The organism is Streptomyces sp. NPDC020747, assembly GCF_044334695.1.
Classification (GTDB): Bacteria; Actinomycetota; Actinomycetes; order Streptomycetales; family Streptomycetaceae; genus Streptomyces.
Window position 1 is genome coordinate 345,438 of the sequence record NZ_JBIRTJ010000007.1, and the last position, 57,671, is coordinate 403,108.

General features: G+C 70.6%; 47 protein-coding genes and 2 tRNA genes (2 of these 49 cut by a window edge). 6 read left to right on the forward strand and 43 right to left on the reverse strand.

What is annotated here, in order from left to right; genetic code table 11:
- The 9 genes from holA to leuS all read right to left on the reverse strand — a co-directional run.
- Window positions 1-98: the start of a DNA polymerase III subunit delta gene (holA, locus tag ACH4YP_RS21000; protein ID WP_361059349.1), read on the reverse strand. The gene continues 889 nt to the left of window position 1, outside the view; the window shows 98 of its 987 coding nt (coding positions 1-98); it begins with the start codon at window positions 96-98; the stop codon falls past the left edge of the window.
- 453 nt (window positions 99-551) lie between these two features.
- On the reverse strand, window positions 552-797 hold the full coding sequence (locus ACH4YP_RS21005; protein ID WP_055610569.1) for a hypothetical protein: 246 nt from the start codon (window positions 795-797) through the stop codon (window positions 552-554).
- Window positions 798-946: 149 nt separating this feature from the next.
- The gene (locus ACH4YP_RS21010; RefSeq protein ID WP_361059347.1) at window positions 947-1,837 is read right to left on the reverse strand and encodes a YceI family protein; all 891 of its coding nucleotides are present in this window, start codon (window positions 1,835-1,837) and stop codon (window positions 947-949) included.
- 178 nt (window positions 1,838-2,015) lie between these two features.
- Window positions 2,016-2,837 (reverse strand): arylamine N-acetyltransferase, encoded by an 822-nt coding sequence (locus ACH4YP_RS21015; protein WP_361059345.1) that lies wholly within the window; start codon window positions 2,835-2,837, stop codon window positions 2,016-2,018.
- A gap of 4 nt (window positions 2,838-2,841) precedes the next feature.
- Window positions 2,842-5,544 carry a ComEC/Rec2 family competence protein gene (locus ACH4YP_RS21020; protein ID WP_398491718.1) on the reverse strand — a complete coding sequence of 901 codons (2,703 nt, stop codon included), beginning with the start codon at window positions 5,542-5,544 and terminating at the stop codon, window positions 2,842-2,844.
- On the reverse strand, window positions 5,541-6,473 hold the full coding sequence (locus tag ACH4YP_RS21025; RefSeq protein ID WP_398491720.1) for a helix-hairpin-helix domain-containing protein: 933 nt from the start codon (window positions 6,471-6,473) through the stop codon (window positions 5,541-5,543). The genes ACH4YP_RS21020 and ACH4YP_RS21025 overlap by 4 nt, the downstream gene beginning before the upstream one ends.
- 548 nt (window positions 6,474-7,021) lie before the next feature.
- Complete coding sequence (locus tag ACH4YP_RS21030) at window positions 7,022-7,867, reverse strand: DegV family protein (RefSeq protein WP_398491722.1); 846 nt, start codon at window positions 7,865-7,867, stop codon at window positions 7,022-7,024.
- Between the two features lie 72 nt (window positions 7,868-7,939).
- Entirely contained in the window at window positions 7,940-8,836 is an 897-nt protein-coding gene (locus tag ACH4YP_RS21035) for a hypothetical protein (protein ID WP_398491724.1), read from the reverse strand.
- Between the two features lie 170 nt (window positions 8,837-9,006).
- The gene (leuS, locus tag ACH4YP_RS21040; protein ID WP_398491726.1) at window positions 9,007-11,883 is read right to left on the reverse strand and encodes a leucine--tRNA ligase; all 2,877 of its coding nucleotides are present in this window, start codon (window positions 11,881-11,883) and stop codon (window positions 9,007-9,009) included.
- A gap of 415 nt (window positions 11,884-12,298) precedes the next feature.
- Here leuS and ACH4YP_RS21045 point away from each other — a divergent pair, with 415 nt between their 5' ends.
- Together ACH4YP_RS21045 and ACH4YP_RS21050 are read left to right on the forward strand one after the other, a co-directional pair.
- The gene (locus ACH4YP_RS21045; RefSeq protein WP_361059333.1) at window positions 12,299-13,624 is read left to right on the forward strand and encodes a cytochrome b/b6 domain-containing protein; all 1,326 of its coding nucleotides are present in this window, start codon (window positions 12,299-12,301) and stop codon (window positions 13,622-13,624) included.
- Window positions 13,624-15,246 carry an NADH-ubiquinone oxidoreductase-F iron-sulfur binding region domain-containing protein gene (locus ACH4YP_RS21050; RefSeq protein WP_359714757.1) on the forward strand — a complete coding sequence of 541 codons (1,623 nt, stop codon included), beginning with the start codon at window positions 13,624-13,626 and terminating at the stop codon, window positions 15,244-15,246. Before ACH4YP_RS21045 ends, ACH4YP_RS21050 begins: the two co-directional genes overlap by 1 nt.
- Before the next feature lie 152 nt (window positions 15,247-15,398).
- On the opposite strand, the gene ACH4YP_RS21055 is transcribed toward ACH4YP_RS21050, so the two are convergent.
- The 4 genes from ACH4YP_RS21055 to ACH4YP_RS21070 form a co-directional block, all read right to left on the reverse strand.
- Window positions 15,399-15,471, reverse strand: a tRNA-Ala gene (locus tag ACH4YP_RS21055).
- Window positions 15,472-15,736: 265 nt separating this feature from the next.
- On the reverse strand, window positions 15,737-15,970 hold the full coding sequence (locus ACH4YP_RS21060) for a hypothetical protein (protein ID WP_010986886.1): 234 nt from the start codon (window positions 15,968-15,970) through the stop codon (window positions 15,737-15,739).
- 3 nt (window positions 15,971-15,973) lie between these two features.
- Window positions 15,974-16,147 carry a hypothetical protein gene (locus tag ACH4YP_RS21065; RefSeq protein WP_361059330.1) on the reverse strand — a complete coding sequence of 58 codons (174 nt, stop codon included), beginning with the start codon at window positions 16,145-16,147 and terminating at the stop codon, window positions 15,974-15,976.
- Between the two features lie 66 nt (window positions 16,148-16,213).
- Window positions 16,214-17,695 carry an MFS transporter gene (locus ACH4YP_RS21070; RefSeq protein ID WP_398491729.1) on the reverse strand — a complete coding sequence of 494 codons (1,482 nt, stop codon included), beginning with the start codon at window positions 17,693-17,695 and terminating at the stop codon, window positions 16,214-16,216.
- Window positions 17,696-17,789: 94 nt separating this feature from the next.
- Here ACH4YP_RS21070 and ACH4YP_RS21075 point away from each other — a divergent pair, with 94 nt between their 5' ends.
- Window positions 17,790-18,710, forward strand: coding sequence for a helix-turn-helix transcriptional regulator (locus ACH4YP_RS21075; protein ID WP_398491731.1), 921 nt, complete (start codon window positions 17,790-17,792; stop codon window positions 18,708-18,710).
- 4 nt (window positions 18,711-18,714) lie between these two features.
- Here ACH4YP_RS21075 and ACH4YP_RS21080 read toward each other — a convergent pair.
- From ACH4YP_RS21080 to ACH4YP_RS21110, 7 genes are all read right to left on the reverse strand, one after another.
- Window positions 18,715-18,787: transfer RNA gene (locus ACH4YP_RS21080), tRNA-Ala, on the reverse strand.
- A gap of 263 nt (window positions 18,788-19,050) precedes the next feature.
- Complete coding sequence (locus ACH4YP_RS21085; protein WP_398491821.1) at window positions 19,051-19,710, reverse strand: histidine phosphatase family protein; 660 nt, start codon at window positions 19,708-19,710, stop codon at window positions 19,051-19,053.
- Window positions 19,711-19,748: 38 nt separating this feature from the next.
- On the reverse strand, window positions 19,749-20,195 hold the full coding sequence (gene rsfS / locus ACH4YP_RS21090; RefSeq protein ID WP_398491733.1) for a ribosome silencing factor: 447 nt from the start codon (window positions 20,193-20,195) through the stop codon (window positions 19,749-19,751).
- A 381-nt stretch (window positions 20,196-20,576) separates the two neighbouring features.
- A complete protein-coding gene (locus ACH4YP_RS21095) occupies window positions 20,577-22,409 on the reverse strand; it encodes an LCP family protein (protein WP_398491735.1) in 1,833 nt (610 codons plus the stop codon).
- Between the two features lie 16 nt (window positions 22,410-22,425).
- Entirely contained in the window at window positions 22,426-23,100 is a 675-nt protein-coding gene (nadD, locus tag ACH4YP_RS21100; protein ID WP_361059320.1) for a nicotinate-nucleotide adenylyltransferase, read from the reverse strand.
- A gap of 47 nt (window positions 23,101-23,147) precedes the next feature.
- A complete protein-coding gene (locus ACH4YP_RS21105; protein ID WP_169801889.1) occupies window positions 23,148-23,312 on the reverse strand; it encodes a hypothetical protein in 165 nt (54 codons plus the stop codon).
- Window positions 23,313-23,550: 238 nt separating this feature from the next.
- Window positions 23,551-23,706: a hypothetical protein gene (locus tag ACH4YP_RS21110; RefSeq protein ID WP_359714744.1), complete on the reverse strand. Its 156-nt coding sequence runs from the start codon at window positions 23,704-23,706 to the stop codon at window positions 23,551-23,553.
- Window positions 23,707-23,807: 101 nt separating this feature from the next.
- On the opposite strand from ACH4YP_RS21110, the gene ACH4YP_RS21115 reads away from it, so the two are divergent.
- A complete protein-coding gene (locus ACH4YP_RS21115) occupies window positions 23,808-24,938 on the forward strand; it encodes a M48 family metallopeptidase (protein ID WP_361059317.1) in 1,131 nt (376 codons plus the stop codon).
- A gap of 282 nt (window positions 24,939-25,220) precedes the next feature.
- Here ACH4YP_RS21115 and ACH4YP_RS21120 read toward each other — a convergent pair whose 3' ends face one another.
- The 5 genes from ACH4YP_RS21120 to proB all read right to left on the reverse strand — a co-directional run bounded on the left by ACH4YP_RS21120 (window position 25,221) and on the right by proB (window position 30,403).
- On the reverse strand, window positions 25,221-26,288 hold the full coding sequence (locus tag ACH4YP_RS21120; RefSeq protein ID WP_361059315.1) for a hypothetical protein: 1,068 nt from the start codon (window positions 26,286-26,288) through the stop codon (window positions 25,221-25,223).
- A 77-nt stretch (window positions 26,289-26,365) separates the two neighbouring features.
- On the reverse strand, window positions 26,366-26,983 hold the full coding sequence (locus tag ACH4YP_RS21125; protein ID WP_361059313.1) for a hypothetical protein: 618 nt from the start codon (window positions 26,981-26,983) through the stop codon (window positions 26,366-26,368).
- Between the two features lie 256 nt (window positions 26,984-27,239).
- On the reverse strand, window positions 27,240-28,526 hold the full coding sequence (locus tag ACH4YP_RS21130) for a glutamate-5-semialdehyde dehydrogenase (protein ID WP_361059311.1): 1,287 nt from the start codon (window positions 28,524-28,526) through the stop codon (window positions 27,240-27,242).
- A 74-nt stretch (window positions 28,527-28,600) separates the two neighbouring features.
- Complete coding sequence (locus ACH4YP_RS21135) at window positions 28,601-29,059, reverse strand: hypothetical protein (RefSeq protein ID WP_055610583.1); 459 nt, start codon at window positions 29,057-29,059, stop codon at window positions 28,601-28,603.
- A 237-nt stretch (window positions 29,060-29,296) separates the two neighbouring features.
- A complete protein-coding gene (gene proB / locus ACH4YP_RS21140) occupies window positions 29,297-30,403 on the reverse strand; it encodes a glutamate 5-kinase (RefSeq protein WP_361059309.1) in 1,107 nt (368 codons plus the stop codon).
- A gap of 452 nt (window positions 30,404-30,855) precedes the next feature.
- Between proB and ACH4YP_RS21145 the strand changes: the two genes are divergently transcribed.
- Entirely contained in the window at window positions 30,856-32,940 is a 2,085-nt protein-coding gene (locus ACH4YP_RS21145) for a hypothetical protein (protein ID WP_398491740.1), read from the forward strand.
- 230 nt (window positions 32,941-33,170) lie between these two features.
- Here the strand turns inward: ACH4YP_RS21145 and obgE are convergent, their stop codons facing one another.
- The 10 genes from obgE to ACH4YP_RS21195 form a co-directional block, all read right to left on the reverse strand.
- Window positions 33,171-34,607, reverse strand: coding sequence for a GTPase ObgE (obgE, locus tag ACH4YP_RS21150; protein ID WP_398491742.1), 1,437 nt, complete (start codon window positions 34,605-34,607; stop codon window positions 33,171-33,173).
- A gap of 148 nt (window positions 34,608-34,755) precedes the next feature.
- Window positions 34,756-35,010: a 50S ribosomal protein L27 gene (gene rpmA, locus ACH4YP_RS21155; RefSeq protein WP_006374707.1), complete on the reverse strand. Its 255-nt coding sequence runs from the start codon at window positions 35,008-35,010 to the stop codon at window positions 34,756-34,758.
- A 14-nt stretch (window positions 35,011-35,024) separates the two neighbouring features.
- The gene (gene rplU, locus ACH4YP_RS21160) at window positions 35,025-35,345 is read right to left on the reverse strand and encodes a 50S ribosomal protein L21 (RefSeq protein ID WP_006374708.1); all 321 of its coding nucleotides are present in this window, start codon (window positions 35,343-35,345) and stop codon (window positions 35,025-35,027) included.
- Window positions 35,346-35,538: 193 nt separating this feature from the next.
- On the reverse strand, window positions 35,539-36,891 hold the full coding sequence (locus tag ACH4YP_RS21165) for a phospholipase D-like domain-containing protein (RefSeq protein ID WP_398491744.1): 1,353 nt from the start codon (window positions 36,889-36,891) through the stop codon (window positions 35,539-35,541).
- Window positions 36,892-37,172: 281 nt separating this feature from the next.
- Complete coding sequence (locus ACH4YP_RS21170; protein ID WP_398491746.1) at window positions 37,173-41,288, reverse strand: Rne/Rng family ribonuclease; 4,116 nt, start codon at window positions 41,286-41,288, stop codon at window positions 37,173-37,175.
- A 249-nt stretch (window positions 41,289-41,537) separates the two neighbouring features.
- Window positions 41,538-42,377 carry a TIGR03936 family radical SAM-associated protein gene (locus tag ACH4YP_RS21175; protein ID WP_398491748.1) on the reverse strand — a complete coding sequence of 280 codons (840 nt, stop codon included), beginning with the start codon at window positions 42,375-42,377 and terminating at the stop codon, window positions 41,538-41,540.
- Window positions 42,378-42,425: 48 nt separating this feature from the next.
- Entirely contained in the window at window positions 42,426-43,904 is a 1,479-nt protein-coding gene (locus ACH4YP_RS21180; RefSeq protein ID WP_398491750.1) for a hypothetical protein, read from the reverse strand.
- 15 nt (window positions 43,905-43,919) lie between these two features.
- Complete coding sequence (locus ACH4YP_RS21185; RefSeq protein WP_361059297.1) at window positions 43,920-44,456, reverse strand: GNAT family N-acetyltransferase; 537 nt, start codon at window positions 44,454-44,456, stop codon at window positions 43,920-43,922.
- A gap of 48 nt (window positions 44,457-44,504) precedes the next feature.
- A complete protein-coding gene (locus ACH4YP_RS21190; protein ID WP_398491752.1) occupies window positions 44,505-46,634 on the reverse strand; it encodes a restriction endonuclease in 2,130 nt (709 codons plus the stop codon).
- A gap of 490 nt (window positions 46,635-47,124) precedes the next feature.
- Window positions 47,125-47,940, reverse strand: coding sequence for a S1 RNA-binding domain-containing protein (locus tag ACH4YP_RS21195; RefSeq protein ID WP_398491754.1), 816 nt, complete (start codon window positions 47,938-47,940; stop codon window positions 47,125-47,127).
- 359 nt (window positions 47,941-48,299) lie between these two features.
- On the opposite strand from ACH4YP_RS21195, the gene ACH4YP_RS21200 reads away from it, so the two are divergent.
- Window positions 48,300-48,593, forward strand: a complete 294-nt coding sequence (locus tag ACH4YP_RS21200) for a hypothetical protein (RefSeq protein ID WP_398491756.1) — start codon at window positions 48,300-48,302, stop codon at window positions 48,591-48,593.
- 9 nt (window positions 48,594-48,602) lie between these two features.
- Here the strand turns inward: ACH4YP_RS21200 and ACH4YP_RS21205 are convergent, their stop codons facing one another.
- The 8 genes from ACH4YP_RS21205 to mreC form a co-directional block, all read right to left on the reverse strand.
- Window positions 48,603-49,019, reverse strand: a complete 417-nt coding sequence (locus tag ACH4YP_RS21205; RefSeq protein WP_398491758.1) for a hypothetical protein — start codon at window positions 49,017-49,019, stop codon at window positions 48,603-48,605.
- A 203-nt stretch (window positions 49,020-49,222) separates the two neighbouring features.
- Entirely contained in the window at window positions 49,223-49,411 is a 189-nt protein-coding gene (locus tag ACH4YP_RS21210; RefSeq protein WP_398491760.1) for a hypothetical protein, read from the reverse strand.
- Window position 49,412: 1 nt separating this feature from the next.
- Window positions 49,413-51,374 (reverse strand): TIGR03960 family B12-binding radical SAM protein, encoded by a 1,962-nt coding sequence (locus ACH4YP_RS21215; protein ID WP_398491762.1) that lies wholly within the window; start codon window positions 51,372-51,374, stop codon window positions 49,413-49,415.
- Window positions 51,375-51,453: 79 nt separating this feature from the next.
- Window positions 51,454-52,968: a CHAD domain-containing protein gene (locus ACH4YP_RS21220; protein WP_398491764.1), complete on the reverse strand. Its 1,515-nt coding sequence runs from the start codon at window positions 52,966-52,968 to the stop codon at window positions 51,454-51,456.
- Between the two features lie 50 nt (window positions 52,969-53,018).
- Window positions 53,019-54,218, reverse strand: coding sequence for a rod shape-determining protein RodA (gene rodA, locus ACH4YP_RS21225; RefSeq protein ID WP_398491766.1), 1,200 nt, complete (start codon window positions 54,216-54,218; stop codon window positions 53,019-53,021).
- Entirely contained in the window at window positions 54,215-56,470 is a 2,256-nt protein-coding gene (gene mrdA, locus ACH4YP_RS21230) for a penicillin-binding protein 2 (protein WP_398491768.1), read from the reverse strand. The genes rodA and mrdA overlap by 4 nt, the downstream gene beginning before the upstream one ends.
- Before the next feature lie 82 nt (window positions 56,471-56,552).
- Window positions 56,553-57,233, reverse strand: a complete 681-nt coding sequence (gene mreD, locus ACH4YP_RS21235; RefSeq protein WP_361059285.1) for a rod shape-determining protein MreD — start codon at window positions 57,231-57,233, stop codon at window positions 56,553-56,555.
- A 19-nt stretch (window positions 57,234-57,252) separates the two neighbouring features.
- Window positions 57,253-57,671: the end of a rod shape-determining protein MreC gene (gene mreC, locus ACH4YP_RS21240; RefSeq protein WP_361059283.1), read on the reverse strand. The gene runs 526 nt beyond the window's last position; 419 of the gene's 945 nt are visible here — the last part of the coding sequence; its start codon lies off the right edge, out of view — the gene reads right to left on this strand; it ends in the stop codon at window positions 57,253-57,255.

Consider the following 57,671-nt stretch of genomic DNA (forward strand, 5'->3'; position numbering starts at 1 on the left):
ACCACCTCCCGCACGGCGCGGTCGAGCAGGAGGTCCTCCTGCCCGACGGCGATCGTGACGGGGGCGAGCGGGTTGTCCTGTGCAGAGTTCCTGGCCATCGCGCCCAAGCATCCCACGCACCACTGACAACGGACTCCGCCCGTGAGGTGGACCGGCGGCCCAGGGGCGGACCGGCGGCCGGGGGCGCCCCGACGCCCGCAGGTGTACCGGCGGCTCGGCGGGCGAGCAACGGCCGTAGGAGGCATCGGCGCCTGGCGGGCGGACGCGGCCGTGCGGTAGGCCTACGGCCGCACGGAGGGGCCTCCGTCCGGGCGGAGGGCCGCCAGCCACGCGAAGGGCCACCGATCCCGATCCCGCGGAAGGTCACCGGCCACGCGGAGCGCCGCCGGCCATGGGACGAGCCAACGGTCATGCACTGACCGACGCCCGCCGGACAAGCCGAACGATCACGCGGTGGCCAACAGTCGTGGACCAGGCCAACCTTCACGGGTGGCCGACAGCCCTGGCGGTGGGCCCACGCTGTACGGGCCGCCTTCACCCGCTACGGCGGCCTACGGCTCCTCGCGCCACCCGTCCCACTCCCCCGCGAACGCGTCCAGTTCCCCCGCATCGAGCCGCCCGTCCGAGTCCCGCAGGACCAGCAGCCACTGCGCGTCCTCGGCGTCGTCCTCGCCGGCCAGGGCGTCCCGTACGAGCTGCGGCTCCTCGTCGAGTGCGAACCGCTCCCCGAGCGCCTCCGCCGCCTCGTGCGCGGCATCGCGGTCGGGCAGGACCAGTACATGTCTCACATCGCTCACCCAGCCATTTTCCGGTACGCGGACGACACTCCGCGCCGGGGGCGGGCGGCCGGCAGAACACCAGGTCAGACCGGTCATCCGAGACAGACCCGTCAGACCGTCGGACAGCCCTGTCAGTCCCGCCAGCCCCGTCAGCCCCGCCAGTGCCGTCAGCCCTTGGGCACGATCTGTACGTCCAGGTCGACCGTGATGCTCGGGCCGACCACGGCGATCCCCCGGGCGAGCATCGTCTGCCAGCTCACCGTGAAGTCGTCGCGGCGCAGTTCGGTGCTGGCCCGGCAGGCCGCCCGCACCTCGCCCTCCATGCCGTTGCCGACGCCGAGATACTCCATGTCGAGCGTGACCGTCCGCGTCACCCCGTGCAGCGACAGCGCCCCGGTGACCGCCCACCGGCTGCCACCCCGGTGCGCGAACCGGTCACTGTAGAACTCCAGCGTCGGAAACCGGTCGACGTCAAGGAAGTCCGCGGACCTCAGATGGTCGTCCCGCATCTTCACGTTCGTGTCGATGGACGACGCGTCGATCACCACATGCATGGCCGACTGCTCGGCACGCTCGGCCAGCCGGATCACCCCCGCGAACGTGTTGAACCTGCCACGCACCTTGGCCAGCCCGATGTGCCGGGCGGTGAACCCGATCGTGGAGTGCGTCGGCTCGATCTCCCAGTCCCCCGGCCGTGGCAGTGCGGGCGGCCGGGCGACGTGCAACGTCACTTCGCCGAGCGAGGCCAGCGCGTCCTCCTCCACCCTGGCGTTCGCCCGGAACGGGGCGTACCCCTCGGCCGACACCGCGAGCCGGTACTCGCCCGCCGGCACCGTCACCGTGAACGACCCGAACGGATCCAGCCCCCCGCCGACCACTTTTCGCCCCGCCGTGTCCGTGACCACGAACTCGGCATGCGACACCGGCTGGTTGACCGGATCCAACACCCGGCAGCTGAGCACTCCGGCCCCGGCCGGCATCCGCACCGCGGCGCCACGATCCGCCCGTTGCGTTCGATTGGAACGATTCGAACGGTTCCCCAGCCAGCTGCCGACCATCTGCGACCCACCCCCGCGCGACACGAACGTTGTGAAATCACCGTTGCCGAGGAGGTATTCGACCACTGATGCGACTTTCGAGGCAACAGACGACCACATCGCAGGAATCCAGCACATGTGCTGGGACTACGCACGAGTAGCCCGAATTGGCAGCTCCGTTTATGTTTTCCCCCCGGAATTAGCCGTTTCTGACAACCGGGACGCTCTCCAGCTCGATCCCGAACCGCTCCCGATACGCCGCCAGCACCTCCTCGTCCGTGGCCAGATCCGATCGTTCCTTTCCGCCGTCGGGGTCCGTGACCGTGAGCGTGCGCCCACTGAGCGTGATGCGCCCGCTGTCCTCGGTGAGCCGCGAGCAGACGAGCGACTGCGTGAAGTGCGAGGCCGGCGAGGTGCTGTGCCACCAGGCCCCGGCCACACAGTCCCCGAGCACCCGCGGCCGGGTCTCCAGCCGGTACTGCGACCTGCCGTCCCGCACGACGTCCAGGTCCCCGAACCGCCTGTCGTTCCCTCGCACCCCCGCCGGATCCGCTCCGGCCACGATCACCCGGAACGCGCCGCCCGGATCCGTCTGCTCGCCCCGCTCCCCGAACGCCAGCGGATAGTGGCTGTTCGCCCCGAAGCCGACGTCGACGAGCCAGTCACCCCCGTCCACCGTCCGCACCCGCAGCGCGAGATGGTCGAACGGAACCCCCAGTCGCCCCTCCTCCCCGTACACGCGCGCCGCGAGCAATGTCACATCGAAGCCCAGTGCCCCGAGCAACATCCCGAACGCCCCGTTCAGTTCGTAACAGAAACCGCCCCTCCGGGAACCCACCAGTTTGTCCAGCAGCCGCTCCTCCTCCAGCACGATCTCCTCGCCGAGATGGATCGACAGGTTCTCGAACGGCACGGTCAACAGGTGCCGCAACTGGAGCTCACGCAGTACGTCGGCGGTGGGCCAGGCGGGGTGTGCGGCGCCGATACGGCGGAGGTAGGCATCAGCCTGTGCGGGTTTCATACCCTCAGTCTCCCGCCACCAGCAGGCGCTCACCGCCTCCGGCCACGGCGACCGCCCCGTCCTCGTCCGTACGCAGCACCTCCGCGCCCCCGGCCCGCAGCGCCGCCACCGTGCTCGGCGCCGGGTGCCCGTACGGGTTGTCGGCGCCGCAGGAGATCAGGGCGAGGCGCGGTGCCACCCGGCGTATGAGGTCCGGGTCCTGGTAGGCCGACCCGTGGTGGGCGACCTTGAGCACGTCCACGTTGCCCAGGGCGGCGCCGGCCGGTGATCTCAACAGTGCCTGTTGTGCCGGTGGTTCGAGGTCTCCGAGCATCAGCAGCGACAGCCCCGCCGACCGTACGAGCAGGGTGACGCTCGCGTCGTTCGGGCCCTCGGGTCCCGGGGCCCGCTCCGGTGGCGGCCACAGGACCTGCCAGTCGAGCGCACCCGTGCGACGCCGCTCCCCCGCCACCGCCCGCGTCACCGGGATCCGCCGGGCCGCCGCCTGCCGGTGGACGGACTCCGCCTGGTCCAGCGGCTCTTCGAAGCCCGTCGTCTCGATCGCGCCCACCGATCGCCCGCGCAGCACCCCCGGCAACCCGGCGACGTGGTCCGCGTGGAAGTGGGTCAGCACGACGAGCGGAATCCGTGTGATGCCGAGCGCGCGCAGGCACCGGTCGGCCAGCGTCGGGTCCGGTCCCGCGTCGACCACGACACCGGTGCCGTCGCCCGCCGCGAGCACCGTCGCGTCCCCCTGTCCCACATCACACATCGCGAACCGCCAGCCGGGCGGCGGCCACCCCGTGATCACCCGTGTGAGAGGAGGTGGCTGCACCATCACGAGCAGAAGGAGCACTCCACAGGCCGCGCTGAGCCAGGGGTGTCTCAGGAGCCTGCGGCCGACCAGCACCACAACGGCGATCACCAGGGCCAGCAGCAGCGCGCCCGTCCAGCTGCCCGGCCAGTCCACCCCTCCGCCCGGCAGCGCGGCCCCCGCACGGGCGATGTCCGCGATCCATCCGGCGGGCCAACTCGCGCACCACGCCAGTGCCTTGGCGACCGGCATCGCCCAGGGAGCCGTGGCCAGGGTCGCGAAGCCCAGCACCGTGGCCGGCGCGACCGCGAACTCCACCAGCAGATTGCACGGCACCGCCACCAGGCTCACCCGGGCCGAGAGGACGGCGACCACCGGCGCGCACACCGCCTGCGCGGCCCCCGCGGCCGCCAACGCCTCGGCCAGCCGCGGCGGCACCCCACGCCTCCGCAGCGCGGAACTCCACCGCGGGGCCAGCGTGAGCAGGGCTCCGGTGGCGAGCACGGAGAGCAGGAACCCGTAACTCCGCGCGAGCCAGGGGTCGTACAGCACGAGCACCAGAACCGCCGTGGCCAGCGCCGGGATCAGTGACCGGCGGCGGCCGGTCGCGATGGCGAGCAGCGCGATCGATCCGCAGGCCGCGGCTCGCAGCACGCTCGGATCCGGTCGGCACACGATGACGAAGCCGAGCGTGAGCGCCCCGCCTGCCAGGGCGGTCGCCCGCAGTGGGATGCCGAGTCTCGGTGCCAGCCCTCGGCGCTCCGCCTGCTGGGCACGGCCGGGTGGCCCGATGAGCAGGGCGAGCAGGATCGTGAAGTTGGCGCCGCTCACCGCCAGGATGTGTGTGAGATCCGTCGCCTTGAACGCCTCGTCCAGCTCCGGCGTGATCCGTGAGGTGTCCCCCACCACCAGGCCCGGCAACAGCGCCCGCGGGTCCGGCTCCAGCCCGTCGGTCGCCGCCCGCAGCCCGCCTCGCAGCTCTCCGGCGAACCGCTGAGTGTCCGACGGCTGCCCGACCACTCGCGGCGGGCCGCTGCCGCGCACACGCAGCACCGCCGCGATCCGGTCACCGTCCCCGAGCGGGGGCACGACCCGCGCCGTCACGCGCACTCTCGTGGAGGGCAGAAGGGAGAGCCAGGGCGAGCCCTGACGCTCACGGACGGCCCGTCCGCCCGCGTCCACGATCAGCAGCACCGGCGTTCGTGTTTCCGCCACCGTCCCGTCCGGCTTCTCGACCCGTCTGACCTCTGCGTTGAGCAGGATGGCGGTCGGAGCCGCGTGGTTGCCCTTGATCCGCGGGCGTGTCAGCCGTGGGTCCGAGGTGACCTCCGCCTCGGCGGTCACCTGGGCGTACTGCCGCGCCAGCTCCGGAACGGGTCCACGCCGCAGATCCGCGCCGTGCAGACCGCCCGAGGCAGCCGCCGCCGCGACACAGAGCAACACGGCGGCGACGGAGACCTTCGGCCACGAACGCCACCGGCCTCGCCACGAACCGCCTCGCGGCACATCCCCTCGCTCCGGCTCCGGCTCCGGCTCCGGCTCCGGCTCCGGCTCCGGCCGATGATGCGGCCGCGGCTCACCGCTCGGGCGGCTGCGGTGGGTGGCCAACAACCCACCGGCCACGACCACGCAGACGATCACCACGCCGGTGACCCACCCTGCCGACGCGTCCAGCGTCAACGCCGCCGTCGCCCACGCCGCCAGCGCCGGCGGCACCAACCGCAGATCCGTCGGCGCCTCTTGGCGAGGGTGCGCGGCGCCGAGCGGATTGCCGGACGTGGCGTGTACGCCCGGGCGGCGGTCGCCGGACCGCTGAGCGCTGTTCGCCGGGCCGGGCGCCCGGGAAGCCTGCCGCGCTCCAGGCCCTACCGCCCCTACCGGCCCCGCCCGACCGTGCGTCTCCGGGCCCCTCATGGCCGTACGAGATTCTGCAGATCGGCGAAACGGCGGTCGCCGATTCCGTTCACCTCACGGAGTTCGTCGACCGAGCGGAAGCCGCCGTGCTGGGTGCGGTAGTCGATGATGTGCTGGGCGAGTACGGGGCCGACACCGGGCAGGGTGTCCAGCTGTTCCAGCGTGGCCGTGTTGAGGCCGACCGGAGCGGCGGCAGCCCCCGCGGCGGCTCCGCCGGAGCCCACGGCCCCAGGACCGCCCGCCGCCGCACCGGGCCCGGCGACGGCCGGAGGCCCTCCGACCACCACCTGCTCACCGTCCACGAGCAACCGCGCTCGGTTGAGGCCCTCGGTGTCCGTGCCTGGACGCACCCCACCTGCCGCCCGGAGGGCATCGGCGACCCGGGAACCGGCCGGCAACCGCTGGAGACCGGGCTCCCGCACCTTGCCACTGACATCCACCACGACCACAGCGCCGGCAGCCGCACCGGCAGCACCAGCCGTACCGGCCACGCCCACGGGGTCCCGTGCTGCGGCGGACGATCCCGGCGCCGCCTCCTGCCCGCCCTCTCCCTCGAACGAACCCACGGCCCGCACCACTTCAGGTGCCCGTACCGGCTGGGTCCGCCCCGACCAGAAGTGCTGCGCGGCGAAGACGGCCGCGACCACGAGAACCACCGTGAGCGCGACCACGCCCCTCCGCTCCAGCCCACACCTGGACTGCAGCCACAAGGGCATCCGCTCCCGGACGGCGAGCCCGGTCCGCTCCCGCCACGCCGGCCCCGCCCCCGCCCCCGCTCCGGCTCCGGCTCCGGCTCCGGCTCCGGCTCCGGCTCCGGCTCCGGCTCCGGCTCCGGCTCCGGCTCCGGCTCCGGCCGCAGCCCCGGGCTCGGCCTCGAACTCGGCCTCGAACTCCGCCCCCGCTCGGGCTCGGTCCCCAACCGCGTCCATCTCCACGTCGACCCCGGCACCAGTTCCAGCGCCAGTTCCAGCACCGCTCCCAACACCAGTTCCGAGATCGGTGGCGACACCGGCGACCACACCGCTGCCGCCACGACTCCACCCCGGCTGCCCCTGCCGCCGCCCCGACACCACCGGCGGACCGTGCCTCAACTCCCCGCGCGCTCTCGTCCGTTCGGCGAAGAGGGTCTCCGCGCGCAGGCGCAGCGCCTCCGCGGAGGCTTCTCGGCGCCGGGACCTGCCGCGATAGCGGTGATGGCGGCGGTGTCGCGTACGACTGTCGGAGACCGGGCCTCGGCCCGGCCCGCTGGTTGCTGCCGCTGTCCGTGAAGGTGATCGAAGTGCCATGCGACGAGAATCGGGCACAACCGCCCCGCCGCGATGATCTTGCTCAATTCCCGGGGATTACCGCCCAGTTGTGGATAACTCCGTCACCCACACGAGTCAGCCCGACCTCACCGACCCGGGCTTACCGACCCGACCTCACCGATCCAGACTTACCGATCCAGACTTACCGACCCGGACTCACCGACCGGACCTCACCGAGGCGATACGACCGCCCCGAGCAACCCGGGCCCCGTGTGCGCCCCGATCACCGCCCCGACCTCGCTCACATGCAGCTCGGCCAGCCCCGGGACCCGAACCCGCAACCGCTCCGCGAGGGCCGCCGCCCGCTCGGGCGCGGCGAGATGGTGGACCGCGATGTCGACCTGCGCGCTCCCCGCCCGCTCGGCCACGATCTCCTCCAGGCGGGCGATCGCCTTGGCCGCGGTCCGCACCTTCTCCAGGAGCTCGATGCGCCCGCCGTCCAGCTGCAGCAGCGGTTTCACGGCCAGCGCCGACCCGAGCAGCGCCTGCGCCGCCCCGATCCGGCCGCCGCGGCGCAGATAGTCGAGGGTGTCCACGTAGAAGTAGGCATACGTACCCGCGGCCCGTTTCTCCGCCGCGGTGACCGCCTCGTCGACCGTGCCGCCCGCCTCGGCGGACTCGGCCGCGGCCAGCGCGCAGAAGCCGAGGGCCATGGCGACCATCCCGGTGTCCACCACCCGCACGGGCACCGGCGCCTCGCACGCGGCCAGGACAGCCGCGTCGTACGTGCCAGAGAACTCCGCCGACAGATGCAGCGAGACGATGCCGGTCGCGCCGGACGCGGCGACCCTGCGGTAGACCTCGGCGAACACCTCGGGGCTGGGCCGGGAGGTGGTGACGGACCGTCGCTTCTGCAGCGCCTGGGCCAGTGAACGGGCCGAGATCTCGGTGCCCTCTTCGAGTGCCTGGTCGCCGAGGACCACGGTCAGGGGCACCGCGGTGATGCCGTGGCGCTCCATCGTCCGTGGCGGCAGGTAGGCCGTTGAATCGGTGACGATCGCGACATGGCGGGACATGAGCTGGAGGTTACCTGTCAGTGAGCGTGGGCGGCAGTCCGGCCCCTCCCACCTGCGGCCGGGCAGGCGGGATCAAGTCGTGCTCTCGGGGCGGGGCTTCTTCTCCCAAGGGTAGGCCTGTCGCTGCACGGGCGGGTCGATCGCGGCCCGGGTGGGCTCCTCGGCCCTGCGTGACTCGCGGCTCTCCGGCCAGGTCTGCTGATCGGCGGGGACGGGCGGTGCCTCGGGCCACGGGGCCGGGGGCGGCGTCTGTGCCACAGCCGGCTCCGGCGTCCGCGTGGACGCCGAACCGGGCACCCCCGCGGACGGACCGGGCATCCCTGCGGAAGAACCCGATCGCCCCGCAGAGGAGCCGGGCACCCCCGCGGACGGACCGGCCGACCCCGCGGAAGACGGATCCGCTGATGTCCCCGTAGGAGCCGGCTCCGTCGTCCAGTGCCGCAGCGCGCCCGCCTCCATGTCGATCTGAGTGCTCAGCGAGTCCAGGTCGTCGTTCCCGAAGCGCTGCGCACGGTCGCGGGCCGCCCAGCGCAGGGCGTCCGCCGACTTCGTTATCCGCTCCGTGCGCTCCCGAAGTGAGGGAAGGCGCTCGGTGAGGCGGGTCCTGTCCGGCTCGCGCTCCAGCCGCTTCAGCTCGCCGTCCAGCTCGTGGCCATGAGCGCTGAGCCGCTCGAAGAGCGCCAGGGACTCCTTCAGCGACTCGTCCTCCGTCACGCCCGCGTGCAGCGCGTCCTGGGTGGCACGCATCGACGTGCGCAAGGAGAGGCGCAGTTGGGCGACCTCGCCCTGGGGGCCCGGCTGGGCGAAGGTCTTCGCCCTGAGCGTGGAGTCCTCCACCGTGCGGCGGGCCTGTGCGACGGTGCGGTCCACGCCGCGCTTGGCCGCGCCGACCACCTTCACGGTGGCATACGCCCCCAGCGCCACGAACAGCACGAAGATCAGCGCCACGATTGCGACCACGGCTTCCATGACGATCCTCTCGGGTGCTGCTTCCAGTGCCCGGCGGCGCCGGCGGCTCTTCCACGGTAAACGGAAAAGGCAGGCCGAGGGTTCCAGCGGAACCCCCAACCTGCCCGTAGGGGACTACCCCGACAAGGGGAACCACCCCCGGCCTACCCCCGGCCCGCTCGGGCCACCGTCTACGCGGGAACGATGTTCACCAGCTTCGGCGCACGCACGATCACCTTGCGGATGCCCGCCCCGTGCAGCGCCGCGACCACCTTCTCGTCGCTCAGCGCCACCTTCTCCAGCTCCTCGTCCGAGATCGACGGGGAGACCTCCAGGCGTGCCTTGACCTTGCCCTTGATCTGCACGACGCAGGTCACGGTCTCGTCCACGACGTACGCCGGGTCGGCGACCGGGAAGTCCCGGTGGACGACGGAGTCCGTGTGGCCCAGCTTGCGCCACAGCTCCTCGGCGATGTGCGGGGCCAGCGGCGCGACCAGCAGCACCAGCGACTCGGCGACCGTGCGTGAGACCGGACCGCCCACCTTGGTCAGATGGTTGTTCAGCTCGGTGACCTTGGCGATGGCGGTGTTGAAACGCATGCCCTCCAGGTCCTGGCGCACGCCGTCGATCGCCTTGTGCAGGGCGCGCAGCGCCTGCTCGTCCGGCTCGGTGTCGACGACGGTGACCTCACCGGTCGCCTCGTCGACCACGTTGCGCCACAGCCGCTGCAGCAGCCGGAACTGGCCCACCACCGCGCGCGTGTCCCACGGCCGCGACACGTCCAGGGGCCCCATCGCCATCTCGTACAGACGCAGCGTGTCCGCCCCGTACTCGGTGCAGATCTCGTCCGGAGTGACCGCGTTCTTCAGGGACTTGCCCATCTTGCCCAGCAGCCGGGAGACCTTCTCGCCCTGGTAGAAGTACGCGCCGTCGCGCTCCTCCACCTCGGCGGCCGGTACGGCGATGCCACGGCTGTCGCGGTACACGAAGGCCTGGATCATGCCCTGGTTGTACAGCTTGTGGAACGGCTCGACCGACGAGACGTGCCCCAGGTCGAACAGGACCTTGGACCAGAAGCGCGCGTACAGCAGGTGCAGCACGGCGTGCTCGGCGCCGCCGACGTACAGGTCGACGCCGCCGTGCGGCTGGCCCTCGCGCGGGCCCATCCAGTACTGCTCGATCTCCGGGTCGACCAGCTTCTCGGAGTTGTGCGGGTCCAGGTAGCGCAGCTCGTACCAGCAGGAACCGGCCCAGTTGGGCATGGTGTTGGTCTCGCGGCGGTACTTGCGCGGACCGCGGCCGTCGCCCAGGTCCAGCGTGACGTCGACCCAGTCCTCGTTGCGGGACAGCGGGGTCTCCGGGGACGTGTTCGCGTCGTCCGGGTCGAAGGTGCGCGGCGAGTAGTCCTCGACCTCGGGCAGTTCCAGGGGCAGCATCGACTCGGGCAGCGGGTGGGCGATGCCGTCCTCGTCGTAGACGATCGGGAAGGGCTCGCCCCAGTAGCGCTGGCGGCTGAACAGCCAGTCGCGCAGCCGGAAGTTGACGGTGCCGTGGCCGATGCCCTTGCGCTCCATCCACTCGGTGATGCGCGCCTTTGCGTCGGCAACGCCCATGCCGTCCAGTGAGATGTCGTCGTTGGCGGAGTTGATGATCTTCGCGTCGTGCGCCCCGAAAGCGCTCTCCCACGTCGACGTGTCGGTGCCGCGGCCGTCGGTCGGCTCGACGATGCAGTGGATCGGCAGCTCGAAGGCACGCGCGAACTCGAAGTCGCGCTGGTCGCCCGCCGGTACGGCCATGATCGCGCCGGTGCCGTAGCCCATCAGAACGTAGTCGGCGATGAAGACGGGGATCCGCTCGCCGTTGACCGGGTTGGTCGCGTACGAGCCGATGAAGACGCCGGTCTTGTCCTTGGCCTCGGCCTGCCGCTCCACGTCGGACTTGGAGGCGGCCTGCGCGCGGTAGGCGGCGACGGCCTCGGCGGGCGTGGCGTGACCGCCCGTCCAGGCGTCGTGGGTGCCCTCGGGCCAGGCGGCCGGGGTGAACTTCTCGACCAGCGGGTGTTCGGGCGCCAGGACCATGTAGCTCGCGCCGAACAGGGTGTCGGGGCGGGTGGTGAAGACCGTGATGGCCTCGCCGTCCACGGGGAAGTCGACGCGGGCGCCCTCGGAGCGGCCGATCCAGTTGCGCTGCTGCAGCTTGATGGCCTCGGGCCAGTCCAGCGCGTCCAGGTCGTCCAGCAGGCGGTCGGCGTACGCGGTGATCCGCATGTTCCACTGGCGCAGTTTGGCCTTGAAGACGGGGAAGTTGCCGCGCTCGGAGCGGCCGTCGGCGGTGACCTCCTCGTTGGCCAGGACGGTGCCCAGCCCGGGGCACCAGTTGACAGGCGCTTCGGAGGCGTAGGCCAGGCGGTACTCGCTCAGGATGTCGGCGCGCTCGACATCGGTCAGCTCGCTCCAGGAGCGTCCACCGGGTGCGGCGCGCTCACCGGTCTGGAACTGTGCGACCAGGTCGGCGATCGGACGGGCCTTGTCCGCCTCGTCGTCGTACCAGGAGTTGAAGATCTGCAGGAAGATCCACTGGGTCCACTTGTAGTAGTCCGGGTCGATCGTCGCGAACGACCGGCGCCTGTCGTGGCCCAGGCCCAGCCGGCGCAGCTGGATCTTCATGTTCTCGATGTTGGCCTCGGTGGACACCCGCGGGTGCGTGCCGGTCTGCACGGCGTACTGCTCGGCGGGCAGGCCGAAGGCGTCGAAGCCCAGGGTGTGCAGGACGTTGTGGCCGGTCATGCGCTGATACCGGGCGGATACATCGGTGGCGATGTAGCCCAGGGGGTGACCGACGTGCAGGCCCGCACCGGAGGGGTACGGGAACATGTCCATGATGAACTTCTTGGGCTTGGCGACCAGCGAGGGGTCTCCGGCCAGGTCGCCCTTCGGGTTGGGCGCCTCGTACGTGCCGTCGGCGTCCCAGAAGTCCTGCCAGCGTGCCTCGATCTGCTCGGCCATGACGGCCGTGTAGCGGTGCGGCGCGGCCACCTCGGAGGCGGCAGCGTTGTTCGTCTCGCTCATGATCCTCAAAGCTCCATCGATCGTCTCTGCCAGCGGCTCAGGAAATGAAAAAACCCCTCGCACAGGAGGGGGCGCCGCGCCGATGCCGGTCGTGGTTTCCGGCGACCGGGATTGATCAGCGCGGCTCGCTAAGCAGAAGGCGTACGGCACGCATGACGTCAGGGTACCGCAGCGGCCGAGCGGACCGCGACGCGCTTTCGGCTACGCTGCGGCACTGCGTGTCACGCCCGCACCAGGTCGACCGAAGCTGAACAAAAGTCAAAAGTTACTTCGCGTAAGGGCCTCTAAGGGACATCACAACTCCCTCGCTGCCCCTTGATAACAGCGCAATAACTCAAACCTCGTACCCCTCGGTATGGCTCGACCTAGAGTGCGGCAGCGGGACCGCTTTCCCGAACTGTTCGGAGTTGCCCCCATGAACTCTCGCCGTAACAACAGCACACTCACCCAGCCGAGCCGATCGGTCCGGGGCGGAGTGACTGCTGCCGCTTTGCTGTTGATACCCCTCGTCGTCGTGGTCGGAGGTGATGGATTCCGTGAATTCCTCAACTTCGGAGCGGGCGTTCTGTCGCTCGTGTCCCTCACCCTCTCGGTGCTCTGGGGGCTCGTCGCGACCGACCGGGTCTTCCTCAACACGCGCCAGAGGCTGACGGCCCAGGCCGTGCACAGGAGCACGGCGGTGGCCTCGGTCGGCTTCCTGCTGCTGCACATCTCGGTCAAGCTCGTGCTCGACCACACCTCGGCGATCGCGGTCGTGATCCCCTTCGGCCTCGGCGTCACCGGCACCGACGGGCTCATCGGCTTCGGCACCCTGGCCGGCCTCCTGATGGTCGTCACGGCCCTCACCGGCGCACTGCGCAGCGCCTTCTCGTCCCCCGTGCAGGTCGCCGGTCGCTGGCGCGCGCTGCACATGCTGGCCTACCCCGCCTGGTGCTCGGCCCTGATCCACGGCCTCTTCGCCGGGCGCGAGGCGAAGCCGGTCTTCGTGATCCTCTACGGCCTGGCCCTGGTCGCAGTCATGGGCGCGCTGCTCCTGCGGTCGGCCCCCCTGTCGTTCAAGCGGAAGGTCGCCGGGCGCGTCCTGTCCCTGCTCGACGGCGGCAACCGTTCCTACCGCGAAGAGCCCGGGCCACGCCGTGCCGCCGACTCCTCGCTGCCCGGCGGTGGTGGTCGTCCCGGCTTCCCGGACATGGCGGTTCCCTCGCAGCGGACGTCGTCCCCGTCCGGGGCGTACGAGTCCCCGCAGCGCTCCGCCCTCCAGGACTCGGCGTCCTTCACGGACACCGGATCGCTCACGGACACGGGCGGCTTCGCGGCCGCGTACCGGGCCGTCAACACCCCGCGCGCGCAGGACCCGCTGACGCCCGACCCCGCCCAGCGCATGCAGGTACCGATGGACATGCAGCCCACGGAGGCGATGCCGCGGGTCGACGGCAACACCGGGCCCCGCTGGCCGGCCCCGTCCCCGCCGCTCTACGAGGCCCCGCCGCGCCCCGCGGGGACACCGACGTACGACACCGGGACCATCCCCACGTACGACGCGAACGCCATGTACGACACCGGCGCCGTCCCCGCGTACGGCACAAGTGATGTGTACGACACCGGTGAGACGAACGACCCCCTCGGTACGTACAACCCGAACGACACGTACAACAGCGGTCCCGCCACTGAAACGCTGCCCGGTTCCTACGAGGCACCGAGCAACGGCGAACCCTGGAACGCGCCTTCCGGAGGCTTTTAGTGAACGAGGCCCTTCCCGACGTCCCCGAAGTCCGAGTGGTGGGCCTTCCCCAGCTCACCTCCGGTTTCGATCTCGTCGAGAGACTCGACCTGCCCATGCACCTGAAGGTGCACGGACCGCTCGAGCCGATGGGCGGAGAGCAGCTCGCGCAGCTCTCCGAACGCATCAACCTGAAGGGCCGCGGTGGCGCGGGCTTCCCGTTCCACAAGAAACTGCGGTCGGTCGCCGAGGCGGCGATCCGCCGCGGCGTTCGTCCCGTGGTCGTCGTCAACGGCAGTGAGGACGAGCCCGCCTGCCGCAAGGACACGGTGATGATCAACCGTGCCCCGCACCTGATCCTGGACGGCGCCCTGCTGGTCGCCGAGGCGCTGGGCGCACGCACCCTGGTCGTCGGGGTGACACGTGAGTCCACGCAGCGGTCGATGGAGGCGGCGCTCTCCGAGCGCGGGCTGACCAACCGGCGCGGAGCGACCATCCGCGCGCGCGTGCAGCGCAATCCGGTGCGCATGGTGACCGGAGCGGCGGCCTCACTGGTCCGCTCCATCGACGGCGGTCCCGCGATCCCGCCGGGCCGCAAGACCAGCGCCTCGCAGAACGGTGTCGGCGGCGCACCCACGCTGCTGTCGAACGCCGAGACGTTCGCCCAGCTGGCGATCGCCGCGCGCATCGGCGCCGAGCGCTACGGCAACACCGGCCTGTACGACGAGCCCGGCACGGTCATGCTCACCGTTTCAGGAGCGGTCGCCCGCCCGATGGTGATCGAGGCCCCCACGGGTGTACCGCTGCGGTACATCCTGCAGCTGGCCGGCGCCCCGCCGGTCCCGCAGGGCGTGCTGACCGGCGGGTACCACGGCAAGTGGATCGACTCCGCGACGGTCAACGAGGCGATCGTCTCGCGCAACTCCCTGGACGCGGTGGGCGGTGCGCTCGGCGCGGGCGCGATCCTGCCGATCAGCACGGCGACCTGCCCGCTGGGCGAGTCGCTGCGGGTGGCGCAGTGGCTGGCGGAGGAGAGCGCGGGACAGTGCGGTCCCTGCTACCTCGGCCTGCCCGCCGCGGCGCGCGGCATGGAGGACATCCTCAACGGCGGCGGCCCGGCGGCCCTGGAGGCGCTCAAGCAGGTCGCCAACGCCGTGAAGCGGCGCGGCGCGTGCTCGCACCCCGACGGCTCCGCGATGTTCCTGGAGTCGACCATCAAGGCGTTCACGGACGACCTGGCCGCGCATGTCCTCGGCAACGGCTGCGGACGGCCCGTGGAAGGCGTTCTGCCGCTCTTCGAGGGCGGCCAGCAGCCCACCGGCATCCCGGGCGGCCAGGCGGAGCCGGAGCAGGGCCCCAGCCGCCAGAAGATCTACGTCGACTGGACACTGTGCCGCGGACACGGCCTGTGCGCGGACATCCTCCCGGAGGTCTTCCAGCTGGGCGCCGACGGTTTCCCGACCGTCGCGCAGGCGGGGGTGCCCCGGTACGCGGAGGCGAAGGCGCTACGTGCCGTACGCCGCTGCCCGGCGCTCGCGCTGCGCCTGGAGGAGGACACCCGCGGAGCGGCCCCCCGCCAGAACCTCCCCGCCGTACGCGAGGGCGGTGGCGGCGGCCGCCGAGCCCTGGGCCGCGGCCGCTGACACACCGGCGGCCCGGGAGACCGGGCCGCCGAACCGCCGAACCGCCGAACCGCCGAACCGCCGAACCGCCGAACCGCACAAGCAAGAGACACAACAGCGAGCGAATGCAAAAGGCGGGCCATCCTTATCGGATGGCCCGCCTTCATCTGCTGTGGAGCTAAGGAGATTTGAACTCCTGACCCCCTGCATGCCATGCAGGTGCTCTACCAACTGAGCTATAGCCCCTTGCGGTGTTCCACCGGACTTCCCCGGCGGCGACGCCAACATTACCGGTCCCCCGGTGCACCACCAAATCGTTTCCGGTACGCGTGGACGAGGCGGACGGTCACGGCGGACAGCGCCGATCTCCGGCCCGTCGCCGTGCGGGATGTCCGCTCGCTGCCACGCACCCCGGAACGGGCCTCCGCGGTCGCCTCAGCGGCGCTCACGGCCGTCTTGGGACCCGGGGTCGCCGTGGCCGGGGCACCCTGTGGCGAATCCCCGGTCGGCGTCAGGCAGTGGCGAAGGAGTAGAACCGTTTGAGCGTGCAGTGCTCGTCGAGGAGTCGGCCGTAGATCGGCTCGCCCTCCAGCTCTCGGTACGTCTCGATCGGGTCGCCTTTTATGATCAGCGCCCGAGCGCATTCCTCGCACCAGTACTGGTAGTCGTGGTTGACCGGCTCCATGTCGCGCACGATGGGCGTACCACTGCCGCACCAATCGCACTTGCGCCTGTGTGCACCCATCGATCAGCTCCAGCTGTGGCCGCAGGCCGTGCACACGTAGGAAGTTCCGCCGCTGTCGCCGAGAAGCAGGGCGACGTGGGCCGAACCGCGGGAAGGGCGGTCGAGGCGGGTGATCCGGTCCCGTATCACCTCGGATCCGGGAAGGTCGTCGACCTCCCCGAGGATGCTCGCAGGCATCGCCACTCCCTCCCGTCGGGCCGCCCCTTCCGGCCGTTTGATTCTGCCACGGCCGGGCCAATACGGTCAGCGACGCCTTCGTACCAGTCCGGACACGGCACCCGTCGCGGCGGTCGCGGCCAGCGCGAACATGCAGACGAGAAGCGCGTCCGAAGAGGTATACGCCCCCAGGGCCCCAAGTGACTCAAGTCGATTCAAGAAGAGTGTGCCGAACACCGCGACACCGATCAGCTGACCGAGCTGGGTGACCGTGGCGAGCAGGCCGCTGGCGTCCGCCGCGTCCTCGGGACGCACGGTGGCGAGCGCCCGCGTGAGAGTGGGGCTGAAGCCGAGCGCGAGCCCGGTGCCGACGCCGGCGAACGCCACGTACAGCCAGAAGCCGGCCCCGTGGCCGTCCCGCAGCGCCAGGCCCACGCCCGCGACGCAGACCGCGGCGAGCGCGAATCCGGCCGGGATCAGGGCGCGTTGCCAGGAGGCGGGCCACCCGCGCCAGGTCAGCCCGACCAGCCCGAAGACCACCGCGGTCGGCGCGAAGGTGAGTCCGGCACGCAGCGCGCTGAAGCCGAGGCCGCCCTGGACGTGCAGGGTGAGCGCGAACAGGAAGCCTCCGTTGACCGCCATCACGGCCATGATCCGGAAGACCGCGAGCCCCATGCCGGGGTGGCGCAGCACCCTGGGCGCGATCAGCGGCGTGCCGCCGCGCCGGGCGAGCCGGGACTCGTACGCGCAGAACAGGGCGAAGGCGACCGCGGCGGCCACGAGCGACAGCCAGGACCACAGGGGCCAGTCCTCCTCCTGCCCGAGCACCAGCGGCACCGTGAGCAGCGACACGGCCGCGCCCAGGAGCACCAGGCCCGGCAGGTCGAGCCGGTGCGCGCGCTCCGGAGCGCGTGCGTCGTCGCGCGGCAGGACGCGCGCTCCGAGCGCCAGCAGTACGACGCCCACGGGCACGTTCACCAGGAAGACCGGGCGCCAGCCCGTGCCGAACAGGTCCGCGCTGACCAGGACCCCGCCGACCACCTGCCCGGCCGCGGCGCCGGTCGCGAGGACCGCCGAGTACAGGCCGAGGGCCCTGCCCCTGGCCTCGCCGGTGAAGTTCCGCTGGATGAGGCTGAGGACCTGCGGGATCATCACGGCCGAGCCGGCTCCCTGGATCAGCCGGAAGGCGATCAACTCGCCCGTGCCCTGGGCGAGTCCGCAGGCGAGCGAGGCCGTCGTGAACAGCGCGAGGCCGGCCAGGTAGACGCGGCGGTGGCCGAGCAGGTCGCCCAGGCGGGCGCCGGTGATCAGCAGCACTGAGTACGAGATGGCGTATCCGGCGACCACCAGCTGCAGTTCGGCGCCGGAGGCGTGGAGTTCGGCGCCGATGGTGGGCACCGCGACATTGACGATGAAGACGTCGAGGAGCGCCATGAACTGGGCGGCGAGGACGATCGCGAGCAGGCGTCCGGGGCGATTGTCAGTGCCGGGAGTTTTACTTGGTGCAGGGCTTGGTCCGGGACCGGGTCCGGGTGCGGAGTCCGGGCCCGCGGGGGTTGTCGTCGTCATGGCATCGAGCGTGGGGGCGGGCGGGTACGGGTGCCGAGAGCCCGTCGATGCTGGTACTGACAGCACCTGGCAGGGGCCGGGGCGGGGGTCGACGATGGGGGATGTGACGACGATGGCCACGACACAGCGGCGTCGGCCGGAGCTGGCCGCCTTCCTACGGAGCAGGCGGGCGCGGGTGACACCGGCCGACGTGGGGATGCCGCCGGGTCTGCGCCGCCGCACGCCCGGGCTGCGGCGCGAGGAGGTGGCACAGCTGTCGGGGGTCGGCGTCACCTGGTACACGTGGCTGGAGCAGGGGCGGCCGATCAACGCGTCACCACAGGTGCTGGACGCCGTGGCACGCACACTGCGGCTCGACCAGCCGGAGCGCGAGCATCTGTACGACCTGGCGGAGGTGCCGTACACGCACGGCGCCGAGTCGACCGCGCTGGCCGTGGGGCCGGAGGTCCAGGAGATAGTCGACTCCCTCGACCCGAGCCCGGCTGTGGTCTACAACACGCGGTTCGACATCCTCGCCACCAACGCGGGCTACCGGGACGTGTTCTTCGTGCCGGAGACGCGCCCCGCCGGCGGTGCCGTCCGCAACGCGCTGTGGACGCTGTTCACGGCCTCCGAGGAGGACTGCCCGCTGGTGTTCAGGGAGAGCGAGCTGCCGATGATGGTGGCGACGTTACGTGCCGCGTACGGGAGACATGTCGGCGAGCCCGTGTGGGAGGACTTCATACGCAGGCTGTCGGAGGCCAGCGCGCACTTCGCCCGGCTGTGGCGGAACGGGGACGTGGCGCCGCCGGGACCGCGCGTGAAGACGTTCCGGCACGTGGCGGTGGGCGAGTTGCGGATGACGTCGGTGTCGTTGTCGGTCGACGGGATGCCGGAATCCCGGATCGTGGTCTACCGGCCGGCCGACGAGGAGACGAGTGCGAGGGCCGCGCGGCTGAGGGAGCTCCGGCAGCAGTGGAGGGCACGAAAAATCCCGCCCCCTGACGGGAACGGGATCATCGATCTGCGGTGCTGATCTGTGGAGCTAAGGAGAATTGAACTCCTGACCTCCTGCATGCCATGCAGGCGCTCTACCAACTGAGCTATAGCCCCTCACGGTGTCCGACCCGGCTTCCCGGCGGCGGAACAAGAAGAACTTTAGCCTGCGACCAGCCGGAAAGTGAAATCCGGTCCCGCGGGGCATCGGGGGCCGTACGGAAGGCCCGCCGACGCGCCCTACGAGTGCCCCACGACGGCTCGCGCCGGACGACACCAGCACCTCGAAGGAGCGGTCCGAGCCCCGCCCCTTCGACAGGCGCCCGGCACCGTGACCCCGCGCCCCGGCCGGAAGCCCGGAAGCGGCTCCGGCGGAGCGTCTAGTCGTCGTCTCCCAGTACCGGCTCCGGCAGTGTCCCCGCGTTGTGCTCCAGCAGTCGCCAGCCGCGGGCACCCTCGCCGAGGACGGACCAGCAGCAGTTGGAGAGGCCGCCGAGGCTCTCCCAGTGCTGGGACTCCAGGCCGAGGAGGCGGCCGATGGTGGTGCGGATCGTGCCTCCGTGGCTGACGACCACGAGCGTGCCGTCGTCCGGGAGCTTGTCGGCGTGCCGGAGCACCACGGGGGCCGCGCGGTCGGCGACCTCGGTCTCCAGTTCGCCGCCGCCCCGGCGCACCGGCTCGCCGCGCTTCCACGCCGCGTACTGGTCGCCGTACCGGGTGATGATCTCCTCGTGCGTCAGGCCCTGCCAGAGGCCCGCGTAGGTCTCGCGCAGGCCCTCGTCGTGGGTGATGTCGAGGCCGGTGAGCACGGACAGTTCGGCGGCCGTGTTCGCGGCCCGCTTCAGGTCCGAGGCGACGATCGCGTCGGGCTTCAGGGATGCGAGCAGCCGGGCGGCGCGGCGGGCCTGGCCCACGCCTGTCTCGGTGAGCTCGACGTCCGTCGTGCCCTGGAAGCGGCGCTCCACGTTCCACAACGTCTGGCCGTGGCGCCACAGGATGACGCGGCGCCCGCGGCCCGCCTTCTTCCCGGCCTCGGACAGCGGCCTGCCGTCCGCCGCCGGAAGCTCCGCCCCGGCGGTCACCGCAGCTCTCCGCGCAGCTCGGCGGTGTCCTCCGCGTCCTGGAGCTCGGCGTGCTCGGCGCCCTTGCCGCGCGTGGCCTTCGCGTCCGCGGGCAGGTCCAGCTCGGGGCAGTCCTTCCAGAGCCGCTCCAGCGCGTAGAACACCCGCTCCTCGCTGTGCTGGACGTGCACCACGATGTCGACGTAGTCGAGCAGGATCCAGCGGGCGTCACGGTCGCCCTCGCGGCGCACCGGCTTGGTGCCGAGCTCCTTGTTCAGCCGCTCCTCGATCTCGTCGACGATCGACTTGACCTGGCGGTCGTTGGGCGCGGAGGCCAGCAGGAAGGCGTCCGTGATCGACAGCACGTCGCTGACGTCGTACGCGATGATGTCGTGCGCGAGCTTGTCGGCGGCCACCTGCGCGGCGGTGGTGATGAGCTCGATAGAGCGGTCAGTGGCGGTCACTACAAGGCTTTCCGTAGACGGTCAGGAGTCCCCCGAGGGGTGGGGCCTGTGCGGCGGATCATGCCGGAGACGCGGGGTCTGGCACGCGCATCCGCGCTTGCCGGACGCCATCGCACTCCTCCGGCCTGCTCCGCCGGGCAGGCCCTGCCCCAAGGGTCTCACGGACCGCCGACAGCACCCCACGCGATTAACCGATCACGGCCCGGGCGCGCCCGGGGCGTCCGCACCGCCCCCGCGCACGCCCGGTGCCAGTACCGGGTGTCCGCGCCGGCTGCCCGCACCGGCGCAGGCAGCCGGCGCCTGCGCCGAGTGCCCGAAGCCGACCCCGACCCGCCCGGGCGCCCCGAAGGCATCCCGAGGGCACCGCCCGTAACCGGACCGTCACCCGCCCGACAAACCCGCCGAGACGCCCACCTTGTAGTCCTGGCCCAGTACTACCGACACATCCGCGTTCGACGTGGTCTTGCCCTTCTTCACCGAACTCGTCGGCAGGCCGAGCGTCTTGGCGACCTCCGCCGCGTCGTCCTTCCTCGCGGCGTCGGCGTAGGTGATCTGGGACACGGCCTGGGCGACGTCGGTGTCGCCGCCGTCGACGAAGGTGTAACCGCCGTTCAGCAGCACGACCCGGGCCTGTTCGGTGGCGCCCTTGTCGCCCGTCGAGTTGCGGATGCCGACCTGGACGGCCGCGCCCTTCTCGGGACTCTTCGCGGCGCCGCCGAGCACGTCCTTGACCACGCTGTCACTGGCCTGCGCGCTGAGCCTGCCGTCCGTCTGGACCGGCAGCAGCGCCGTCTTGTAGTCGCCGCCCTTGGCACGGTCGGCGAGCTTGGCCAGGAACGCGCCCAGGTCCTTGTCGCTCAGCGAGGGGTCGAGGATCTGCGCGAGCGACTGCACGGTGGTCGTCGCGGCCTCGGGGTCCGACGACAGCTTGCGCAGCACTCCCTGCATGACCTGGCCGAACCGCTCCAGCTGGGCGTTCTGCGACTCCCCCGAGGCGCGGTAAGTGGCGTACGCGACGGCCATCTTGCCGCTCAGCGTCTGCTGCTTGCCCTCCTTGACGAGGGGCGCCTCGCCCTTCTTCTTCGCCTCCGGGTCCGGCACGTCCGCGTTGGTGTCGATGTCGATGTTGCCGACGAGTTCGACGAGGTTGTTGAGGTACGGGGTGTCGAGACGCCAGGTGCCCTCGACGTCGGTCCCGAGCACGGTGTCGATCTCGTCGCGCGTCCCGGAGGACCCGTCGTCGTCGACCGACTTGACGAGCGTGGTCGTGGTGCCGTTGTCGTCCGTCAGGGCAAGGGAGTTGGGCAGCAGGACGGTGGTGCCCTGCTTGGTGGTGGTGTTGTTGACGAGCAGCGCCGTCGCCGTGCCGCCGCCCTTGGTGTTGTGCAGGTGGACGATGATCACGTCGCGGTTCTGGGCGCCGCCGGCGGTGGTCGTGCCGGACGCCGACTCGGAGGACGTTCCGGGCAGGCTGCCGTCGTACCAGAGGTAGCCGACCCCGCCGACCGCGACCAGCACGAGCACCACGACCAGGGCGACGACCCGGCCGCGCGCCCGGCGCTTGGCCTCCTCGCGCCGCTCGGTGCGGTTCTCGGTGAACTTCAGCCAGTCGATGACGTCTTCGGAGTTCTCCGGCTGCTCCTCCACGAAGGCGAACTGCTCGGTCCGGTACTCGCGTTCACCCTGCGGTCCGTCGCCCGGCTGCCCGTCGCCCTGCCGCCCGTCCTCCGGGGACTCCGGCGGCTCCGGGGACTGAGCGGGGCGTGCCTGCTGCGGGATGTAGGCGGTCTGCTCCGCGACGTGGGCCTGGGCCTGTGCCTGGCCCTGCTGCTGACCGGTGTCATAGGGCGCCACAGGTTGCTGCTGACCCGTGTCATACGACACCACAGGCGACGCCTGCTGCCCCTGCTGGCCCATCGCGTACGGGTCGTACCCGTACCCCTGCCCGTATCCCTGGCCCTGCTGCCCTTGATGCCCGTGCTGACCCTGATGTGCCTGCTGCCCCTGGTGCCCTTGCCCGTACCCCTGCGCCTGCCCCCCGTAGGGGTCGTACGAGCCGTACTCCTGCTGGGCCTGAGAGGCCCCCGGAGCTTGGGGGGCCTGGGAATTCTGGGAAGGTGACGGCACCTGCCGGTACACAGGCTGCCCGAACTCGTCGTAGCCGACGAGCTCGTACTGGTCGCCCCCGTACCCAGCGTCGTATCGGTCGTTCACCGGTGCCCCTCTCGGCTCACTCGCCGCGGTACAGGTCTCGCTTGTCGATGTAGCGCACCACACCGTCCGGCACCAGATACCAGACCGGGTCGCCCTTCGCGACCCTCGCACGGCAGTCTGTGGACGAGATGGCGAGCGCGGGGACCTCGACGAGCGAGACACCGCCCTCCGGCAGACCGGTGTCGGTCAGTATGTGGCCGGGCCGGGTGACCCCGATGAAGTGCGCGAGGGAGAACAGTTCTTCGGCGTCGCGCCAGGTGAGAATCTGGCCGAGCGCGTCGGCGCCGGTGATGAAGAAGAGGTCCGCGTCGGGGTTGAGCACCCGAAGGTCGCGCAGGGTGTCCGTGGTGTAGGTCGGGCCGCCGCGGTCGATGTCGATGCGGCTCACGGAGAACTGCGGGTTCTCGGCGGTCGCGATGACCGTCATCAGATAGCGGTCCTCGGCCGGGGAGACCTTGCGGTCGGTCTTCTGCCACGGCTGTCCGGTCGGCACGAACACCACCTCGTCGAGGTGGAACTGCGCGGCGACCTCACTGGCCGCCACGAGGTGCCCGTGGTGGATCGGGTCAAACGTTCCGCCCATCACGCCGAGGCGGCGCTTTCCCGGGTTCGACGGGCCGTTTCCCGGGCCGCGCCGCGCGCTGCGCGCCGTGCCACCCGCCGGACCGGTAGGCATGTCCTGCTCTCCCATGCGTGCAGACCCTACCGGCCCCGGCGACGGGTCCGGTCGCGTGGGCGTCAGCGGTCCCGGTTGAAGCGGGTGGTGATCCACAGCAGCAGCATCAGGATGAAGAAGGCCCCGCCGCCGGTCAGGTAGGGGCTGAGGCTCTCGTGGTTGCCGCCGTGCTCCTCGCCCTCGGCGGCGAATGTGACCAACTGGGCAGCGGTGCTGTGGATGCTCATCTTCGGCAGGACCTATCCGGTGTGGGCGGGATGCGGGATAAAGACTTCCGCACATCGTAAGCGGGGGCTGTAGCCGGTATCACTCCGACTCCGCCGTCAGGACTGCCCGGTCTCCGGCGCCCCGAACCATCGGCCTCCGCGACGCGGGCTCCCGCCGTCCGCAAGGAGATCCTCCGGCCCTTCTCAACCGTCCGGAGCCTTCCGCGGGTCTAAGTGGTCGGGAACCTTCCGCCCGGCCTCACTCGTCCCGTTTGTAGCCGCGCAGAAGGAACCAGGCAGTCAGCACACAGCCGACGACCATCACGATCAGCACGACACGGAGGAGATTCCCCGCCCCTTGCTGTTGGGCGGCGCTCGCGGCCTCGGTGAACCAGGGCTCGGGGAGATGCTCCATGACGTACGACTCCTTCGCTGTACTGCCCGTCCACGGTATCTCCGCCTAGGCTGGGCCCCGCCTTGGGGGCACAGAAGGCAACCAAACGCATGGGGGACCACATGCCAGAAGAAAGCCACGAGAACGTACCGAGCAGGCAGCGCCGGCGCTTCGAGGGGATCTCCTCGCGGGCGTACGAACACCCGGCGGACCGCTCGGCCCTGGTCGCCCTGCGCAAGCTCAGCGGCTTCGACACCGTTTTCAAGGCGCTCAGCGGCCTGCTCCCGGAGCGCAGTCTGAGGCTGCTGTTCCTTTCGGACTCCGTGCGCGTCTCGGACGCCCAGTTCACGCACCTGAACGTCATGCTGCGCGACGCCTGTTACATCCTGGACCTGGAGAAGGTCCCGCCGATGTACGTCAACCAGGACCCCCAGCCGAACGCGATGTGCATCGGCCTGGACGAGCCGATCATCGTCGTGACCACCGGCCTCGTGGAGCTGCTCGACGAGGAGGAGATGCGGGCGGTCATCGGCCACGAGGTGGGCCACGCGCTGTCCGGCCACTCCGTCTACCGCACGATCCTGCTCTTCCTGACCAGCCTCGCCCTGCGGGTGGCGTGGATCCCGCTGGGCAACCTCGCGATCATGGCGATCGTGACCGCCCTGCGCGAGTGGTTCCGCAAGTCCGAGCTGTCCGCGGACCGCGCCGGTCTCCTGGTCGGCCAGGACCTGAAGGCCTCGATGCGCGGCCTGATGAAGATCGCGGGCGGCAACCACCTGCACGAGATGAACGTGGACGCGTTCCTCGCCCAGGCCGAGGAGTACGAGGCCGGTGGCGACCTCCGCGACTCGGTGCTCAAGATCCTCAACGTCATGCCCCGCTCCCACCCCTTCACCACGGTCCGGGCGGCCGAGCTGAAGAAGTGGGCCGAGTCCCGCGACTACCAGCGGATCATGGACGGCCACTACCCGCGCCGGGACGAGGACGGGGACACCTCGGTCACGGACTCCTTCCGCCAGTCGGCCGCGAGCTACGCGACCGACGTCAAGAACTCGAAGGACCCGCTGATGAAGCTGGTCAGCGACATCGCGGGCGGCGCGGGCGACCTCGGCGGCCGGGTCCGGCGCGGCTTCGGCGGCTTCGCGACCGGCAGCGGAGGCGCCGCTGGCAGCAGTTCCCCCGCGGACCAGCCCCCCACCGACCGCCCGGACGACGACAGCCCCAACGGAAGCGGAAGCAACGGCAAGGCCTGAGCCCGGGGGGTCGCCCTGAGCCCAGGCTCTCCGCGACCCCGGAAGGCCGGGCCGGTCTGAGCCCGGGGCCGGAAGGGCGGGGCCGGCCTGAAGCCGGGCCGCCGAAATCCCGGACCCCGGAGGAGCCGGAACCACGACCGGGCCGGAGCTGGAAATCGGGGCCGGAGCTACATCTCAAGGCCGAACCCATGGCTCGGAGCTACACCTCAGAGCCTGATCCATGGCTCGAGGCCAGGTCCATGCTCGGGACACGGCCCAGGGCCAGAAATACAGTAGGCCGAACTACAGCTTCGGCTGGGCGCTCGCCGCCAGTGAGCCGCACAGGGACGTGGCGCTGCCCGTCGCGTACGGGTCGGTGCCGGCCGGGCCGCCCGCCTTGGCCGTCTCGCCCGCGAGCAGCGGGCGCAGATGATTCGTCGCGTCCTCTGCGCAGGCCAGCGGCCCGGCCTGGACGTACGAGACGACCAGCTCGGTCTGGTGCATACGCAGGTCGTCGCGGTCGAACCGGAAGTGCAGCTCGCGCCGCACGGTGAACAGCGAGGCCCTGGCCTTCTCGTCCGAGCCGGTCGGCCGCAGGGCGTAGACGAAGGTGTGGTCGGCGCTGACCTCAAGGGTGTCGGAGTCGGTCTCGGCGGCCGACAGCGTGCCCTGCACCCGGATCTTGGTGTCGGCCAGTTCCGCCCGGTTGGGGTCGAAGCGGACCAGCCAGCCGGTGGGCGCGTGCCGTCCGTCCGCGGTCGGCCGCGTGAAGCTCTGGTCGAACTGGTCGAGCTGCTGCGGGTCGAGCCGTATCCGCACGGACCGGGTGGCACCTCCGGTGAGGACGTCCGGGTCGAGCGCGGACTCGACGAGGTAGTCCTTCGCCGTGGTCAGCGCGGTGACGACCTGGCTGTCGGAGAAGTGGGCGGTACGCCGGGAAGCGGGCAGCGTGATGCCCTCGGCGCCGATGCGGAACTGGTCGGCCGGGCTGTGCGCGTACAGCGAATCGATGTCGGTGGAGCCGGGCACGGCGTTCTGCGGCGCGAGCGGTATCACGGTCATCCGCAGCGGCTCGGGGTGCTTCGCGGCGGGCGTCTGGTACGGATGACGTACGCCCATGTAGATCGCGGTGCCGAAGGCCACGGCGATCAGCAGGACCAGGATCAGCGCCTGCCGGGACAGGCCCCGCCGCATCGGCGGGCGGCGGCGGACGGCCGGGGCGTGGTCGCCGATCCGCTCCTGCGCGGAGAACTCCTGGAGGCGGGCAGCCCGGACGAACGACTCGTCGAAGACGACGGATCGGTACTCTTCCTCGCCACCACCAGGAGCACCCTCGGGGGTCCCCTCAGGTGGGTCTCCAGGTCCGCCCATACATTCAGAGTAGGTCGCAGGGACCTCAGGTAAACGCCCTGGTACACGACAAGTTCCGACAGGACCTCACGGAGGCCCTACGGCGTGCGCGGCACCGCCGAGACGGCTGGCTGGGAATAGTCGGCCGAGGCAGAGGGACCCACTCCGCTTCCCTGTTCGAGGCCGGTGGAGGCGGGCGGCGGGACCTGGTCCCGGCTGCCCGAGGAGGATCCCCGGTAGACCGCGGTGAAAGCGAGCGCGACCATGCCGATCCCCATCACGAGGGCGAGCATCCAGGCGACGGGCCGGTGCCAGCGGGCCTGCTTCCCGTACGTCCCCGGGTTGCCGTAGCCCCCGTGCAGGACGTCGCGGTCGTCGAGGTCGTCCAGCTCCGGGTCGTGGCCGAAATCACCACGTCCGCCGGGTCCGAATCCGTCGTCGTAGAGCTCGTCGTCGCCGCGTACCCCCCGGGGGTGTGCGCGGCGTGCTTCGGCCTCGGAGGCCTCGGCTCTCGCCTGCGCGGCAGCCAGGAGGCGCTCGACCGCGGTCGGTTCGTGAACCGTTGCCGCCCGTACAAAGGCCTCGTCGAAGACCACGGAGGCGAACTCTTCGTCCGCACCCCCGCGGTCACGGTCGTCGTCGGGCTCCCAGCCGTCAGGGAACGGCGTGCCCCCCACGTCCTCCGGCACGGATCCAGAGTAGACCGGGGTGGTCAATTTGGGCAGACGGTAAGGAAATTCATCCGCCCCGCGAGACGCTTTCCGGGGGAGACCCCCAAACACTCCGTGCGGGGATTTCTCTGCGAGTTCCCCGAGCGCCCCTCGGCACGTCCCGGAGAGCCCTCTCGGCACGTCCCGGAGAGCCCCTCCGACGCGCCCGCAGTGGCCCTGGACGCCGTTCCAGGGAGCCCCTCCGGAGCCCCCCCCCAGAGCGCGCCGACAGCCCACGCAGCATGGCCCGCACAGCCCGCGCTCAGCGGCGGATGTGCCCGTCGCCGGTGACGATGTACTTCGTGCTCGTCAGCTCCGGCAGCCCCATCGGCCCCCGCGCGTGCAGCTTCTGCGTGGAGATCCCGATCTCGGCGCCGAAGCCGAACTGGCCGCCGTCGGTGAAGCGCGTGGACGCGTTCACGGCGACCGTCGTGGAGTCGACCAACTGGGTGAACCGGCGGGCCGCCTGCTGCGAGGTGGTGACGATCGCCTCGGTGTGCCCGGAGCTCCAGAGCCGGATGTGCGCCACGGCCTTGTCGAGCGAGTCGACGACGGCGGCGGCGATGTCGTACGACAGGTACTCGGTGTCCCAGTCCTCGGTCGTGGCCTCGACGACGGTGGCCCTGGAGTCCTTGGCGTACGCGAGGACGCGCTCGTCGGCGTGCACGGTGACCCCGGCGTCCGCGAGGGCGTCGAGGGCGCGCGGCAGGAACTCGGCCGCGATGTCCTGGTGGACGAGGAGCGTCTCGGCGGCGTTGCAGACGCTGGGCCGCTGCGCCTTGGAGTTGATCAGGATGTCGATCGCCATGTCGAGGTCGGCCTGCGCGTCGATGTAGACGTGGCAGTTGCCGGTGCCGGTCTCGATGACCGGGACGATGGACTCCTGGACGACCGTCTGGATCAGGGAGGCCCCGCCGCGCGGGATGAGCACGTCGACGAGACCGCGGGCGCGCATCAGCTCCCGTACGGACTCCCGGCTGTCGCCGGGCACTAGCTGGACGGCGTCGGCGGGCAGGCCCGAGCCGCCCACCGCGTCGCGCAGGACCCGTACGAGGGCGGTGTTGGACTCGTACGCTGAGGACGAGCCGCGCAGCAGGACCGCGTTGCCGGACTTGAGACAGAGGGCGGCCGCGTCGACGGTCACGTTCGGGCGGGCCTCGTAGATGATCCCGACGACGCCGAGCGGGACGCGGACCTGGCGCAGGTCGATGCCGTTCGGCAGGGTCGAGCCGCGGACGACCTCGCCGACCGGGTCCGGCAGCGCCACCACGTCACGCACGTCGGAGGCGATCGCGCGGATCCGCTCGGGGGTGAGGGTGAGCCGGTCGACGATCGACTCGCTGGTGCCGGCCTCACGGGCGCGCGCGATGTCCTTGGCGTTGGCCTCGACGATCTCGCTCGTACGGACCTCCAGCGCGTCCGCGATCGCGAGCAACGCGTCGTCCTTCTCGGCCCGCGGGAGCGGGGCGAGGTCGGCGGCGGCGCCCTTGGCACGGTAGGCGGCCTGGGTGACCGGGGACATCGAGTCGTACGGCGAGAGCGTGGTCATATCCCGCAGAGTAGTGCGCCCGCGAAAGGTGTTCAGCCGTTGTCCCACACCGCGAGACAGGTCCCGAAATGCCCCTAGAAAGGGTGTACGCCCACAGGTGTCGCCGGCAGCGGGCCGTATCCCTCGGCGATGCGCTGGTGGTAGGTCTCGCGGTCGATGACCTCCAGGCCGACGATCTCCCAGGGCGGCAGTTTCGCGGTCTGCCGGTGCTCGCCCCACAGGCGCAGCGCGACCGCGGCGGCGTCGTGCAGGTCGCGGGCCTCTTCCCAGTAGCGGATCTCCGCGTGGTCGTTGGCATAGCGGCTGGTCAGCAGAAAGGGATGGTCGTGGGCGAGCTGTTCAAGTCCGCGCCTGACCTCCTTCAGCGGGGCCTCGGCGCCCGAGACGCTCAGCGTGACGTGCCAGAGCCTCGGCAGGTCCTGCGGCTCCTCGACCTCGTAGGTGTCGCCGGCCGCGACGCTGGTGAGGGCCCGCTCCTCGCCGGCCACCCGGGAGCCGACACCACCGCGGGACGCCGCCGCCCCAGGGCGCACTCGTCTCACGACGGCCTCCTTTACGCAATGGGTCCGCTCGGACTGTCGGACTGAGGGGGTCTCCCTGAAACAAAGTTGAGCAGGTGGGAAAGCTCCGCGTGGCACTTTTACCGAAGGTCCACCTCCGGACAGCGCCTTTGTCGGGCGTTCCCACCTGTTTTCGGCCGGGGGTCCGGGTTTCCCCCGGATGAACACAGCACGGAACGTCCACCGGCGGGGGCCCTTCCTTTCGGCCGTTTACGGGTGGAGCAGCACCAGATCGTCCCTGTGTACGACTTCACGTTCGTACGCGGGACCCAGCTCGCGGGCCAGCTCGTGCGTGGAGCGGCCGATCAGCTGCGGGATCTCCTTGGCGTCGAAGTTCACCAGCCCCCGGGCGACCGCCCGGCCCGCGCTGTCGCGCAGTTCGACGGGGTCGCCCGCGGTGAAGTCGCCCTCGACGGCCGCGATACCGGCCGGCAGCAGGGACGTACGCCGCTCGACGACCGCGCGCACGGCCCCGTCGTCGAGGGTGAGGGCACCCTGCGGGGTCGACGCGTGCTGGAGCCACAGCAGCCGGTCGGCGGAGCGGCGGCCGGTGGCGTGGAAGTAGGTGCCGGTGTCCCGTCCCGCGAGGGCGTCCGCGGCGTGCACCGCGCTGGTCAGCACGACCGGGATGCCGGCCGCGGCCGCGATACGGGCCGCCTCGACCTTGGTGACCATGCCGCCGGTGCCGACGCCGGCCTTGCCCGCGCTGCCGATGTCGACGTGCGCGAGGTCGGCCGGGGTGCGCACCTCCGCTATCCGCGTCGTACCGGGCCTGCTGGGGTCGCCGTCGTACACCCCGTCCACGTCGGAGAGGAGGACCAGCAGGTCGGCGCGGACGAGGTGGGCGACGAGGGCGGCGAGCCGGTCGTTGTCGCCGAAGCGGATCTCGTCCGTGGCGACGGTGTCGTTCTCGTTGACGACCGGCAGGGCGCCCATCGCGAGGAGCTTGTCGAGGGTGCGCGAGGCGTTGCGGTGGTGGGCGCGGCGGCTCATGTCGTCGGAGGTGAGCAGCACCTGGCCGACGCGGACGCCGTAGCGGGCGCAGGAGGCGGTGTAGCGGGCGACCAGGAGGCCCTGGCCGACGCTGGCGGCGGCCTGCTGGCGGGCGAGGTCCCGGGGGCGGCGGCGCAGGCCCAGCGGGGCGAGGCCCGCGGCGATGGCACCGGACGAGACGAGGACGATCTCCTTCTCACCGCCGCTGCGGCCCTTGGCGAGGACGTCCACGAGGGCGTCCACACGGTCGGCGTCGAGGCCTCCGGACGCGGTGGTCAGGGACGAGGAACCCACCTTGACGACGATCCTGCGGGCCTCCGCCACGCCCGCCCGTCTCCCGCCACCACCCTCGACCGAGGCCCTTCGGGCCGCCCCCTCGCCCGGACTCGCCGCCTGTCCTGCCGCCTGCCTTGCCGCTGACACGCTGTACCCCAATGTTCCGACCAGCCCGGTCTGTGCAATCTACGTGACCGAGGGTGGCCGGCGCCGCCGCGTTTCGAGTGGCGGACGGCACGGGGGCCACAGGAGGCCTGATGGAGGAAGACGAGAGAACCGCCTCACAGGTTCCAGTCTTTTTAGCCCGAAATACGGTGAATGACCTCACGCAAGATTGCTAGCGGGCCCGCCGAAGTCATACGGTCAGGGATCGGCTTCCCGCTCGCACGAGGAACCGCGAGGAATCGTGGGGATTCGCGGAGCTTGACGAGGCCGTCCCCCATGTATCCCCATCCCGTTGTATCCCCCCATCCGTCGCATCCCTCGCAGGAGCCCATTCCGTGCCCTCCGCCGGACTCGCCCCCCGCCGCATCGTGCAGCTGTTGGCGCTGCTCTCGATGTTCGCGCTCTTCACGGCGCAGATCGTCTCCGCTCTGCTGCCGAACGTCCCGGTGTTCATCGCCGCGAGCGCCGCCGGGCTCGCCCTCGACGTGTTCCTGCAGTACCGGGACCCCGGTCTGCTCTCGCTCCTGGGCAAGGTCCGCTTCGACGTCACGGTCCGGCAGTTGCTCCGCGACATGCTGATCCTGGTGGGACTCCTGCGGATCGAGGGCATCAACCCGACGCGTGAACAGGCTCCGCTGCTGGTCGCGATGTGCGTGTTCTACGCCCTGCACTTCGCCTGCCAGGCCGCCGCGGTCGTGGTCCGCCGCACCCGTACGCTGCCGATCGTCACCCGCAACATCGACGCGTCCGCGCTGCGCCTGAGCGCCGCGCCGCCGCGCGTCCTGGCCCGCCGCCCGGGTCACCGCCTGCTCACCTTCTCGGTCCCGACCACGGCCGGCCTGATGGTCACCGCGGCCACCACGGACGGGTACTGGGGCGCCATCGGCGTCGGCATCGCGCTCGTCCTTGTCGGCGGCGGCACGGCCTACCTCGCCACCTGGCTGCTGCCCAAGAAGCGCGCCATGAGCGAGCAGAAGGTCATGGAGTGGCTGGACAAGTGGCTGGCCGACTACCGGCCGACCGTCGCCATGTACTTCTCGGGCGGTACGACCTCCGCGTACCAGGCGAACATGTGGCTCTCCACGCTCTCCTCGGTCGACGCCAAGCCGCTGATCGTGCTGCGTGAGCGCTTCATGGTGCAGAAGATCGACGCCACGGACGTCCCGGTCATCTGCTTCCCCAAGGTCACGACGATGTTCTCGCTGGAGAACTCGACGCTGAAGATGATGCTGCACCCGGCCAACGCCGCGAAGACCTCGCAGGTCCTGCGCATCCCCACGGTCAAGCACGCCTTCATCAACCACGGCGAGTCCGACAAGCTGTCCTCCTGCAACCCGTACGCGAAGGCGTACGACGAGGTGTGGGTGGCCGGTCCCGCGGCGCGCGAGCGGTACGCGCTGGCCGAGGTCGGCGTCGAGGACAAGGACATCGTGGAGGTCGGCCGCCCGCAGCTGGCGCCGATCCGCCCCTACTCCGGGGCGCCCACGGGTACGTACACGACCGTGCTGTACGCCCCCACGTGGGAGGGCTGGGACGGCAACCCCGGCAACACCTCGGTGGTGCTGGCCGGCGAGAACATCGTGAAGCGGCTGCTCGCGGACGAGGGCGTACGGCTCCTCTACAAGCCGCACCCGATGACCGGTTCCGTCGAATCACGCGCGCGCGCCGCGAACGAGCGCATCAAGGCGATGATCCGCGAGGCCAACACCAAGCGGTCGGGTGCCCGTCCGGACGCCGGTGCCGCCGCCGAACTGACGCGCCGTACGGCCGAGTTGGACAAGCTCACGTCCACCGACTTCCGCGAGAGCGCGGACGAAATGGAGCGGATGCTGCTCCAGGGGGCGCCGCGGGGCGACCGTGAGGCGGCCATCGTCGAGGCCACGCTGGCCTGGGAGAAGGCCTACTGGGCGTCCTTCCCGGAGTGGGAGCACCAGATCGTCACGGACGCGCGGCCGGCCATCTTCGCCTGCTTCAACCAGGCGGACCTGCTGATCAGCGATGTCTCGTCGGTCGTCTCCGACTGGCTGTCGAGCGAGAAGCCGTACGCGGTCGCCAACACCTCGGGGATGTCCGAGGCGGCGTTCCGCGCGGGCTTCCCGACCGTGTCCGCGGGCGCCATCCTGTCGCCCAAGGCGGGAGGCGTGCCGGCGCTCCTGGAGTCGGTCCGCCACCCGGAGAAGGACCGCTTCACGGCGGCCCGCGCCGAGCTCAAGGAGCACCTGCTCGGCCCGTCCGACCCGCCGTCGCTGGCCCGCTTCAACCAGGCGATCGACGACCTCTGCACCCAGGCCGACGAGCGGCGCGTCCGCATGGAGTCCCGCCTCGCCGCGGAGATCCCCTCCCCGCGCTCCGCGAAGGAGGACGCTGCCGAGGAGGCCGCGCAGGACCCGAACGAGGCGGACGACTCCGTCAACGCGTAGCCGCTGCCGCGGGGAGCGAGCAAGGAAGAGGGGCCCGGAGATTCTCCGGGCCCCTCTTCCTTGGTGGGTGTGTTTTCCGGTGCGGTGCGTGCCTCTACCGGTGCGGGTGGGTCGGGGTTGCTCGCGCAGTTCCCCGCACCCCTGAAAGAGACGGGCCCGCTTTGGGGGCGCGGGGAACCGCGCGAACGGCCCCACCGGCCCGCAGTGAACGAACCGTCCCCAAGGTCGGTCTAGAACGGGTCGAAGTCGTCGAACTCCTGGTCCGCCTCGTCGCGTTCCGCCTGCTTCTCGCGCCGCCGCGTGACCGCGGCCCGAGGCGCCTCGAACCGATGGTCCTCACCCCGGCGACCGAGCATCTCGGCCCCCGCCATGACCGTCGGCTCCCAGTCGAAGACGACCGCGTTGTCCTCGGGTCCGATGGCGACCCCGTCACCGTGCCGGGCCCCCGCCTTCATCAGCGAGTCCTCCACACCGAGGCGGTTGAGCCGGTCGGCGAGGTAGCCGACGGCCTCGTCGTTGCTGAAGTCGGTCTGACGGACCCAGCGCTCGGGCTTCTCGCCCCGTACGCGGAAGAGTCCGTCCTCCTCCTTGACCACCGTGAAGCCGGCGTCGTCGACCGCCTTCGGGCGGATGACGATCCGGGTGGCCTCCTCCTCGGGCTTCGCCGCACGGGCCCCGGCGACCAGGCCGGCGAGGGCGAAGGAGAGTTCCTTGAGGCCCGTGTGGGCCACCGCCGAGACCTCGTGGACCTGGTAGCCGCGCGCCTCCAGGTCCGGGCGGACCATCTCGGCGAGGTCCTTGCCGTCCGGTACGTCGATCTTGTTGAGGACGACGAGACGGGGCCGGTTGCCGAGACCGCCGTACTGCTTCAGCTCCTCCTCGATGATGTCGAGGTCGGAGACCGGGTCACGGTCGGACTCCAGGGTCGCCGTGTCGAGGACGTGGACGAGCAGCTCGCAGCGCTCCACGTGCCGCAGGAACTCCAGGCCGAGGCCCTTGCCCTGGCTCGCCCCGGGGATCAGTCCCGGCACGTCCGCGATCGTGTAGACCGTCGAACCCGCCGTCACCACACCGAGGTTGGGGACGAGGGTCGTGAACGGGTAGTCCGCGATCTTCGGCTTGGCGGCCGACAGGACCGAGATCAGCGAGGACTTGCCCGCACTCGGGTAGCCGACGAGCGCGACGTCCGCGACCGTCTTCAGCTCCAGGACGATGTCCTGGAGGTCACCGGGCACACCGAGCAGCGCGAAGCCGGGCGCCTTGCGGCGGGCCGAGGACAGCGCCGCGTTGCCGAGGCCGCCCCGGCCGCCCTGCGCGGCGACGTAGGTGGTGCCCTGACCCACCAGGTCAGCGAGTACGTTCCCCGCCTTGTCCTGGATCACCGTGCCGTCCGGCACCGGCAGGACCAGGTCCTGGCCGTCCTTGCCGGAGCGGTTGTCGCCCGCGCCGGGCTTGCCGCTGGTGGCCTTGCGGTGCGGGGAGTGGTGGTAGTCGAGAAGCGTGGTGACGGACTGGTCGACGACCAGGATCACGTCACCGCCACGGCCGCCGTTGCCGCCGTCCGGCCCGCCGAGGGGCTTGAACTTCTCCCGGTGGACGGAGGCACAGCCGTGACCTCCGCTACCCGCGGCGACATGCAGCTCGACGCGGTCCACGAAGGTGGTCATGGGATGTGCCTCCAGTTACGTACGGAAATCTCTCATCGATGATCACCCGGTGGTCTTCGCCGCTCAGTGATCACTACTCAGTTAGAACACGCGAAAGGCGGACCCGCTTCCCGTACGGGAAGTGAGGTCCGCCTCGCGAAAGATCCGGTCAGGCGACCGGAACGATGTTCACGACCTTGCGGCCACGGTGGGTACCGAACTCCACCGCACCGGCGGCGAGGGCGAACAGCGTGTCGTCCTTGCCGCGGCCGACGCTGGCGCCGGGGTGGAAGTGGGTGCCGCGCTGGCGGACCAGGATCTCACCGGCGTTGACGACCTGACCGCCGAAGCGCTTCACGCCGAGCCGCTGAGCATTGGAGTCGCGACCGTTCCGGGTGGACGATGCGCCCTTCTTGTGTGCCATCTCTCCTCAGTCCCTTACTTCGCAGCCGCGGGGATCTCAGTGACCTTGATCGCCGTGTACTGCTGGCGGTGGCCCTGACGACGGCGGTAGCCGGTCTTGTTCTTGTAGCGAAGGATGTCGATCTTGACGCCCTTGTGGTGATCCACGATCTCGGCCTGGACCTTGATGCCGGCGAGGACCCAGGGGTCGCTGGTCACGGCGTCGCCGTCGACAACGAGCAGGGTCGAGAGCTCGACCGTGTCGCCAACCTTGGCAGTGGAAATCTTGTCAACCTCAACGATGTCGCCGACAGCAACCTTGTGCTGGCGACCACCGCTGCGCACGATGGCGTACACGCGGATCTCTCTCTCGCTCGAAATCGGAATCCCCGCAGTCCAGCCGCCGAGGAAAGCAGGCGGCCTCTCCCGGGGCGCGAGCCACCGGGAGGAAGAGGTTTACGGGAATGCGGTGCATCAGTGAACACACCGAGGGCCAAGGTTACGGTGGCCTGGGCCATAGGGTCAAACCGAGCCGCCAGGGGCTCAAACCCTAGGTCGTCGGCTTCTCACCGTCGTCCGGCAGCGGCTTCACGCCCTTGCACAGGTCCGTGGTGTCCGCGGTGCCCGGGTAGGCCACCCTCGCCACCCGGTCGAAGTGGACCTTGTACATGTCGTGCACGGCGTCGTCGTCGACCTTCACGATCGACTCGTCGTTCTCGCGCAGCGCCGGGCCCGTGTAGTTGCCGGAGCCGGTGAAGCTGACCTTGTTCTTCACGCCGTCGTACATGCCCTCGATGAGGATGTACTTGGAGTGGATGATGTACGGCGTCGCCAGCTTCTGGCCCGGGTTCAGCGGGTCCCGGTCGTCGTTGTAGCAGCGCACGGTCGGGCCGCCGGTGGTGTGCAGCTTCTCCCACGTGCCCTTGGTGCCGCCGCTGCTCTTGGCGCTGTCCGACTCCGCGTAGACGATGCTCACCGAGCAGCCGGCCTTCTTCAGCGAGACCAGCTTCTCCGCGATGGCCAGCCGCGTGATCTTGAAGATCGCCACCCGGACCTTGGTCGACTGCGTGACGCCCGCGGTGTCCTTGTACTTGCAGGTCACGTTGTTGAGGATCGAGTACACCGTGTCGGTGGCCCGGGTGTTGCCGGCCCGCGGGAAGAAGTACGCCTTGTAGAGGCCGTTGCTCACCGTGCGGTAGTTCCAGGACTTCCAGTCCCGCGCGACCATCGTGTCGAAGTAGTCCGCGTACGCGTCGTACATCGTCGGGTTGTTCGGCAGCAGCAGCGCGTCGTTGAAGAACTTCGTGTGCGCGGACGGCGTGGAGTTCGAGGTGGTCTCGACGACCACGTTCGTGGCGCCCTTGACCGCCGAGAACAGCCAGAACTTGTTGTGCATGATCGACTGCCCGAACCTCGGGTCGCCGAGACACGACTTCTTCGCCGGACAGGTCGCGACGTACGAACTCTGCGTACGGTCCGTGCCGAGCCCCGAGGCCAGCGTGCTGTACGCCGTGTTGGTGGGGCGGTCGCTGACGCTGGACTCGTCGAGCAGCACCTGGACGTCGACGCCGCGGCTCTTGGCCGCCACGAGCGCGTTGACGACCGAGGCCTCCCAGACGTGGTAGACCGCGACCTTGATCGTGGAGCCGGGCAGCGCGGCGTTCGTCAGCTCGATGAGCCTCGTACGGATCGCGGTCTGCTGGTCGGCCGTGCCGAGCGGGTCGTTGAAGATCGGCCCCTCGGTCCACGCCTGATTGTCCACGGCCTGAGCCGTGCCCGTCGAAGTGATGGCCTGGACACCGGCCGCGGACAGCACCGTGGCCAGCGCGACAGCCTGCCGCCCACCCTTGACCGGTCTTACGGCACGGTGTCGCCCAGTGCCCGTCAGGCGCACGCGCGCCATCCCAATCCCCTCCCCTGTACACGCGTGAACGTTCTCCCCAACGCGCACCCGTGTGTTCATGCCTATGACTGCATGAGTTTTACAGGTAGATGATCGCCTTCCAAGAGGCGGGGGGTAATTGTGATGACCCTGATGTTCCTGAAACTGTGTCAGGTGCCCCCAAATCGGGCGTACCTCACGGCAGTTCGGTCCTCCTGACGGAGTGTCGTCCGAGCAGCCGAACGCCCCCTGGCCTGCGGTTCGGACCGCGGGCCAGGGGGCGTCTTCGGTTACGCGGGTGCTCAGCCCTCGTCGGTGGAGGCCGTGACGGTGGACGGAGTCTGCTGCTCCGCCGCCGCGGTCTTCTTCGACGTCGACTTCGCGGCCGTCTTGGCGGTCTTCGCCGTCTTCTTGGCCACGGTCTTCTTGGCGGCCGTCTTCTTGGCCGTCGTCGTCTTCTTCGCGGCGGCCTTCTTCGCGGGCGCCTTCTTGGCCGCCTTACGGGCCGTCTTCTTGGCCGGGGCCTCTCCGTCGCCGGACGCCTCCGCGGGTGCCTCGGCAGGGGCCTCGGCGGCCTCCGTCCGGGCCTCCGCGGGAGACTCCGCCGAAGCCGAGGGGACGACCATCACGGCCGTCTCCGCGGACGCGGTGGGAGCGGTGGCCTTGCGGACCGCACGGCGGCGTGCCCGCGGCGGGGCGGCGCTGTCCGTGGCGGGCTGCGGCTCGGGCTCGGCGACCGGCTCCGCCTTGGGCTCGACGGGTGCGGCGACCGGCTCGGTGACGGTCACCACGGTCTCCTCCGCGGCCTTGGGCGAACCGGCCGGCGCGGTGGCCTTGCGGGTCGCCCGACGGCGCGTACGCCCCTTGGGCGCGGCGTCCTCGGCGGCGGGGGCCGCGGCGGCCGGGGCCTCGATCACCGGGTCCTCGGCGGCGACGGGCTCGGCCTGCGCGACGGCGGCCGGCTCGGGCTGCACGGGACGCTCGATCTCGTCCTCCGACGTCACGGACTGGGCCGTCGGAGCCTCCGAGCGGCGCTCGGAGCGACGGCTCTCGGACCTCGGCGCACCCGCGGGGGCCGACGCGCGCCTGCCTGCACGGCGCCGCGACCGGCCACGCGTGGCAGCGGCCTCCGCCTCGGCGGCACTGCTGTAGAGGTCCTCGTCCGGTACGAACTCGGGCTCGGGCAGCGCGACCGGCTCGGCGGCCTCCGCCGCGACCTCGGCCTCCGTCTCGTCGGGCTCGGCCGTCTCCGTCTCGTGCGTGTGCTCGTGGTCGTGGGTCTGCTCGGCGCCGCCACGGCCGCGCTTCTTGCGCTTGCCGCCGCCTCCGGCGGAGGTCGGCTGCTCCATGTGCACGATCACGCCACGGCCGTTGCAGTGGACGCAGGTCTCGGAGAACGACTCCAACAGGCCCTGGCCGACCCGCTTACGGGTCATCTGGACGAGGCCGAGCGAGGTCACCTCGGCGACCTGGTGCTTCGTACGGTCGCGTCCCAGGCACTCCAGGAGGCGGCGCAGCACCAGATCGCGGTTGGACTCCAGGACCATGTCGATGAAGTCGATGACGACGATGCCGCCGAGGTCGCGCAGCCGCAGCTGGCGCACGATCTCCTCGGCCGCCTCCAGGTTGTTCCTGGTGACCGTCTCCTCGAGGTTGCCGCCCTGACCGGTGAACTTGCCGGTGTTGACGTCGATGACGATCATCGCTTCGGTCTTGTCGATGACCAGCGAACCACCGCTCGGCAGCCAGACCTTGCGGTCCAGCGCCTTGGCGAGCTGCTCGTCGATCCGGTACGTCGCGAAGACGTCGACCTCGGAGGTCCACCTCGACAGGCGGTCGGCCAGGTCGGGCGCGACATGGGCGACGTACCCGTGGATGGTGTCCCACGCCTCGTCGCCGCTCACGATGACCTTGGTGAAGTCCTCGTTGAAGATGTCGCGGACGACGCGGACGGTCATGTCCGGCTCGCCGTAGAGCAGCGTCGGGGCGTTCGAACCGCCGCCGCCCTTCGCCTTCTTCTGGATGTCCTCCCACTGCGCCTGCAGCCGCTCGACGTCACGGCTCAGCTCGTCCTCGCTCGCGCCCTCGGCGGCGGTGCGCACGATGACGCCCGCGTCCTCGGGGACGATCTTCTTGAGGATGGTCTTCAGACGCGCCCGCTCGGTGTCGGGCAGCTTGCGGCTGATGCCGGTCATCGAGCCCTCGGGCACGTAGACCAGGTAGCGGCCGGGGAGGGACACCTGGCTGGTGAGGCGGGCGCCCTTGTGGCCGATCGGGTCCTTGGTGACCTGCACGAGGACCGACTGGCCCGACTTCAGCGCGGCCTCGATGCGGCGGGGGCCGTTGGCCATGCCCAGCGCCTCGAAGTTGACCTCACCGGCGTACAGCACGGCGTTGCGGCCCTTGCCGATGTCGATGAAGGCGGCCTCCATCGACGGCAGCACGTTCTGGACCTTGCCCAGGTAGACGTTGCCGACGTACGAGGTCGACTGCTCCTTGTTGACGTAGTGCTCGACGAGCACGTTGTCTTCCAGGACGCCGATCTGGGTGCGCTCGCCGCTCTGGCGGACGACCATCACGCGCTCGACGGCCTCACGGCGGGCCAGGAACTCGGCCTCGGTGATGATCGGAACGCGGCGGCGGCCCTGCTCGCGCCCCTCGCGGCGGCGCTGCTTCTTGGCCTCCAGGCGGGTCGAGCCCTTGATGGACTGCACCTCGTCCGAGGCGTCGGACCGCTCTTCCTTCTTGCTGCGCGGCTCACGGACCTTGACGACCGTGCGCTCGGGGTCGTTGTCGCTCGTCTCGGCCTCGCCGGACGAGTCACCGGCGCGGCGACGACGGCGGCGACGGCGACGGCTGCTGCTGGAGCCGCCCGCCTCCTCGCGCTCGTCCTCGGCGTCCTCTTCCGTCTGCTCGGCGGTGTCCTCGGTGTCCTGGGCAGCCTGCTCGGACCGCTCTGACTGCTCGGTGGCGTAGTCGTCACCGTCGGCCGAGTCGCCGTCCGACTCGGCGGACTCGCCACGACGGCGGCGACGGCCGCCACGACGGCGCCGACGGCGCGAACCGGTCTCCTCGCCGTCGTCACCCTCGGCGGAGTCGTCGGCGGTGTCCTCCGCGGACTCCTCGTCGACCGGCTCCTCCTCGGGCTCGGGGGCCTGGGCCACGGGGGCGGCCGGCTCCTCGGCCTTCCTGCCGCGACGGCGCCTGCGCGATCCGCCGGTCTCCTCCTCGGCGACGGGGGCGGTCTCCTGGACCGGCTCCACGACGTCCTCGGGCTCCTCGGTGGTCTCGGCAGCGGCGGCGGCAGCCGCGGCGCGCTCCGGCGTCTGGAACATCGGTTCGGTGAACACGGGCGCCTGGAACACGGCGACCGAGGGCCGCGCGGGGCGCCGCGCGGCATCCGCCTCGGACTCCGCGCTCTTGGGCGGCGCGGGCGGCGCTGCGAAGCCTCCGGCGGCCTTGCGCGTGGCACGGCGGCGGGCGCGGCGCGGGGCGCCGTCCTCGGCGTCGTCGGTGGTGTCGGCCTCAAGGGCCCGGTCGTTCTTGGCAGCGGCCACGGGGGCCTCCCTGCGCTCGTCGCGGACATCGGCCTCGACGGGCTCGGTCGCGGTGGGGGTCTCGGCGGGCACCGTCGCGGGCGTCTCGGCCTCGGCCTGCGGCGCACCGGTGGGTGCGGTGGCCCGACGGGTGGCCCGACGGCGGGTACGGCCCTTGGGGGCGGCGTCCTCGGCCTCGACGGCCGGCGCCTCCTCCGTGGCAACGGGCTCGGTGGCCTCGTCGGACACAGGGGTCACAACAGCCTCAGCGGCCACTGGGGCCGGGGCCTCGGTCTCCGTCGGCGCACCGGCGGGTGCGGTGGCGCGGCGCGTGGCCCGACGGCGGGTACGCGGCGCCGCAGCGGCCTCCTCGGCCACGGGCTCGGCGGCGGGCGTCTCGGGCTCCGCCTGTACGGCAGGGGCGGCGGCGACGGCCTCTTCGGTCACGACGGTCGCGTCGGACCCAGCGCTCTGCGCGGTCCCGACGGCCTGCGGCGCACCGGCGGGAGCGGACGCCCGACGGGTGGCCCGACGGCGGGTACGCGGCGCGGCGGCAGCCTCCTCGGCGGCCGGCTCGTCGGTGACAGACGTCTCAGTGACCTCAGTGACCGCCTTCTCGGTGGTCGCCGCTTCGGCGGCCGCGGCCGCCTCTTCGGTCTCCTCCGGCTCCTCCGTCGCGAGGTCGGTCGCGAGATCGGTGGAGTTCACGGCCGGTATGGCCGGCGCGGTGGTCTCGGCCACGCTCTCGCCCTCGGTGTTCCCGACGGGCGGTCCCGCGGGGCGGGACGCGGCGCGACGACGCCTGCGCGGCGGCAGGGTGTCGCTGGGGGTGCTGTTCTCGGAGCCCTTGGACGGCTCAGCGGGTTCGGTCGGTTCGAGCATGCGGGTGGATCTCCCGTCAGGCTCCCGGGCGCCGCGGATCCGGTGACGTCCGCGGCTCGCGCGATGCGCGGTGCCGCCGTCCGGGGCGCGGGCGCCGCACGGGAGCTCTCTGTGTCCTGTCTCGCCGGTTCCGTACGCCATGTGTGCGTACGGCCTGGCGAAAGTCTTCTGGTCGGTGCGCTGCCCGACCCAGGTGGCTCCCGGATACGAGGGCTGCGCTTCGACGTACGTCCTTACGCGGGACCTTCCTTACGCCGGCGCCTTCGCGGCGGCAGCGGTCGCGTCCCCAGGAAAAGCATCTGAGGCGGCAGCCACTGCCTCGCGGTCGGGCGCGAGCGGGTCGGTCACCGTGCCGGTCTCTTCATCGAAAAGCCCCTGCGCCAGCCTGGTCACCGCTGCGGGGACCGGCGGCGCCAGGTCGGCCACAGCTCGGAGACCGGACAGGACGTCGTCAGGTCGAACGGCAGGCGTCACGTGCCGAACAACCAGCCGCAGTATCGCACAGGCCTGGTCGGTCGGCCTATCAGGCTGTGGACTGTGCGTCTCAGACTGTGACTTTTGTGCCTCGGGTTGTGCTGTGTGCGCCTCTGGTTGTGCTGTACGCGCCTCCAGGCTCGCGACGGCGCCGCGGGCGTCGAAGGTGCGCATGCCGTTCTTCGTCCTGCGCTGGACCTCGACGGCCTCGGCCGACGTGAAGGCGTCGACCGCGCGCTCCGCGTCCTCGGGGGTCACGCCGTCGAGGCGCAGCTCCCATACGGACGCGGTGAGCCGGTCGGCGAGACCCGACGTACGGGCCTCCACGGCGTCGATGATGTCGAGCCCGACGGGCATCGACTCGTCGAGGAGCAGTCGCAGCTTCTCGGGGTCGCGCGCGTGGGTGAGCGCGATCTCCAGGTACTCGGCCTCACTGCCCGTGCCGGTGGGTGCGGCATTGGCGTACGACACCTTCGGGTGTGGGGTGAACCCCGCCGAGTACGCCATGGGCACCTCGGCGCGGCGCAGCGCACGCTCGAAAGCACGCTGGAAGTCGCGGTGGCTGGTGAACCGGAGGCGGCCGCGCTTGGTGTAACGCAGTCGGATGCGCTGCACCGCGGGTGCGGGCGGCGGGCCTTCGGGCTGTCGCTTGCCCAGTGTCGTTCAGTCCTTCGTGAGAGCGGTCGTACTGCTACCTAGAGTACGTGCCTCGGCGCCGACAGGTTCCCCTCGGGAGGCGTCCGGCCCGGACCGCAGGCCGCCGCCCGGCTTGACCGGGCGCCCCGGCCCGGGCTCGTGCCGGGGCTCGGCCAGGACGGCGGGCTCGGGTTCGCGCGGCGCTCCGAACAGCATGCGCCGGATGTCGGCCCGGGTCTGCCGCGCCGTCTCACGGGCGCTCGCCAGGACCTGTCGGGTGGTACGGCCCACGCTCCGGGCGGCCTCCGCCGCGGGCCGCCAGACGGCGTCCCGTACGAGGTGTCCGACGGGGGTGAGCACGCTCCTGTACGCCCATCGCACCGGCTCCACGAAGATCCACCGGAAGAGTCGCCCGAGGAAGCGTCCGACGGCGAGCGAGATGTACCCGGCGACGCGCCACGCGTGTCCGAGGGCTTCGCCGATCTCCCGCGCGACGACGGCGATGCCCCGCCCGACGGGCGCCAGCACCCAGCGCCACAGGGCGACCGCGGGCACGACGAAGATCCACCGCAGGAGCGTCCCGACGACCATGGCGATCCAGGCCGCTCCTGCCCAGATCCCACGCCCCACCCATGTCATGGCGGCCCACAGCCCTCCGCCGATCCATGTCATGCCGGCCCACAGGCCACGGGAGACCCACACGACACCGGACCACACGCCACTCGCGGCCCATACGACACCGACCCAGAGGCCCAGGGAAACCCATGTCACGCATGCCCACACACCGCGGCCGACCCATGTGATGGCGCCCCACAGCCCCAGCGCGGCCCAGGCGAACCCCCGCCCGGTCGGTGCGAGCAGCGCCCGGTACAGCCAGACCGCGGGAGCGACGACCGACACCCGCCACAGCCAGGCGCACCCGGCCCCGATCCCCCGCAGCGCCCACACCACTCCGTGCCCGAAGGGCGTCAGCACGCGCTCGTACAGCCAGACGGCGGGCACGGCGAGCAGCACGTTCCCGAGCCAGGCCAGGGCGCGGCCCAGCGGCACGGCCACGTACCGCCACAGCCCCACCCACGGCCAGACGAAGACCAGCTTGCCCAGCCACGACAGGGCGTACCCGAGGCCGGTCAGCAGCCACGCGACGACGGTCGCGATCCCCTCGACCAGCCACACGAAGGCCCGTCCGACGGGCGCGAACACCCACGCGACCGCCCGCCCCAGGGGCCTCAGCAGCGTGTCCTTGAGGAAACGCCCGCCGACGACCAGCGCGTCCCACACCATCCGTACCGGCACGACCAGCACCAGCACCACGATCCGCACCGGGATACGGATCGCGACGGCGAGACAGCCCTCGGGAGCGGCGTCCTGCCGCCGCACGGGCACACCGTGCGCACCGGATGCCACGGCGGCCACGGGCTGCGCGGGAGCCTCACGCGGCACAGGCGTCCCATGTGGTGCGGGCGACTCACGCGGCACGGGCGGCGGCGACTTCTCCAGGTCCATATCGACGAGGACGCATCAATGGCCCGTACGGATCCAGAACCGCAGCATTCCGCCCCGTTCGTCCTCGAACTCTCCACCATTGCCCTCGATCACCTTGCGGGAACCGATGTTGGTGGTGTCGCAGGTGACGAGGACCCGGTCGAGCCCGAGGTCACGCGCGTGCGGCAGAACGTCCCGGAGCATGGCCGTGGCGTACCCCTTTCTGCGCGCCGTCGGCCGTACGCCGTAGCCGATGTGGCCGCCGAAGTCGCGCAGATGCGGGGTGAACCGGTGCCGTATCTGGATCCGGCCCAGATAGTCGTCCCCGTCCACGTACCAGAACCAGCTGCTCGGTACGAAGCCCTCGGGCCGCCGCCCCTCCTCCAGCTCCTCCTCACGGACCGCCGCGACATAGCGCGCGAAGCCGTCCGGCTCCGGCCAGTTGTCGCCGTACACGGCGAGCTCCCGCTTGAGGGTGTCGCCGAAGTACTCACCCTCGGCCACGTTTTCGCGCACGGCGTCGAGGAAGGGGATCCGGAACCGGACATCAGGGCTTACGAGCTGCGGTGACATCACGTCATTGTGGCGCCCCGCGCAGGGCCCGGGCCAGGACTTTTTCCCTCAACCGGTGGCGGGTCGGTCCACGTCGATCCCGTACTCCCGGATCAGTTCCTCCAGGCCGCCGCGGTACCCCTTGCCGCCGAGCACGAAGTCCCAGTCGCCGCCGGCCCGACGGCGGAAGGAACCCAGGACCAGCGCGGTCTCGTCGGCCCGGCCGTCGGACACGTCGAGGCGGCCCAACTCGGTTCCCGAGGCGTCCGACAGCCGGATGCCCGCCTCTGTGAAGCCGGAGAGATCCGCTTCGGGATTGACCTCGGGGTCGACCGCGGCGACGAGGACGAGGCGGTCGGCCCGCTCGGGCAACGCGTCGAAGGACACGCGGATCGCGGCCTTGTCGGGTGCGGCGGCGGCGAGCGCGCGGACCGTACCGTCCGGTGTCCGGGAGTTGTTGAAGAAGACGAAGTGCTCGTCGCTCAGCACGCGGTTGCCGTGGCAGACGAGCGCGCAGACGTCCAGGGCGACCTGGCCGGTCCAGAACATGCCCAGCCTGTTGTACTCGTCCGTCCCACCCTCGGCGTCCGGTGAATCCGGCGCGTCCGGTGCACGTCCTTCCGGTGTGCGCTGGGCGGGAATCGGGCTGCCGGAGTTCCCGAGCCGCCCGCGCAGCCCGTGCCGGTGCAGGAGGTCGACGAGTTCGTTGCCGGCGACGAGTTCCAGGGGTTTGCCGTTGGCGAAGGTGTGCGAACCGGGGCCGAAGCCGGAGGTGGTGACGAGTACCCCCTTGTTGGCGCCCGCGTCCTGGACCGTGCCGAACAGGTCGCGGACGGCGGTGGGCGGCACGGTGTTGCGATAGCGCTTCACCTGCACGACGATCTTGCCGCCCCGGATCGGCGTCGGGTCCAGCGCGTCGACGTCGACACCGCCGTCGTTCGACCGCTGGGTCGTCACGGCCTGCATGCCCATGGCCCGGAACAGCTCCGCGACCAGCGACTCGAAGGCGACCGGGTCCATCTCGTACAGATCCGGCTCCTCGTCGCCCCCGTGGGTGACGACGCCGTTGCCGACGTCCTCGGGCCGCCGGCCGGGCCGTACGACCGCACGCTGGTCGGGCCGTGCCGACAGCTGTCCCCGTAACCCGTCCACCAGGCAGTCGACGGCGCTGACCTGCTCCAGACGGAGTCCCGTGAAGACGGAGCGGGACGCCATGACCGTGGCCAGGAAGATCCGCGCCTGTCTGCCCGTCGCCGGGTCGTGGTCGTCGACGAACCCGTTGAGCGCCACGGACTCCAGCGCCCCGAACTCGTCCGCCGCGAAGAGATCGTGCAGGACGAGGAGTACGCACTGCGCGAGCACGTCCCGGTACAGGGCGCGGCGCTGGGCAGCCGGCCGGGGCGCTTCCTTGTCCTGGTCGGCGCCGGGCATGTACCGCACCAGCTTCACCTCGGGTACGACGTCGTACCCGGGCAGCTCCCAGTTGAGCACCAGCTGTCGCGCGGGCGGGTCGTACGCGGCCGTCACCTGGCGCGGCAGGTCCTCGGGCCACGCGGACGAGGCGTAGAGGGCCGCGGAGAAGTACTCCACCACTGCCTCGGGGTCACCGTCGCGGAGCCCGGCCGCCATCTCGGCGACACCGGCGTTGTGTTGACGGATCTCACTCAGCCGGGCGTCGGCCCACTGCTCGTACTGCCGCTGGTAGGCGGCCAGTTGCTGCAGGCGCTGACCCTCGGCGGCCTGCGCCGCCTGCCAGTCGCGCTCGAACCGGGCGCGCGCCTCCGCCTGGGCCTGGGCACGACGGCCGGCACCGAGCCCCCAACCGCCCTGCGCCTGATACTGGTTCGGATCGGGCATCGGCCTCGGATGCGCCAGCGGCCCGGGCGCGAAGGGCTCCACCTGCTCAGCGCGGGCGAGTTGCGCGGTCCCGAAAACCGGCGCCCGGCACCCGGCGGCCAACAGCCCCCGCAAGGACTCGACCCGCGCGTCCAACTCCTCGGTACGCCGCCTCGCGTCGGCCTCCCGCTGCTGCCGGTACGCGGCCTGATGCTCACGCCGGCTGCGCGCCAACTCCCTCTGCTGGGACCGCTGCCGCCGCTCGAACTCCCTCTCCTGCCGCGCCCGCTCCTCCACCTGACGCTGCTGCTGCCGCTGCACCTCGGCCCAGATCCCGACCAACCCATTGGAGCGACGACTCATGCTCTACAGGCCCTCCCCCACAACTCCGAGGCCCTGCCACCGAACCCCGACCCCACAACTGACCGTAACCAGACGACTCTAGTGCGCGATCGCCCGGCACTCCCCCCACTTCCGGGAGGCGCACGGAGTGTGTGCGGAGCGACCCCACCGAGGACCGCTCCCCCGTGGCCCACCCGCAGGCGGCTCACTCGCCTGCATGGCCGCCTCCTCCGCAGCGGATACCGCCACGCCAGAAAGTCGGAAGGCACCACGCGAACCGAGAGCGGCCACCCAGACGACAGCGACCGCGTCTCCAGGGGCCGGCAGCCTCCTCTTCCGCGCCGCCGTCCCCCAGCACCTCTACAACGCGCCGCAGCACCTCACCCACGTCAGTGAACGTGCCCACTCGCCGCAGAGGCCTTCTTGACCGTCAGTGGGAGCAGCTTCTTGCCCGTGGGGCCGATTTGGATGGAAGTGTCCATCTGCGGGCACAGTCCGCACCAGAGCAGCCTCAGGCCCGCCGCAGGGAAAGCACCACCCTGCGCCGCTCCACATCGACTTCCATGACCACGACCGAGACCTCGTCGGCGACCTGTACGACCTCCGCCGGAGCTTCCACCGGCGCCCATGCGAGCTCGCTCAGATGAACCAGTCCCTCAATCCCGTCGGCGACCTGAACGAAGGCGCCGAACGGGATCAGCTTGGTGACCCGGCCACGCAGGATCTGGCCCACCTCGGTGCCTTCGGTGAACATCGCGAAGGGGTCCGGCTGCAGCGCTCGCAGGGACAGCCGGGCCTCCCCATTCCATGTGTCGAACTGTAGGAACTCGCACGACACACGCTGTCCGACCTCAACGACATCCGAAGCATCTTCGAAGCGCCGCCAGGACAACTCGGGAAAGGTGATGAAGCCGACCCCAGGAAAGACCGGGTGTTCAGGGCCGTCGTCCAGCGCGATGAACACGCCGAAACTCTCGATCGCCGCGACCGTACCGGACAGGATCTCGCCGGGTTGAAGGCGCTTGAGGAACATCCAGAGTTCCCGGTGCTCGGTGGCCGCCGTCGACAGGAGAACCTGGCCCTCGGCGGAGTCAACGGCGATCACCTCGGCAGTGATCCGCTGCCCGACCTCCATACCCTCACCCGGGCGTCGAAGCCATGGACCATCCAACGGCCCCACCACCCCCAGCGGGCGCGCGGCGAAGCCGTCCAAGGTCACCGACAGCCCAGACCGATTGATCTCCGCAACCGTCCCCCGGCAGAGACCGCCTACACGAATCGTCGACAGAAACCTCCGGACAGCCTGGTCGGCCGACACTTCCCCCATGCCGTCCAGGCTCCCACGAGGAGCTTCGCGCTAGACCGACTCCACCTCGGACTGGACACTTGTCGAGCCCCCAGGAGGCGGCAGAGGCGTCCTCGGCACCTCCCGCACGATCCCCTGCCGTCCACCCCAAGCACCTAGCGCCCTCAGGACGGCAGCCACATCTTCCTCGCTGCCGTCCTCCCCCACTCGACTGGGCCCTGATCGCCAGTCTCAACCCCAAGGCGTCCGTCGAGGATGTCGCGCAGGAGGAGGCAGCGATCGGATACCCGCTCGTGCGAGAGCTCTCGCTCACGACCGACTGATTCTCCACGACGGAATTCGTCAAGCGGCGCTGGCTATCGGGCTCTCCATGCCTGGACGTGTTCAAGGACGTACTCGGCAAGCGTGAGGAGGGCGAATCTCCGTGCCGGAGGGCCCGAGAGCACCGGGAACTTCTCGTTGACGCCGGATGGCTGTTCCTCCTGAACGCCTGCGTGCAGTACGACCGAGGCCAGCGGGAAACCGCCAACCTCAGCAAGGCCGCAGCGCTCCGGATCGGCAACGAGGCTGGACACGGCGAGATCATGGCTTGGGCGTGGGAGATCGAAGCATGGTTCGCCCTCGCCCAAAGCCACTGGCAAGACATGCTCGACGCCGTCTGTGCTGTCATGTGACCTGTTGGGTCACCGGACAGCGACACCAGGAATGAGCGCTACCAGTCCGGAGAGGAAGCTGCCTGCTGCTGCGAGTGTGACCAGAGCGGCCTTGCCGTCGGAGAACAGTCCGGAGCAGAACTCGCGCACTTGTCGCCGGAGGATCAACATTTTGAGCTTCTGCCAGCGGTGTTGATGGATGTGGCAGCCCATGAGGATGCCGGTCGCGTTGTTGCGGCAACCGTCGGTCCGTCCTCTGGTCGGAGCCCCGCAGGTCACCGGGGCTTGGAAGAAGGACCAGAGAAGCACTGCGGCGGAGAGGGCGACGATCACTGCTGGACCTGCTGCTTCGTTGATCCATGCGGCAATGAGAAGGGCGCCGGCCAAGACACCCCACCAGTGCCCCAGACCGCCCAGCAGACTGCTTTTCGCCCCCGAAGTCGCCATGCCTGTAATCCTGGCGATCGGCGAGATGATTCATGCCGCGTGCGGACGGTACGACCGAAAATGGGCTCAGGACGGCTGACGCTTGCCCTAGTTAGCTCATCTGGACGATGGGGAGACCCGCTGCCGGAAGACACCCCGCGAGCTGAGGGCAGCCACTCGGGCGACGGCCGCCGGGTACGGCCACCTCCCAGGCCGTCAGCCCCTCAGACCCACTCCACCTCTGACTGGACGGTCGTCGGGCCCCCAGGAGGCGGGAGCGGCGTTCTCGGCGCCTCCTTCACGATCCCCTGCCGTCCGCTCTGAGCGCCGAGCGTCTTGAGGGCGGCAGCCGCCTCCTCGCTGCCGCTGCCGTCCCCCAGCGCCCCCACGATGCGCCCCAACGCCTCACTCACGTCAGTGCGTGTGACCGCTGGCCGCAGCATCCTTCTTGACCGTCAGCGGCAGCAACTTCTTGCCCGTCGGGCCGATCTGGATGTCGAGGTCGAGCTGCGGGCACACCCCGCAGTCGAAGCAAGGTGTCCACCGGCAGTCCTCGACCTCTGTTTCGTCGAGGGAGTCCTGCCAGTCCTCCCAGAGCCAGTCCTTGTCGAGGCCGGAGTCGAGGTGGTCCCAGGGGAGGACCTCCTCGTACGTCTTCTCGCGGGTCGTGTACCAGTCGACGTCCAGGCCGAAGGCGGGGAGCGTCTTCTCCGCGCACTTCATCCAGCGGTCGTACGAGAAGTGCTCGCGCCAGCCGTCGAAGCGGCCGCCGTCCTCGTAGACCGCGCGGATGACCGCGCCGATGCGGCGGTCGCCGCGTGACAGCAGGCCCTCCACGATGCCCGGCTTGCCGTCGTGGTAGCGGAAGCCGATGGAGCGGCCGTACTTCTTGTCGCCGCGGATCTTGTCGCGGAGTTTGCCGAGGCGGGCGTCCGTCTCCTCCGCCGAGAGCTGGGGCGCCCACTGGAAGGGCGTGTGGGGCTTGGGGACGAAGCCGCCGATCGACACCGTGCAGCGGATGTCGTTCTGGCCGGAGACCTTGCGGCCCTCGGCGATCACCTTCGTCGCCATGTCCGCGATCTGGAGGACGTCCTCGTCCGTCTCCGTCGGCAGGCCGCACATGAAGTAGAGCTTCACCTGGCGCCAGCCGTTGCCGTACGCCGTGGAGACCGTACGGATCAGGTCCTCTTCCGAGACCATCTTGTTGATGACCTTGCGCATGCGTTCCGAGCCGCCCTCGGGGGCGAACGTCAGGCCCGAGCGCCGGCCGTTCCTCGTCAGTTCGTTCGCCAGGTCCACGTTGAAGGCGTCCACGCGGGTCGACGGGAGGGACAGGCCGATCTTGTCCTCCTCGTACCGGTCCGCCAGGCCCTTCGCGATGTCGCCGATCTCCGAGTGGTCCGCCGAGGACAGGGACAGCAGGCCCACCTCCTCGAAGCCTGTCGCCTTCAGGCCCTTCTCCACCATGTCGCCGATGCCCGTGATGGAGCGCTCGCGCACCGGGCGGGTGATCATGCCCGCCTGGCAGAAGCGGCAGCCGCGCGTGCAGCCGCGGAAGATCTCCACCGACATGCGCTCGTGGACCGTCTCGGCCAGCGGCACGAGGGGCTGCTTCGGGTACGGCCACTCGTCCAGGTCCATGACCGTGTGCTTCGACACCCGCCACGGGACGCCCGACTTGTTCGGGACCACGCGGGCGATACGGCCGTCCGACAGGTACTCGACGTCGTAGAACGCCGGGATGTACACCGAGCCCGTCTTCGCGAGGCGGAACAGGACCTCCTCGCGGCCGCCCGGCTGCCCCTCCGCCTTCCAGGCGCGGATGATGTCGGTCATGTCGAGCACGGCCTGCTCGCCGTCACCGATGATCACCGCGTCGACGAAGTCGGCGATCGGCTCGGGGTTGAAGGCGGCGTGGCCGCCGGCCAGCACGATCGGGTCGTCGAGCGTCCGGTCCTTGGACTCCAGCGGGATGCCCGCCAGGTCCAGGGCGGTCAGCATGTTCGTGTAGCCCAGCTCCGTGGAGAAGGACAGACCGAACACGTCGAATGCCTTCACCGGGCGGTGGCTGTCCACCGTGAACTGCGGGACCCGGTGCTCGCGCATCAGCTCCTCCAGGTCCGGCCACACGCTGTACGTGCGCTCGGCGAGGACGCCCTCGCGCTCGTTCAGGACCTCGTAAAGGATCATGACACCCTGGTTGGGAAGTCCGACCTCGTACGCGTCCGGGTACATGAGTGCCCAGCGGACGTCAGTGGTCTCCCAGGGCTTGACCGTGGAGTTGAGCTCTCCGCCGACGTACTGGATCGGCTTCTGCACATGCGGGAGCAGAGCTTCGAGCTGCGGGAACACCGATGCAGCGACTTCGGCAGACATCTCGCAAACCTTTGGTGGGGTGAGATCCGACAGGGGTGACCATCCAGCCTAACGTGCCCCGGGCCACCCCTCGGCCGGGTCAGAGAGCGGTCCCGCCCCGGATCGTCTCCCACGCCCCCGGCAGCCCGGCCTCGACGCCCTCCGCCGCCCGCTCCTCACGCCCGTACAGCACCCCGTACGTGAAGGCGTTCTCGCCCGCCGCGTGCGCCTGGGTCGCGACGTCGCGCAGGGCCTCACGGGCCATGACGCTGTCCTGGTGCTCGCCGAGCAGGTTCTGCAGGGACTTCATGTCGCCCGTCAGGCTCTTCGCGGGTCTGCCGAGTGCGGGGGTGGCCGCCTCCGCCGAGTACCGGGTGCGCTTGGCCTTCTTGCGGGCCTCGTGGATCGCGAGGTCGCGGTCGGGCCCGGGCGGCAGCTCGATGGCCTCCGTGACCAGGCCGGACAGCTTGTCGAAGTCCTTGCGTACGGCCTTGGAGATCGCCTTCTCCGGGTCGCCCGAGGCGGCCTTGAGCAGCGGCGGGGTGGCGAGGAGCGTGTCGAGGGCGGTGAGCAGGTCCAGGTACCGCCGCCCGTCCAGGACCGCGATCAGCCGACGCCGGGAGCCCGAGCGGCGGGCGTGCGACCAGGTGCGCAGCCGGGTGCGGACGGGCCCGATGAGCTGGGCGCGCGGGAGTGCGTCGAGGGCCGCCGTCAGCCGCTCGGTCAGGACCTCCTGGTCGCGGTCGACGCCCAGCTCCCCTGCGAGCCACTTCAGCTCGTCGCCGATCGGGTCGGTGACGGCCCGGTCCAGGATCTTCCCGTACGAGCGGAAGGCGCTGCGCATCCGGCGGGTGGCGACGCGCATGCTGTGCACGGAGTCGTAGACGTCGCGCCGGACGGCGGGGTCGAGCTCGATGATCGCGTCGCGCTGGGTCCGGACGTACGCGAGGACGTGGTCGCCCGAGGTGACAGGCGCCGCCTCCACCACGGCCTGTTTACGGGGTGCCTGGCCCGTCTCCCCGAGGGCCCTGGCCAGCTTGGACGCGGACTTGGAGCGGGAGACGCCGGCCTTGCGGAGTTTCTTCTCGACCTTGTCGAGGAAGGCGGGGTCGCCGTCGTCGGCCAGCTCGACCTCGATCTCGGTCCATTCGGCGGTCCCGTCGCCGCCGCTGAGCCGCTCGGCGTGTACGCGGTCGACGCTGACCTCGGCGAGCAGGCCCCCGGACTCGTCGACGAGGTGGCGGATGTCGCGGGCCGACTGGAGCCGGACGACGGGGACCAGTTCGGCGTCGCGCACCCGGGAGCGGACAAGGCCGCTGAGCGTCCGGGGCACGGTGTCGGAGAGCGGGGCGTGGATCTCGTCCCGTACGCCCTCGGAGACCGGCAGTTTCAGGTGCCAGCCCGCGTCGTCGCCTCCGGTGCGGCGGCGCAGGGTGAGCGACGCGGCGGCGAGCCGTTGATCGGGCGTGTCGTAGTAGGTCGCGTCGAGTTCGGCGACGCCCTTGTCGATGACGGCCGAGACGCCGGAGACCCGTGTCAGGTCCGGCAGATCCGACAGTCCGGCGCTCTCATCGGCTTCGTATTTACGCTCGATCTCCCGCTTTGTGTCCGCCATGAACCGAATCTAGTCGCGAATCCGATTCATGGGCAGACCCCGAAGGTCCGCTAGGCCGACATGGGTCGTTGCACTCGGATCGACTGCAACAGCCCCACCGCCACCCAGACGGCGAACATCGACGAGCCTCCGTACGACACAAAGGGCAGTGGTAGTCCCGCCACCGGCATGATGCCGAGGGTCATGCCGACGTTCTCGAAGGACTGGAAGGCGAACCAGGCGATGATCCCGGCGGCGACGATCGTGCCGTACAGCTCGGTCGTCTCGCGGGCGATGCGGCAGGCCCGCCACAGCACGATGCCCAGCAGGACCAGGATCAGGCCGGCGCCGACGAAGCCGAGCTCCTCGCCCGCGACCGTGAAGACGAAGTCCGTCTGCTGCTCGGGCACGAACTGGCCGGTGGTCTGCGAACCCTTGCCGAGGCCGGTGCCGAAGAGACCGCCGGAGCCGATCGCGATACGCGCCTGGTTGGTGTTGTAGCCGACGCCCGCCGGGTCGAGCTCGGGGTTGGCGAAGGCCGCGAAGCGGTTGATCTGGTACTCGTCGAGGATCTTGAGCTGCCAGACCGCGATCGCGCCGAGGGCCCCGGTGCCGAGCAGCCCGAAGACCCAGCGGTTGGAGGCGCCGGAGGCGAGCAGCACGCCGAGCACGACGATCACCATGACCATGACCGAGCCGAGGTCGGGCATGAGCAGGACGATCAGTATCGGTACGGCGGCCAGGCCGAGCGCCTGGAGGACCGTGCGGTGGTCGGGGTAGGGCTTGTCGCCGGCGTCGACCCGGGCCGCGAGCAGCATCGCCATGCCCAGGATGATCGTGATCTTCACGAACTCGGAGGGCTGGAGCGAGAAGCCGCCGCCGATGACGATCCACGCGTGCGCGCCGTTGATGGTCGCGCCGAGCGGGGTCAGCACAAGGAGGATCAGGAAGACGGACAGGCCGTAAAGGATCGGTACGGCCGTGCGCAGGGTGCGGTGGCCGAGCCAGACCGTGCCGATCATCAGGGCGAAGCCGATGCCCGTGTTGAGCAGATGCCGGAACAGGAAGTAGTACGGGTCGCCCTGGTTGAGCTCGGTGCGGTTGCGGGTCGCCGAGTAGACGAGGGCCGCGCCGATCAGGGAGAGCGCGATGGCCGAGAACAGTATCGGCCAGTCGAGCCTGCGGGCCAGCGAGTCGCGGGCGAACAGCCGCGACAGGGGGGAGCGTTCGGGCCCGTATCCGGAGACGGAGAATCCGTTCGAGCCGGTCATGTGAGCGTCCTCCGCCTCTTCTTCGGGCGGGCCGAGCGCCTTCGGCCGTCGCGGTTGTTGCCGGTGTTGGGGTCCGGCACGGTGGCGGCCGGGTCGTCACCCGACACCGGCTGCTGCCCGCCCTCCTCGGAGGCCTGCTCCTCCTTGGCCGGGTACTTCTCGACCTTCGGGGAGTCGATCGAACCGTCGGCCTCGATCTTCGGGAGGCTCTTCTGCGGGGTGTTGAGCAGGGCCTTCTTCTTGTCGATCGTGCCGTCCTCGGAGATGCCGTACAGCGCGTTGTAGATCTTGCGCACGGCGGGGGCCGAGGCACCGGAACCCGTACCACCCTGGGAGATGGTCATGACGACCGAGTAGTCCTTGGTGTACGTCGTGAACCACGAGGTCGTCTGCTTGCCGTAGACCTCGGCCGTACCCGTCTTGGCGTGCATCGGGATCTTGTCCTGCGGCCAGCCGCCGAACCGCCAGGCGGCCGAACCGCGGGTCGCGACTCCCGCGAGGGCACCGTCTATCTCGTCGCGCGTCTTCCGCGTCATCGGCAGCTTGCCGTGCGACTTCGGCTTGATCTCCTGGACGGTCTTGCCGTCGGGGCTGATGATCGCCTTGCCGACGGTCGGGTCGTAGAGGGTGCCGCCGTTGGAGATCGCCGAGTAGATCGTCGCCATCTGGATCGGGGTGACGAGCGTGTCGCCCTGGCCGATCGAGTAGTTGACGGAGTCACCGGCACGCATCCGGTTGCCTTCCAGGCAGTTCTCGTACGCGATCTGCTGGGCGTACGAACCGCCCTTCTTGCCGTACTTGCACCAGGCGTCCTTGTTGGCCTTCCAGTAGTCCTGCTTCCACTGGCGGTCGGGGACGCGGCCGGCGACCTCGTTCGGCAGGTCGATGCCGGTCTCCTTGCCGAGGCCGAACTGGTGGGCCGTCTTGTAGAACCAGTCCTTGGCGTTCTTCTTCGGCTTGGTGCCGCCGTCCCGCTTCCACTCCTCGTGGGAGAGCCGGTAGAAGACGGTGTCGCAGGAGACCTCCAGGGCGCGGCCGAGGCTGATCGGGCCGTACCCCTTGGACTCGAAGTTGTTGAAGACCTGGCCGCCGATGGAGTACGAGCTGGAGCACTGGTAGGGGCCGTTGAAGGAGTAGCCCGCGTTGACCGCGGCGGCGGTCGGGATGACCTTGAAGACGGAGCCGGGGGCCGACTGGCCCTGGATCGCGCGGTTCAGGAGCGGGTAGTTGGAGCCCTTGCCGGTGAGCTTGGTGTAGTCCTTGCCGGAGATGCCGCCGACCCAGGCGTTCGGGTCGTACGACGGGTTGGACGCCATCGCGACGACGCGGCCGGTCTTGGCCTCCATGACGACGACCGCGCCGGAGTCGGCCTTGTAGTTCTCGCCGGTGTTGTCGTCGTACACGTCGCGGGCGGCCTTCATCGCCTCGTTCAGCTCGTACTCGGCGACGCGCTGGACGCGGGAGTCGATGCTGGTGACGACGTTGGCGCCGGGCTGGGCCTCGTCGCTCTTGGCCTGGCCGATGACGCGGCCGAGGTTGTCGACCTCGTAGCGGGTGACGCCGGCCTTGCCGCGCAGTTGCTTGTCGTACTCGCGCTCAAGGCCGGAGCGGCCGACCTGGTCGGAGCGCAGATACGGCGACGCGGTGTCCTTGGCCTTGGTGATCTCCTCGTCGGTGACGGGCGAGAGATAGCCGAGGACCTGCGCGGTGTTTGCCTCACCGGGGGCGGCGTAGCGGCGGACGGCCATCGGTTCGGCGGTGATGCCGGGGAAGTCCTCGGCGCGCTCGCGGATCTGCAGGGCCTGCTTGGCCGTGGCCTCGTCGGTGATGGGGATCGGCTGGTAGGGCGAGCCGTTCCAGCACGGCTGCGGGGTCTTCGAGTCGCACAGCCGGACCTTGTCCAGGACGTCCTTTGCCTTCAGGCCGAGGACCCGCGCGAGCTTGGTGAGGACGGCGTCGCCGTCGTCCTTCATCTTCAGCAGGTCGGTGCGGGACGCGGAGACCACGAGCCGGGTCTCGTTGTCGGCGATCGGCACCCCGCGGGCGTCGAGGATCGAGCCGCGCACGGCGGGGCTGACGACCTGCTGGACGTGGTTGCCGGAGGCTTCCTTGGCGTACTCGTCGCCGTTGCGGATCTGGAGGTACCACAGGCGCCCGCCGAGGGTGCCCAGGAGCGAGAGCACGAGGATCTGGATGACGACGAGCCGGATCTGGACCCGTGGGCTCCGGCCGGTCTCCGGGATGTTGGTCACTGCTCCCCCTCCCTCAGCTCGTACGGTGTGCTGTCGTCGTGAGAGCCCATCCGGTGTGCAGTTGTTGTCGCGAGCGCCGCTCTCACAGCCGCTTGACCCCCTTGATGCGTCCCGCACGCGCGACGCGCGCCCTGGCCGCCTTGACTCTCAGGCCGCCGCGCTGGCTGCCGATGCTCAGGCCCGTGCCGGAGGACAGCCAGCCCGCGGTGACGTCGGGTTTCTTGCCGGAACCACCGCCGCCGCCTGCCTCCGCGAGCGGGTCGTTCTCGGCACGCCGGGCCAGGGCCATGATCCCCGGCACGACGAACGGGGCGAGCAGCAGGTCGTACAGGGCGGCGGTGAACAGCAGGCTGCTCAGGCCCACATGGCGGGCGGCGGTGTCGCCGACGAGGGCGCCCACGCCCGCGTACAGGAGGGTGGATCCGACGGCGGCGGCGACGACCACGGCCATCGGGCCGGTCGCGGACTTGAGCTGGCCGTTGTCGGGTTTGGCGAGTCCGGCGAGGTAGCCGATGACGCAGAGCACGAGGGCGTAGCGTCCGGCGGCGTGGTCGGCGGGCGGGGCCAGGTCGGCGAGCAGGCCCGCGCCGAAGCCGACGAGGGCGCCGCCGACATGGCCGTAGACCAGGGCGAGGCCGAGCACGGTGAGCAGCAGCAGGTCGGGGACGGCGCCCGGCAGGTGGAGCCGGGCCAGCACGCTCACCTGGATCACCAGGGCGACGACCACGAGGGTGGTGGAGAGCAGCATTCGGTTGAAGCGCATGGGATTCAGCTCCTGCTTCCTACTGCTCTTGCTGCAGACCGTCGGCGGGCGCGTTCGCCGAGGGCGTGACCGTCACGGTCACGGTCGGCGTGGGCGTTGGTTCCGGTTTGGGCGGCAGCACGTCGTCACGTGGGTCCTTGCGCGGGGCCTGGACGACGACGCCGACGATGTCGAGCTTGGTGAAGGACACGTACGGCGTGACGTAGAGCGTGCGGGTCAGGTCGCCGCCGGAGGGGTCGACGCGGGACACGATGCCCACGGGCACTCCGGGCACGAACGGCCGGTCGGCCTGGGATCCGAAGGTGACCAGCCGGTCGCCGTTCTTGATCTTGGCCTTGCCGTTGAGCAGCTCCACGCGCAGCGGGCGGTCCCCCTGGCCGGAGGCGAAGCCCAGCTCGTCGGTGGACTCCATGCGTGTGCCGACCGTGAAGTCGGGGT

What these genes read in the sequence shown, in the direction of transcription:
- obgE (WP_398491742.1), bottom strand. Translation starts at nt 34,607, where the DNA reads ATGACCACCTTCGTGGACCGCGTCGAGCTGCATGTCGCCGCGGGTAGC.
- rodA (WP_398491766.1), bottom strand. Translation starts at nt 54,218, where the DNA reads ATGACCGGCTCGAACGGATTCTCCGTCTCCGGATACGGGCCCGAACGC.
- ACH4YP_RS21170 (WP_398491746.1), bottom strand. Translation starts at nt 41,288, where the DNA reads ATGCTCGAACCGACCGAACCCGCTGAGCCGTCCAAGGGCTCCGAGAAC.
- ACH4YP_RS21070 (WP_398491729.1), bottom strand. Translation starts at nt 17,695, where the DNA reads ATGACGACGACAACCCCCGCGGGCCCGGACTCCGCACCCGGACCCGGT.
- ACH4YP_RS21065 (WP_361059330.1), bottom strand. Translation starts at nt 16,147, where the DNA reads ATGCCTGCGAGCATCCTCGGGGAGGTCGACGACCTTCCCGGATCCGAG.
- ACH4YP_RS21105 (WP_169801889.1), bottom strand. Translation starts at nt 23,312, where the DNA reads ATGAGCATCCACAGCACCGCTGCCCAGTTGGTCACATTCGCCGCCGAG.
- ACH4YP_RS21115 (WP_361059317.1), top strand. Translation starts at nt 23,808, where the DNA reads ATGCCAGAAGAAAGCCACGAGAACGTACCGAGCAGGCAGCGCCGGCGC.
- rpmA (WP_006374707.1), bottom strand. Translation starts at nt 35,010, where the DNA reads ATGGCACACAAGAAGGGCGCATCGTCCACCCGGAACGGTCGCGACTCC.
- mreD (WP_361059285.1), bottom strand. Translation starts at nt 57,233, where the DNA reads ATGCGCTTCAACCGAATGCTGCTCTCCACCACCCTCGTGGTCGTCGCC.
- ACH4YP_RS21130 (WP_361059311.1), bottom strand. Translation starts at nt 28,526, where the DNA reads ATGACCACGCTCTCGCCGTACGACTCGATGTCCCCGGTCACCCAGGCC.
- ACH4YP_RS21010 (WP_361059347.1), bottom strand. Translation starts at nt 1,837, where the DNA reads ATGGTCGGCAGCTGGCTGGGGAACCGTTCGAATCGTTCCAATCGAACG.
- ACH4YP_RS21015 (WP_361059345.1), bottom strand. Translation starts at nt 2,837, where the DNA reads ATGAAACCCGCACAGGCTGATGCCTACCTCCGCCGTATCGGCGCCGCA.
- ACH4YP_RS21215 (WP_398491762.1), bottom strand. Translation starts at nt 51,374, where the DNA reads ATGTCTGCCGAAGTCGCTGCATCGGTGTTCCCGCAGCTCGAAGCTCTG.
- ACH4YP_RS21035 (WP_398491724.1), bottom strand. Translation starts at nt 8,836, where the DNA reads ATGGAAGCCGTGGTCGCAATCGTGGCGCTGATCTTCGTGCTGTTCGTG.
- ACH4YP_RS21120 (WP_361059315.1), bottom strand. Translation starts at nt 26,288, where the DNA reads ATGGGCGGACCTGGAGACCCACCTGAGGGGACCCCCGAGGGTGCTCCT.
- nadD (WP_361059320.1), bottom strand. Translation starts at nt 23,100, where the DNA reads ATGGGAGAGCAGGACATGCCTACCGGTCCGGCGGGTGGCACGGCGCGC.
- ACH4YP_RS21030 (WP_398491722.1), bottom strand. Translation starts at nt 7,867, where the DNA reads ATGTCCCGCCATGTCGCGATCGTCACCGATTCAACGGCCTACCTGCCG.
- ACH4YP_RS21205 (WP_398491758.1), bottom strand. Translation starts at nt 49,019, where the DNA reads ATGGCGACTTCGGGGGCGAAAAGCAGTCTGCTGGGCGGTCTGGGGCAC.
- ACH4YP_RS21075 (WP_398491731.1), top strand. Translation starts at nt 17,790, where the DNA reads ATGGGGGATGTGACGACGATGGCCACGACACAGCGGCGTCGGCCGGAG.
- ACH4YP_RS21185 (WP_361059297.1), bottom strand. Translation starts at nt 44,456, where the DNA reads ATGTCACCGCAGCTCGTAAGCCCTGATGTCCGGTTCCGGATCCCCTTC.
- ACH4YP_RS21045 (WP_361059333.1), top strand. Translation starts at nt 12,299, where the DNA reads ATGAACTCTCGCCGTAACAACAGCACACTCACCCAGCCGAGCCGATCG.
- ACH4YP_RS21025 (WP_398491720.1), bottom strand. Translation starts at nt 6,473, where the DNA reads ATGGACGCGGTTGGGGACCGAGCCCGAGCGGGGGCGGAGTTCGAGGCC.
- ACH4YP_RS21180 (WP_398491750.1), bottom strand. Translation starts at nt 43,904, where the DNA reads ATGGACCTGGAGAAGTCGCCGCCGCCCGTGCCGCGTGAGTCGCCCGCA.
- ACH4YP_RS21020 (WP_398491718.1), bottom strand. Translation starts at nt 5,544, where the DNA reads ATGAGGGGCCCGGAGACGCACGGTCGGGCGGGGCCGGTAGGGGCGGTA.
- ACH4YP_RS21190 (WP_398491752.1), bottom strand. Translation starts at nt 46,634, where the DNA reads ATGAGTCGTCGCTCCAATGGGTTGGTCGGGATCTGGGCCGAGGTGCAG.
- ACH4YP_RS21220 (WP_398491764.1), bottom strand. Translation starts at nt 52,968, where the DNA reads ATGGCGGACACAAAGCGGGAGATCGAGCGTAAATACGAAGCCGATGAG.
- leuS (WP_398491726.1), bottom strand. Translation starts at nt 11,883, where the DNA reads ATGAGCGAGACGAACAACGCTGCCGCCTCCGAGGTGGCCGCGCCGCAC.
- ACH4YP_RS21195 (WP_398491754.1), bottom strand. Translation starts at nt 47,940, where the DNA reads ATGGGGGAAGTGTCGGCCGACCAGGCTGTCCGGAGGTTTCTGTCGACG.
- ACH4YP_RS21165 (WP_398491744.1), bottom strand. Translation starts at nt 36,891, where the DNA reads ATGGCGCGCGTGCGCCTGACGGGCACTGGGCGACACCGTGCCGTAAGA.
- ACH4YP_RS21110 (WP_359714744.1), bottom strand. Translation starts at nt 23,706, where the DNA reads ATGGAGCATCTCCCCGAGCCCTGGTTCACCGAGGCCGCGAGCGCCGCC.
- ACH4YP_RS21060 (WP_010986886.1), bottom strand. Translation starts at nt 15,970, where the DNA reads ATGGGTGCACACAGGCGCAAGTGCGATTGGTGCGGCAGTGGTACGCCC.